This is a genomic window from Shewanella algidipiscicola, assembly GCF_003605125.1.
Classification (GTDB): Bacteria; Pseudomonadota; Gammaproteobacteria; order Enterobacterales; family Shewanellaceae; genus Shewanella; species Shewanella algidipiscicola.
Window position 1 is genome coordinate 115343 of the sequence record NZ_QPQT01000007.1, and the last position, 57671, is coordinate 173013.

Consider the following 57671-nt stretch of genomic DNA (forward strand, 5'->3'; position numbering starts at 1 on the left):
ATACTAAAGAGTTAGATTCTAACGTGTTTAGCGATTGTTGTTAACCGTAAAACAGACTAGCACTTAGGTAAAATTTACCCTTTAACAGGCTTAGCCTTTAGTCGGCTGCGCACCAAATAGATGATCTGCGGCATCAAAGAGGCGGCAATCATCCCCAGCATCAATAGATATTGGTATGGGCTAAAGCGCTCGCCCAGCAAGAACATGCCCGCCACTATCCCCGCAATCGGATTGGCAATGCCACCAAAGGTAAAATCGACCACGCTCATGCGTTGCAGCAGCCATACATACATGCTGTAACCCAGTACAGTATTGAGTAACACTATCCAAAGGAGTCCCAGCACATTATTGCTGGTCAGCTGGCTCAGCGCTAAGGCATAGCTGTGAGGCGCCATAAAGGCATGGACTGCTGTTATCAAAGAGAGAATTACGCCGCCCAATAGCAGTTGCCAAGTTAAAATAGTCCACCAATGAATGCGCCCACCCAGAGCCTTAGTGATAGTGCTTCCCACAATAATACAACCAATGGCCGCGAGCATAGCCACAAGGCCGATAGGGTTTAAGCTAATGGCATTAGGGTCAAACAGCAACCAAGCCAAGCCTATTAAGATAGAGCCAAACAAGGCCTGTATTTTACTGGGGCGTTGTTTATTGACTACCCAGTGAAACAACATGGCAAATACCGGAACGCTGACCATGCCGACCCCTGAAATGGCCGAGGGCAATGTCAGTGCCATCACAAAAATTAAGCTGAAAAACAGCGCAATATTGATCACGCCCAGCTTGAGCAAAATAGACCAATCTTGCCTTTGCGGTAGGCTAGGTTTTATCGCCAGTAAGATAAGCCCCGCTGGCAATGCACGTATCGCACCCAATAATAGTGGCGGCCAATCGGGCAGGCTAAATTGGGTCACCGCATAAGTCGTGCCCCAGAAAAACGCTGGGATCATCGCAAGCAGCACATTCATTTTTATCTCCAGTTTAAGTATCTTAATGTAAAGATATATCAGTGTGCGGCTTAATGTCGCGATTGTAAAGTATCTCTATGTAAAATATCTTTGCGTTAAAATATTTTTGCCGTTATCTTGGCATAATCGATATAGTCGCAGCTGTGGTAGTCTTAACTGCCGCCGTGCGATCCCTGATATACAGCAATACCTTGGGAGCCATAGATGAATCATTCTGTTACCGACGGCGTCGACAAAGTCGTAGCGCAATGGGCCAGTGAAAAGCCACAGTTAGAGACCATGCCAATGGCTATTATAGGGCGGATGATGCGCTTATATAAACACCTAGAGGCAGAGATAACCGCCTGTCACAAAGGCTTTGGCTTAACCCAGGGCGAGTTTGATGTGCTGGCTACCTTGCGCCGCAGTGGCGCGCCTTTTAGCTTAACGCCATCGGCATTACTCGATTCAATGATGCTCACTTCTGGCGCCATGACTAATCGACTCGATAAGCTTGAGCAAAAAGGGCTGATCAGCCGAGTTCACAGCCAGCAAGATCGTCGCAGTGTGACTGTGGCACTCACCGATGTGGGTTTGAGTCTTATCGATATCGCCATAGAGGCTCATGTGGCAGTACAGCAGCAATCGATGCAAGGCCTATCTTCCCAAGAGCGCGCTGCACTCAATGATATATTTAAACAATGGCTGACTCAGTTTGAACCTTAATGGCTAATGCGAGATCATCCAAAACCTATTGGTCGTTTGGGTCAAGGCTTTTGCCTTGACTGGCTGTCCTTAAAAGCTGTACGGCGTGAGTTACGCTAAGCCCTTTTATTTTAAATAGACTTCGTACATTATTCTGCCACTTGCCAGCTATACTTTAGATCATATAAATAGGGGCGATAACATAGTGTGTAACTGTTTAAATCTGCCCTAAAGACTCGCGATTTAAGGGATTATTATGCAGATGACATTAGAGTTTTTTGGTGCAACCCAAGAGGTGACAGGCTCTTGTCACCTACTGACGATTGATGGACGCCAAGTGTTACTCGATTGCGGCATGATCCAAGGGGGTAAGCAAGACGCATTGCGTAACCACGACCCCTTTGCTTTCGATGCCAGCCAAGTCCATGCCGTGGTACTAAGCCATGCCCATATAGACCATTCAGGTCGACTACCTTTATTAGTTAAGTCCGGCTTTAAAGGTCCTATCTTTACTCACAAGGCCACGGTTGAGCTGTGTGACATCATGCTCAGAGATGCGGCCATGTTGCAATTTCGCGATGCCGAGCGCATTAATAAACGCCGTGCTAAAAACCAGCTCGATCCCATTGAGCCCTTATTTACTGAGGAAGATGTGGCGCTGGTGATGCAGCAATTTGTGGCACTCGATTATGGCGAGTCGTGTGAGGTGGCGCCCCATGTTCGCCTCTGTTTGTCTGATGCGGGCCATATTTTAGGCTCGGCCATTGTCGAGTTGTGGTTAGGGCAAACCGCGGCGCAAAAAAAGCTAGTGTTCAGTGGTGATTTAGGGCGTGCCGGCATGCCGATTTTGCATGATCCCACTTTTATCGACAGCGCCGATTTAGTCTTAATGGAAAGCACCTATGGCGATCGCCTGCACCGCAGTTGGCCTGATACCCTAGCCGAACTTAAGGCGATATTTGCGAGTACGATAAAACGCAGTCGCGGCAATATTTTACTGCCAGCCTTCTCGGTGGGGCGTGCGCAAGAGTTGTTATACCTGTTTCATCTGTATGCCAAAGAGTGGGATCTATCACGGTGGCGCATCTGCTTAGACAGCCCGATGGCGATAAGAGCCACTCGAGTTTATGTCGAAAACTACAACTTAATGGATGAAGACTTTAAACGTTTCACCCGCCTCTCACCGGGACAGCATCCACTGCTGTCAAATGTCGACTTTATCGATAGCACAGAAGAGTCGATGGAGCTTAATCAGATCCATGAAGGCTTAATTATTATTGCCGGCAGTGGCATGTGTAATGGTGGGCGCATTCGCTGTCATTTGGCTCATAATTTAGCTAATAGCCTGTGTGATGTGATTATCTGCGGTTATCAAGCCATGGGCACGCCCGGACGTTTGTTGGTCGATGGTGCCGACAGCCTGACCATACATGGTAATCCGGTGCCCGTTAAAGCCAAACTGCATACCATAGGCGGCTTATCGGCCCATGCGGATCAAGCCGAACTGCTTAACTGGTATCGCCACTTTACGGGCACACCATCAGTGGTGCTGGTGCACGGTGAGTCAGAGGCACAAAAGGTGTTGCTCAGTACCTTGCAACAACTGGGTGAGTCGGCGCCTATCGAATCGGCCATTGCCGAGTATGCTAATTGTCTCGATCTGAACGCCTTACCCAAGTTAGTCTGGGTGAATTCACGCTAGTCCGCTGGCGTGAATAGAGATGCGCTGACATACTTTGCTAAATTGTTGGTTATTTGTTTGTTTTTGGGTTTGCTGGTAGCATATTGACTTTGCGTGTTTTTTTGTTGACTAAAATGGAGTGTGTGATGCGATTACCACTGGCTAAAGGATTTGTCATTGCGGCGTCGTTATTGTCTTGTTGTGCGTTAGCCCAGCGTCCTGAATTTTCAACCACAGCGGCAAAATCTGATTATGACTTTGCCAAAAATCCACCGGCTAAGGTTAGCTTTTCCCTTAAGCGCACCAGTCGTCATGATTTTTCGAAAACCACTGCGGCACACGCCGACTATGACTTTGCCGATAACAAGCGTTGTATCGATTGTGAAGGGGCGAGCATGTCGACTCCCCATGATTTGTCTAAGACTGAAGCGGCAAAATAAGTCTAATTTACCCTGTGGTTGGGTGATTACCTCATCTAAAGAGGGGCACCCAACGAGTGTTGGTGATTGAATGCTATTACTTGCTCGTTAGCGACTTATTTAGCTTGGGGCAGGTTTTTTCCGATACGATATGCGTCAATAACACCTATAAACCAGCTTATGACAAAGGCGAGGGTCGCTAAGGTAATAGCCATATCGTCACCATGGGCACCGGCTTGATTTATCTCTTGAAAAATCACCCCAAAATCCAGCGGTAGTTCTCCCGATAAAATGCGATCACTAATGGCTTGTGCCCGCTCAACGGCACGGTAAAGCAGATACACCAGTCCAGATAAGCTCACAACGGACAGCAGTGTGCCTGTGTTATAACGCTTTAAATAAAAATGACCACTGCCAGGGCAGATAAAGGCTGACATTAGGGCGGCAATAACAGCGTTATTCATGTTGTTCTCTTTTTTGGGGGATTAACTAACCCGAGCTCAGGTTAACTATTCTAAGTCGATACGTCTAAGGCTGATTTTTAAGTATTTGGCTTTGTTCACTAGCATAGGATCTGCATTGTTACCCTGCGCCGCTAGTTGGCTTTCTACACCCGCTAGCTCTTGTACTATCCAGCCGCGGATCATCACATAATAGCGCGAATCTGTACCATAGCGAACAAGGGGTTCAACCGATGTCAAAGAGGGCGAGTCTATTGCGTTAGCAATTGATTGCACCATGATCCCAAGCTGTTGTTGTGTCTGTTGTTGGTGCTGTAAGCTACCTTCACACCCCCATGCCACATTAATGCTTAAGGTTAATATCAGTAATAATACAGACTTCATCATGATTCCTTATTGGCGCGGATAGGCCGAATCTACCCTAAAACAAGAGCTGAAAATAGTGCAGTATTGTTGAGTGAAGATAGGCCACTTGATACTAATAGGTATTAGGTGTTATCAGTGGCCTAGATTTGACTGTTAGTTGTTATTGGCTCCTTGATCTATCCAATTTTTAATAACCTCAATTTGCTCCGTTGTTAACGCTCTACCTTCTCCTTGGGCCAACTTGTTGTCATGGTGGGGTGGCATCTGGATTTTAGTATCGACAAGGTGGTTAACGACTAAATAGAGCGAACTGGATACGGCACTTCCAGGCACAACAACAGGGCCAAACTTTGTGCCTTGCATGACTGATTCATAGTTGTCTAGTGCCAGCTTAGTTTGGGTTACGCCTTCACCAGAGCCTGAGTGGCAGCTAATACAAGCGTTGTTCAAAATAGGTTGAACCTGAGATGAAAAACTGACAGGACGTTCACAGCCTAATACGAACACAGATACGACAGCGGTGAGTGCTAGGCGAAATTTGAGGGAGCGACCACTACACATAACATCCTCCAGTAGCCTTGGTAACTATACGTTTTAAGTATAGCTCTTTGAAGCTGGAGTGGGGTTAATGAATGACACTTGTGAGTTGTGTATCGTCATCGTAAATTTTGCTTGCCGTTATAGGAAGCCCTGCTCATATTGAGCTGGGCGCGCCGGGAAACGTTGCGGGGTTAATGTTGTGGTAGTGACCTCCCGTTATTGTCTGGGTAGGCGATGCCAAATAACAAGGTGTAGGTCACTGGTAATACGATTAGCGTTAACACAGACGCAAACCCAAGACCAAAGATGATGGTGATCGCCATTGAGCCGAAGAAGGCATCCGATATCAGTGGCATCATCCTGAGCATAGTGGTGATAGCCGCCATCAATACGGGTCTGACACGACCAAGCACAATTCAATCCTGTTTCGTTACCCCAATGGCAGAATTTTCAACGGGGTGCCATTCGGCAAGGAGAAGACGCTCTCTGTGACAGGGAACTTATGCATCAACAACTTAGACGCTTGCTTGTAGGCGACACTGATGGGGCGAGGGATCGCTATGATGCCGCTTCCCCTCGCGCAAGAGAGCGTGGATAACGGTAATTTAGTCATGCTATTTGAAGATGTTGAGCCCTATGAAGGCAAGTGCTTCTTAGTCTATCCCTCGCGGCGTTTTATTAGCCTAGCCAGTCTACGTTTTATTGACTACATTATGACCGCGCTAGCAGCGTGTAATCACAATGGTGCCTGCGATCGCGAAGCAAAAACCAAAGGTGCACTAAAGCCTTTAAGCTAAACTGAGGTATCAATCAGCGCTAATTATGAGGCCAAATGGTGCAAGTAATTGTGCTTGTTGCCACTGGTTGATGATCACCCCTTCGAGCGGTACCACTCTAGGGTCGAGTCCTTCGAGCTCGACTCGGGTAAGGTTAGCGCCGCGCAGGTCAAAACTGCCCCATTGGTCGGCGGAAAACTCGCCGCCACTCAAATCGGCGCCACGCATGGATGCCCCGTTTAAATTCGCGCCGCGCCAGCGGTTATCAAATAGCTCACACTCCTCGAGTAGTATGCCATCAAAATTGCTATAGGCCAGATTGCAGCCCGTGATATAGCCACTGCAAAAATAGCTTTTTTGGGTGATGTAATTGGTAAAGCTGGCGCGATGAAAATCGGCGCCCTGCAGGTTGCTATCACGAAACTCAGCGCCAAAACAGCGGCTGCCTCTAAACAGACTCATGCTTAAGTTGCATTGTTTAAAGCTGGCATTAGTTAGGGTGGCGTAACTAAAATCACAGCCAAGTAGGTCGCCACTTTCCACAAACTGACAGCGCTCAAATTGACAATCGCTTAGATCGGCATGGTTAAATCTGCAGCGGTAGAAGTGGCAATCTCGATAGTGCTGTTGTTGTAAATCTTCGCCGCTAAAATCATGTTCGATAAACCATTGCTCGCAGATCGTTGTCATGTTAACTCCTAGGCATAAGGGGAGGCTGGCAGAGTGTTAATTTGGGGTGGGAATATTATTCACCTGACTCTTGCTCGGCTCGGTGATTTGTTTGGCCAAAATATAACAGGCGATGCCCATGATGGCATTGGTTATGGGCAATGCAAGCAATAATCCTTTTACACCGCCTAAATAAGAGCCTACCGCCGCAAAGGGCAAGAGTAATAAAAACAGGCGGCAGAGGTTAAGCAACAGCGAACTCATTGGCCTGTGGTAGGCATTGAGCGTAGTAGCAGTTAAAATTACCATCCCCAATGGGCCATAGGCGGCGGGCAAGGCGATAATATAAAATGTTAACCATTCAACAACTTGTGGATCGCTGCTAAACAGCTGTGCAATGGAGCTGGCCCAAAATAGGAGCGGTAAATAGAGTAAGGTCTGAAACACCAACACAAACTTCAGCGATAGCATCAACGCCTCACGTGCTCGTCCTCCTTGACCCGCGCCTAAGTTTTGCGCCACAAAGGGCACTAGGCTCGATGACAATGCCATGACGGCGATTAACAGTACCGATTCTAGACGTGTGCCTGCACCAAAGGCGGCCACGGCGCTATGGTCGATACGCGCTAGCATCGCCATAATCAGAGCATTGGCGAGCGGATTAAGCAGGTTCATCAGCGCCGCTGGCTGAGCAATATGCGCCAGTTGTTTCCAGTTACCACGCATGCGGGCGAGATTAAACTCGGCAAACTCAACCAAGTTGCGTTTGATGATAAGTAGATAGCCAGACAGCGACAGCGCCACTGCCCACGACACTAAGGTCGCAATCGCCGCCCCTTGTATTTCTAAGCGCGGAAATGGCCCCAGACCAAAAATAAGCAGCGGATCGAGGATCAGGTTGATTAATGCCGCCAGCGCCATTATTTTAGCCGGTGACTTGGTATCACCTGTGGCACGCAGCCCTTGGTTGCCCACCATTAACAGCACTAACAGTGGCGCGCCCAGATACCACAGCAACATATACTCTTTAATCAGAGGGAGGCTGGAATCATTGGCGCCCAGCAGGCTAAACAAAGGCACAATACACAGGCTGCCAACTAAGGCGAGCAAGGCGATTAATCCAAAGGTCAGCAGTAAGGCATCGTGCAAAAACACCTTGGCTTTATGGCTGTTACCACTGCCGATCAGGCGGCCCAAATTGGTCGCTACCCCAGCGCCAATGCCTATGGCGATACTGGAAATGACTAAGGTAACCGGAAAGGTAAAACTGATCGCCGCTAGGGCTTCGGTGCCTAACTGGCTGATAAAAAAGGTGTCCACTAGACTAAACCCAAGAATGGTTAAGATACCAATCAGGTTCGGGAGGCTCATATTTAGCAGTACACGACCGATAGGCTGGCTGAGCAGCCCGTGTCTGTCTCTCATTACGATGGATTGCCTAGATTACAGAAGGAGGGCAATTCTAGCAGGATTGACCGATTTTTAATAAAACCCAGTTAAAAAAATCAGATTTTTTTTTGTAAAGCCCTTGGATCTCGTCACACCTACCCCCATATATCCAATCATCACTCGGCATAACTACTTTGTGTCGTCTTTATTTGTAAACCGCCAACGTTTGTTGGGCAAGAAAATCATTAGGAGAGTCCATAGATGAATATTCGTCCATTACATGACCGTGTCATCGTTAAGCGTTCAGAAGTTGAAGCAAAATCCGCCGGTGGCATCGTACTCACAGGTAGTGCAGCCGAGCAATCAACTCGCGGTGTAGTCCTTGCAGTAGGCAATGGCCGAATTCTTGAAAACGGTACTGTTCAGCCACTTGACGTAAAAGTCGGCGACACAGTTATTTTCAACGAAGGTTATGGCGTGAAAAAAGAGAAGATCGACGGTGAAGAAGTCTTGATCCTATCTGAAGCAGATTTAATGGCTGTAGTGGAATAATCCACTAAGTTACTCACTATCCCAGTTAAACAAAAATTTTATTAAAGGATATTAACATGGCAGCTAAAGAAGTACTTTTTGGTAATGACGCACGCGTAAAAATGCTAGCCGGCGTAAACGTACTAGCCAACGCAGTTAAAGTTACCCTAGGCCCTAAAGGTCGTAACGTTGTTTTAGACAAAAGCTTCGGTTCACCACTTATCACTAAAGACGGTGTGTCAGTAGCAAAAGAGATCGAACTTGAAGACAAGTTCGAAAACATGGGCGCACAAATGGTGAAAGAAGTTGCTTCTAAAGCCAACGATGCAGCCGGTGACGGTACCACCACAGCAACTGTATTAGCGCAAGCGATTGTCACTGAAGGCCTAAAAGCCGTTGCAGCAGGCATGAACCCAATGGATCTTAAGCGTGGTATCGACAAAGCGGTTATCGCAGCCGTTGCCGAGCTTAAAAACCTATCTCAAGAGTGCAGCGACACTAAAGCGATTGCACAAGTAGGTACCATCTCTGCTAACTCTGACGAGTCAATCGGTGAAATCATCGCAACAGCGATGGAGCGCGTAGGTAAAGAAGGCGTTATCACTGTTGAAGAAGGTCAAGCACTCGAAAACGAACTTGACGTGGTTGAGGGTATGCAGTTTGACCGTGGCTACCTATCTCCATACTTCATCAACAAGCCAGAAACCGGCAGCGTAGAGCTAGAAAGCCCATACATCTTGTTGGTTGATAAGAAGATCTCTAACATCCGTGAATTGCTACCTATCCTTGAAGGTCTAGCGAAAACGGGTAAGCCTCTGCTTATCGTTGCAGAAGATGTTGAAGGCGAAGCACTAGCCACATTGGTTGTAAACAACATGCGCGGTATCGTTAAAGTGGCTGCTGTTAAAGCACCGGGTTTTGGTGACCGTCGTAAAGCAATGCTACAAGATATCGCTATCCTCACCGGCGGTACTGTCATTGCTGAAGAGATTGGCCTAGAGCTTGAAAAAGCCACCCTAGAAGACCTAGGTACAGCTAAGCGCGTTGTTATCACTAAAGATGACACCACCATTATCGACGGTAACGGTGAGCAAGAGCAGATCCAAGCTCGCGTAGCACAAATTAAAGTTCAAGCTGAAGAATCAACTTCTGACTACGACAAAGAGAAACTACAAGAGCGCATGGCTAAATTGGCCGGCGGTGTTGCAGTGATCAAAGTGGGCGCAGCCACCGAAGTTGAAATGAAAGAGAAAAAAGCTCGCGTAGAAGACGCACTACACGCGACCCGCGCCGCTGTTGAAGAAGGCGTAGTAGCAGGTGGTGGTGTTGCACTAGTACGTGTTGCTAGCAAGATTGGCGACGTAGAAGTGGCTAACGAAGATCAAAAGCACGGCGTGGTTATCGCCCTACGTGCTATGGAAGCGCCACTACGTCAAATCGCGACTAACGCAGGTGAAGAAGCGTCAGTTGTGGCTAACAACGTGAAAAACGGTACTGGTAACTACGGTTACAACGCAGGTAACGACACTTATGGTGACATGCTAGAGATGGGTATTCTTGACCCAACTAAAGTAACTCGTAGTGCGCTACAGTTTGCGTCATCTATCGCAGGCCTGATGATCACCACCGAAGCTATGGTTGGCGAATTGCCACAAGAAGCTGCTGCTGACATGGGCGGCATGGGTGGAATGGGTGGTATGGGCGGAATGGGCGGCATGATGTGATCCTAGCTGGTTAAAATCGTCTATAGCGGCGTTACCTTGCCACTCGTTTAAGAGAACTAAACGTCGTGGTAAGAAGCCTTGCTCTAAAACGATTTTTCCTGCGCTAGAACATCTGTTCCATAGGCCTGAGTTCTTAGGTCGCTAAGAATTACACCTAAAAATAAACCCCGATACTGTTAATAGTATCGGGGTTTTGTTTTATGTGCTTATTGCAAACTTTGTTTGACGAAAAGTCGTGGTGCTTCGTCCTATATTGGTATAAAGGCGGGTTGACGCCCAATGAACTAGAGCCTTTGTTCTGGTTAAGCTCTATGGTGGGCAATTTCAGTTGAGCACTCAGTGTTTCGTTAAACCGATCTGATGTTAGCTAATCTTTTGTATATCATCGAAGTCAGGTTATCATTGTAACTATCTAAATAGATGAATAATTATATACTTGGCGGTGTAATCCCCCATGTAACCTAAAGAGACATTCACATGAGAAAGATCATATTCGGTTTGGTTTTAATCGCTGTTACAGGTTGTTCAAGCAATGGTCTAACAACGCTGAAGCCAATGGATCCAAATTTTGAAAAAGAAATCGTGATGACAAACGATCCAGATCAAACCGCAAAAGTTAGAAGTATTGTTACTAACTGGATGGTCGATAATGGTTACAATGTGTCTAAAAAAACGGCAAGTCCAAATGCGCAGCTAGGCGATGATCAAGTCATGTTTGAATTCAACGCTAACTGGTGGTGGGACATGGCAACCTATATGCGTTACGTAAACTTAGATGTTACTGATAATAAAGGAAATAAGGTGGCTGAACTTGATTTCGATTCAGTAAGGTATGGTGGTATGGATAAGTTTGGCGATGCAGAAGAAAGATTAAATCTAATTATGGAAGTATTTTTCCAAAAGATTTCAGTACAAGATGCTGAACGTCAATTAGAGCATGGTAAAGATAGAAGTACTAAATCAGCACCGACCTGTGCTTACGACTGCTAGCAAATAATGGTTAGGAAAATAGTTTTGCTATCATAGAGGCCGTATAGTTTTCTGTGTAAAAAGGACGGGGTCAGCGATCAGTGTTACTTCACCACTCCGAATGCTTGAGAGCAGGAAACTAAACGTCGCGGTAAATCGCCTTGCTCTAACAAGATTTATCCCACGTAAAATACTCTGCTAGTCTAAAGCTTCACAGCCTGAAACCAAGTGAGTTAAATAGCGGAAAACAGTGCCACCCATCATTAACGGCATAAATTTTAACCTCCTACTAATGCTTGTTTTGAGCATTTAACAAGGCTGTAACCCGCGCTGAACATGGGGTTGGGCTGTTGCCTTACTGCCCATCTTGGTTTTATTTCATGCAAAAATATGTTAAGATGCCGCCCTTTTTTTACAGCCTCAGCCTTTACAACGTCATTAACGTGTCTTTGCAATAGACGAGGAAAACTTACCGGTTCAGTTCAAAAATGTGGTGCCAAACGGCTCCGCTTTGTAGCTGACGATGACAAAAGCGAATCCTTAATGTCGAATTTGACGCAATCTGTTGCTCGTAAATCAACAGATGAAAACTACCTTGCTACCCATCCCCCCGAACAAAGTGCTACATCAACCACGGTAAACGCCTTCTCCAGCCCTGTACTCTGGTTAAGTGGCGGCTTTCTCGTCCTATTTGTACTGCTTGCTGTTTTCGATACTCCGCTCCTGTCCAACATCGTTCAAGTTGGATTTTCAAGAGTCACCCAATGGTTTGGCCCATTCTGGCAAGTGCTGTTACTGGCTAACTTTATTATCGGTCTCTACTTAGCGTTTGCGCGTACTGGCGACGTTAAGCTAGGTAATCGCGAGACGCCTGAAATTGATACCTTTAAATGGTTGGCGATTGTGCTATGCACCCTGTTAGCCGGTGGTGGCGTTTTTTGGGCGGCCGCCGAGCCAATTGCCCATTTTGTCTCATCCCCCCCTTTTTACGGTGAAGCGCAAGGTCGAAGACTGGCGGTCAATGCCTTGTCGCAATCGTTCCTCCATTGGGGCTTCCTAGCATGGGCGATCCTCGGTAGCTTAGCGGCTATCGTATTGATGCACCTGCATTACGATAAAGGCTTGCCGCTACAGCCGCGTACTTTGCTGTATCCCATTTTTGGTGATAAAGCCCTTAATGGTTGGATTGGCACCTTAACTGACACCTTTTGTATTATTGCGGTTGCTGCGGGCACCATTGGCCCTATTGGTTTTCTTGGCTTGCAAATTAGCTATGCGCTCAATGCGCTATTTGGTGTGCAAGACACGCTTATCACCCAAAGCTTAGTGGTATTGTTTGCCATTGCTATGTATACCTTGTCGGCGTTGAGTGGCCTTAGCCGAGGTATTCAGTTGGTGAGTCGTTACAATATTATGTTGGCCGCAGCGCTCATCATCTTCATTCTATTATTTGGTCCTACTAGCTTTATTATTGATGGCTACATGCAAGGCATGGCGCGAATGGTGAATAACTTTGTGCCAATGTCTCTTTTTCGCGGTGATAGCGATTGGTTAGGTTGGTGGACGGTATTTTTCTGGGGCTGGTTTATTGGCTATGGTCCTATGATGGCGATCTTCATTGCGCGTATCTCTCGTGGGCGTACCATTCGCCAAATGATCTTATCCATCTCTATTATTGCGCCCTTGATCACTTGCTTTTGGTTTAGCATTGTCGGTGGTTCGGGGCTGGCGTTTGAACTGGCTGAGCCCGGCATTATTTCTACAGCATTTGAGGGCGGCAATTTGCCTGGGGCTTTACTGGCGATCAGTTCACAGCTGCCGATGCCATTGTTGACGGCGATACTGTTTTTAATCCTCACCACCACCTTTATCGTCACCACCGGTGATTCAATGACTTATACCATTAGTGTGGTGGTGACCGGTTCTACCGAGCCGAGTGGAGCCATGCGTGCGTTTTGGGGATTGTTGATGGGATTTGTTGCCATTGCATTGATCTCTATGGGATCTGGTGGGATCTCTGCGCTGCAATCCTTTATTGTGATCACCGCAGCGCCAGTGTCGTTTGTTCTGCTTCCTTCACTGTGGCAAGCGCCCAAAATGGCTAAAGCGATGGCGGAGCAACAATTTGGTAAGGCATCATTTGTCCCTGTAAAGGCAAACTAATCTTGATAGAAAGCTGAGTTAGCCTTGTATGTTAAAGCCCCGCGACTTAAAGGTCGCGGGGCTTTATTGTCTCTAAGGGCGCAGCGTAGCAATTTTAATCTCCACCTCAGGTTGCTTGATTACACTTGGTGGTTCAATTACCTACCATAGACAGTTAACAGCGGGGATTTATCATCATGGGGACACAAAATTCACAATCTAAGGGCCGTAAGCCCTGGGTGGCTATTGGGGTTGTTGTATCCATAGGGCTACTGCTTTGGTTGTTGTTAACCATCATGCCTAAGGGGTTTAAGACGACCCACGAGCAAATAGGTACAGGTAAGCCGGCGTTGGTGTTTGTCTATGATCCTAATCTCGCATCGAGTAACAGCCAGACTGAACAGATGAATGAGGCGCGTGCTCACCTTGGCGATAACGTCTTCTTTCTGCTGGCGAGAGCGGGTACGCCTGAGGGCGATCAGCTGATTGCTAGATACGGTGCCAGTCGAGCCGAACTCCTGTATTTCGATGCATCGGGCAAGTTGGTTAAAAGACAATTTGGAGTAGTGAGCGCCAATGAGCTAATGCAGTGGATGCGATAGCGGCAGTAATACGACAGCGCTTAATAAAGTGCTTGCATCTAGATCGCGTTAGTTAATCTCGTATTGTAAATCAAACCGTGGGCGCTTATATGGCGTCCACGTTGTCACTTATCTCATGTTGTTGCTACCTATAGCTTTAGGCTGGGCCAGCTAGGCTTGGCTATGCTCTTTTTACCCAGACGTTTTACTGAGTTTGTCACTGTCGATGAGCCAGTTTTTCACAATGTGCTAACATATTGTCATTATTACTGCGTGAGCGATTAGCGATTCCTTATTTTTATGGGTAATTTATTGCGGGATTATCATTAGCTTTGAAGAAAAATCTATTTTCTTTAGGAAACTCGCAAGTTTAGTAAGGTGTTGTATTCATTGGTCATGAATTCCTGATATAAATATCACTCACATTAATAACTGTGGGTTTGCGTTGGCATTCCAAGCAGTAGCAATCTTAATTCTTTGTATACCCTGGAGTACCACAATGAGCGCTGACATGACTCTCGAATGTTTTCTTTCCACCGTTGCCGCGCGTAACCCTAATCAACCTGAATTCTTGCAGGCTGTAACCGAAGTCTTAACCTCAATTTGGCCTTTTGTAGCAGCGCATCCTGAATATTTAGATAGCGGAATTTTAGAGCGTCTTGTGGAGCCTGAGCGATTAATTCAGTTTCGTGTTTCATGGGTCGATGACCAAGGCAAGGTGCAGGTGAACCGCGCATACCGAGTGCAGCATAGCTCGGCTATTGGGCCCTTTAAGGGGGGGATGCGTTTTCATCCGTCAGTTAATCCATCGGTACTTAAGTTTTTGGCTTTCGAACAAACCTTAAAAAATGCCCTCACCACACTGCCTATGGGCGGTGGTAAAGGGGGCAGTGATTTTGACCCTAAAGGAAAGAGCGAAGCCGAAGTCATGCGTTTCTGTCAGGCGCTCATGTTCGAGTTGCATCGTCATGTGGGCGCAGACACAGATGTGCCTGCCGGAGATATGGGAGTCGGTGCTCGTGAAGTGGGTTATATGAGCGGCATGATGAAAAAGTTAACCAATAGCGCCGAGTGTGTGTTTACGGGCAAGGGACTGTCGTTTGGGGGCAGCCTTATTCGTCCTGAGGCGACGGGTTACGGTCTGTTGTATTTTGTCGAGGCCATGCTCAGGGTCAACGGAGGCACACTCGAGGGCAAAACCGTGACGGTGTCTGGCTCGGGTAACGTGGCGCAGTACGCCATAGAGAAGGCGATGGAGATGGGCGCAAAAGTCATTACGGCGTCCGATTCTGGTGGAGTGGTATTCGATCCCGATGGGTTTACCCCTGAAAAACTCGCTAAGCTGATGGAGATTAAAAATCAGCGCCGCGGCCGCGTTGCAGATTACGCCTACGAAATGGGGCTGGAGTATGTTACCGATGCCACGCCATGGCAGTTTGCCACCGAAATAGCACTGCCTTGTGCGACACAAAATGAGTTAAATGCAGAGCACGCGGCCCTGTTGATCGACAATGGAGTGCAACTGGTTGCCGAAGGTGCCAACATGCCAAGTACGGCAGAAGCTATCGCCTTGCTGCATAAAGCCAAGGTGCTCTTTGCCCCAGGGAAGGCTGCTAATGCCGGTGGTGTTGCGGCCTCGGGCCTTGAGATGAGCCAAAATGCACTGCGCTTAAGTTGGACTCGTGAAAAGGTGGATATGCGTCTCTGTGACATTATGTATTCGATTCACGATACCTGTCAGCAATATGGCCGTGAAGGTGAGCATATTAATTATGAGTTAGGGGCTAACGTTGCAGGCTTTGTCAAAGTGGCCGATGCGATGAAGGCGCAAGGCGTGTGTTAAGGCATGGTCAACCGTGTCGCCACTGAGCGATTGGAGTTAAAACAACCGTTAGATGGCTCGCGTTACTTGCTGGCAGGTGAGCGTGGCCCGATAAGCAATTTGGTTGCCTAGCTGCTTAATAACAGGCCCTAGCAACTCTGTTAGGGGGCGCACCAGTCCCCTCATTTTCTCACTCCCTATTCTATCCGTTTAAGCTTGGTTTAAGTGTTAACCCCGATGATGCGAGGTGATAATAATGATGCTGAAAACCTATGAACTTTGATATCTTGTTAGTGTTCGCTAGCAATAAAATTAAAATAAATTGAAGGAGATAATGCGTGAAAAAAATCACCATGTTGCTGCTGTGCGTCTTGATGCCGGTGGCGAGTGCGTTTGCTGAGCCAAGTAAACCGCTGTCGGTCGATGTGTTGTGGCAACTGAGCCGCATAGGTAACCCGACGATTTCGCCAGATGGTCAATACATTATTGCGCCCGTCACCCAGTACGATGTGCCTGAGGATAAAGGCTCAACTCAGTTGTGGTTATTTAATCAAGACGGTAAAAGTCAGCGCGCCATTACGGCTAAAGGACTGCGTGTGAGTGAGCCGGTATTTTCGCCAGACAGCCGTACACTGGCCTTTATTAGCCAGCGTGACAAGGATGAAGTGGGCCAAGTGTATCTGTTACCACTCGATGGCCCGGGTGAAGCCCAGCGTTTAACCGATGTGCCCAGTGGGGTAAAAGGCCTGAAATGGGTCGGCAAACACCTCTACTTTATCAGTTCTATTTTTCCCGCTAAAAATTGGCAAGAGATAGCAGAGCAGCTCACCGTAGATAAAGATAATAAAGTCTCTGCACGGCAATGGAATGCGCTGCCCTATTCCAGCTTCGACCATTGGATTGATGAAGACCGTGAGGCACATGTATTTCGGATTGCGGCTAAGGGGGGCAGCGTCGAGGCTGTGACTCTGCCGTTAAATAAACAGCTTCCGCGTTCATCACAAAGTGCGGCAAGTTACGATATTGACCCTAGCGAAACTTGGATAGCCTTTAACGCCAATGGCTGGGACAACCAAGTTGATCCTAAAACCGATATTTTCCTTGCGAAAATTGGCAGTGGTAAGGTTGAAAATATCACCTCGGCCAATCAAGCGCCCGATACCAACCCTAGCTTCAGCCCTGACGGCAAAACGCTCGCGTTTACTCGTCAGTCTATTAATGGTTTTTATGCCGATACTGCCAAACTTACCTTGTTGGATCTCAAGCGGCGCAGTGAGAAGGTGTTAGCCGATAACTGGGATCGCTCGGTGACGCGCTTTGTCTGGACGCCAAACAGCAAAGGATTTTATGCCGCCATCGATGATGCGGCGACGCGGCGTATTTTTTACATTAATGCGAGCAATGGCAAAGTTAACGCCATTACCGATGCCACCAACTTTAGCCAACCGGCAATTGCCAATGATGGCACCTTAGTTGCGGCCAACGACAGCTTCCTGTATCCGGCGCAGTTGGTCAGCATTAACCCTAAAAACGGTAACCGCACCCGACTGGACCATTTCAATGATGACATCTTAGCCGATGTGGATATGGGCACCTATGAGTCAGTGACTTATAAAGGCTATGATAACCAAGACATTCAAATGTGGGTGCATTATCCCGCTGGGTTTGACCGTAGCAAGAAGTATCCGCTGATGATGTTAATTCATGGTGGTCCACACAATGCAATTTCTGATGGTTTCCATTACCGCTGGAATGCGCAAACCTTTGCCTCTTGGGGCTATGTTACTGCGTGGCCTAATTTCCACGGCTCTAACAGCTTTGGGCAAGACTTTGCCGACAGTATTAATCCCGATTGGAAAAATAAATCACTCGAAGATGTGCTCAAGGCGACCGAATGGTTTAAACAGCAGCCGTGGATAGATAGTGAGCGGTTAGTGGCGGGTGGCGCCAGTTATGGTGGTTATTTAACCTCGATTATTTTGGGACAAGAGCATCCGTTTAAGGCCTTGTTAATCCACGCCGCGGTGTACAACATGTATTCGCAATTGGCGGCAGATTTTGCGGTGCATAGTCCTCGTTTCGGTAATTACTGGGATAACCCAGAGATATACAAGGCGATTTCACCTCATTATGGCGCAGCTAACTTTAATACCCCCACCTTGGTTATCCACGGTCAGCTCGATTACCGCGTACCTGTGGGGCAAGGTTTTGAGTTGTTTAGAACGCTGCAGACCCGCGGCGTGGAGTCGCGGATGATCTATTTCCCTGACGAGAATCACTGGATCATGAAACCCAATAACTCCATCTATTGGTATAACCAAGTACAAGATTGGATGACTCGTTTTGCCGAGCCTGGTGCAAAGTAATATGGCTTAAGTGATATCACAGAGCTAAGCGCTAGTGTCTGTGAGGTTTCACTGACACAGCTTAAAAAGGCTGCCTAAATTGGCAGCCTTTTTTGTGTCATCATCGCTGGCGCTTAAGCTGAGTGTTAAGCGCAACCGATAATGGCTTATTGTTGTAGCTGAGCTTTGGCCGCTTCGACTTTAGCGAAGTCGAGCCCTAGCTCGTCTACGGCTTCTTTGATCAAGGCCGGATTTTGCATCACCATCGCCATCAGCTGTTGGAGCTTTTCGGGAGCGATGCCTAGCTGACCAATGGTGCCCATCGCCATGAGTGGGTTTTCGGTTAAGGTCTGAAACAGCTCATTGATCTTTTCGTCACTAACATTGTGTTCTTTTAAAATGGCAATAATTGGGTTCATCTTGATGCCTTTGTGTAAGTGTAAAAATAAATAGGCGCTAATTTTATCACACATCGGCAGGCTGAGTAGAATAGGGCGAATGAACCCAAGGCTTAGGTTGCAATGCTGCGGCGTCGATTCTAAGCTGGCAGTGGGCGATGTTTTCAATCTGAAGCATGAGTAAGGTGCAACCATGTCTGAGCAATTTATCTGTTGGCGATGCAAGCAGCCGTTAACGGCGGTGATTTTACCTATGTCGCGGCGTGAAGAGTGTTTGGCGTGTCATGCCGATCAGCACGTGTGTAAGATGTGTGTGTCCTTTGGCGATGCGGGCCGGGGCGACTGCAATGAAGTGCGCGCCGAGTGGATATCGGATCGCGAGCGGGCCAATTTTTGCGATTACTTTAAGCCGATAACGGCCAGCGACGCAGAGCAAAGTACAGCCCAGAGTGATAGTGATAACGCCAAAGCGCGGGCGCAGGCACAACTGGCCGCCTTGTTTAATGATGAGCCTGTAGCCACTCAGCCAGACGCTATCTCAGAATATAGCCCAGCGCATACATCTGAACGTAAACCTCAAGATAAACCATTAAGCGCCGTCGAACTTGCCGAACAGCAACTACGGGAGCTGCTGGGTGATTAGCCCTCTGCGCCACTGTGTACAGGGGCGTTAACTTGTCTGGCGCTATGATCACTGGAGTTAACCCAATAAGGCGCTCCACAGCAGGCGCACACCGACCAATACCATCAGGGCTAAAATGATCTGTTTAAATAGGCTTTCACTGACCTTGTCTTGCAGGCGTAATCCCAATCTTACCCCCAACCAGGCAACAGGGGCTAGTAGCATTGACCCCCATAAATTGGCGACGTTGATCTGCCCAAGCAGGCTATAAGGGATTAATTTGACCCCATTGACCACGGCGAAAAACATCACCGCAGTGGCGAGGTATTGGCTTTTTACTAAACGCTGCGGCAGCAGATAGGCATTTAACGGTGGCCCGCCAGCGTGGGCGACAAAACTGGTAAAGCCGGCGATGGTGCCACAGACTCGGCCAATAAAGGCGGACGGTTTATGCTCAAAACGGCCGCTCAGCAGCAAGCCATACACCCCAAATCCCAGCGATATTGCCCCTAAAATGCCGCGCAGGTATTGCTCGTTTAGATGATCAAACAGCAGATACCCTATTGCAATGCCGACAATGGCCGCAGGCAGTAAAATGGACAGTTGGCGGGCATTGTGTTTACCCCACCATGAACGAACGCTCAAAATATCCATATAAATTAATAGTGGAAGCATCACCGCCGTGGCGGCTAGGGGGCTGACAACCAAAGCCATTAAGGGCACCGTCAGTCCGCCCACGCCGCCGGCAAACCCCGACTTTGAGATGCCGGTCATTAATACGGCGGGTATCGCAACGAGCCAAAATAACGGATCTGTTAACACGTTTGCTCCTTGATGAGGTGACATACTGCTGGCGAGTATTGTGAAGGCGTAAGTCACCACATTGACAGTGATGGTTTCGCGCTTTTTGATATGCCATGAACATCTATAGTGCCATTGAATTAAGCTTTCACAACGGATTTTTTACTCTAGCGTCAATTGATTTACTTGTTTGCCAAGGCGTGTTTTATGACAGGGTTAAAGCCATGCCTAGATTGACGCCATCATCTCTGGCGCCATGCTCATCTATGGGGATATGCATAGCAGCGGTGGGCGATATTTAATGCGCTGGCGTAGTCTTGATATAGCTACTGATGATCTGCTGGTACAGCTCCTCTTGCTTGAGTTGACGCAGCTGCTCAGTAAATTGTAATCGAATTGCCTGCGGTACTCTGTCCTTAGCGAAGGCAAGGTAGGTTGGCACCACTTCTACCGGCACTGGCAGGATTTTAATCTGTTGCTGCAATCCCAATATATTAAGCTCGTGCAATATCGACAGCCGCGGCCCGATAATAATATCGATACGATTGTGGGCGAGTTTTAAGATATTTTGCCGCTGATCCGACACCATTTCTACCTTCTCAATCGCGCCACTGCGCAGTGCTTGTTGCCAGCGGTTGCCGTAGTGTGCGGCGCGCAGTGCGCCAAAACGGTAATGAGTGAGGCTGCTGAGATCGCCATTAAACTCAATGTCGGCATCATGCCTTACAAATAAACTCGTCACATCGTCGATAAGGCTTTCATCACTAAAGCTCAGTTGGATTTGTCGTTTCGGGGTACTGACGATAGAAAAAATGGCGTCGACTTTTTGCTGCTCCACCATCTTTATTGCGCGTGCAAACGGATAGAGCTGGGTGTCGGTGGAGATGCCCATGCGGGCAAAGACTGTGTTAACTATGTCGGTAGAGATCCCTTTAACCACACCGTTTTCTTGGTATTCAAGCGGTGGCATATTCAAGGTGGCTAATGATAGTGGCGTATCGGCAGATACTGATGCTGCCCACAAGGTGAGGGTTGCGGCAATGGCCTTAATAACACTAATGGGCATGATACACAGACTCCACTCACTGCAGCTAAATGAGAGTGAGTCGCCAAGTGTACTATCACTGTCATAGTAGGCGCGGATTGTAGTAAAGGAACTTAATTATCGCCTAACTTTTTTCACTGAATGTGATTGAGCTAACACTTATGTAGGGTCTTATCATCCAGAGGTTGATACAAGTTGTGATGTTTTATGGGTCATGTAAACGAGCCTGCGATGAGTGGAAACCAGCAAGATTTAACTGCGGGCATTAAGGTTAACCGGTACCTCAAAAGGCGCTGAATGCACCTTTTGGGGTGTAGATACCCTGTGAGTCGGCCAAGCTAATCGCCTAACAATCGAGCCTATTCGGCTTCTTCCAGTGAATAGGGGAGGGCTTGCAAGGTCAGTTGTGAGGCTTCATCGCCTGCGATACGTAATGTGGCATCGAGTTGGGTATCGTTAGCCAAGACCGCCGTCATTAGCACCTCTTGGCCGCGTTGCACCCACTCGATAATGGTTCCGGCGCGGCGATAAAGCGCATCCTCAAGGGCGATTTCAAGTTGGCTGTCGGCCGTTAATGGGCTAGATACCGTGCCACTGACAATATATAAGGCGCGCTTATTACCGCCACGGTACTTCATACGGGCAATGGTTTCTTGCCCCATGTAGCAGCCTTTATTAAAGCTGATGCCGTCGATGGCCTGCAGATTACACATTTGCGGCACAAATTGCCCTTGATGTGCGGCGCCAAGGTTGGGGTAACCTGCGGCGATTTCGAGCGCTTGCCATGCACTGGCATCATACACGGCTTGTGGCAACTGGCTTATTAATGTGTCGGCTGCGCTCTGCTTTAGCACGATAATATGACGGCCAGCATCATGTAAAATCACGCCATTATCGATAGGGGTCAGTTCGCTATTTAACGCGCCAAATTGCTGGTTTAACCAGTCAGTGGCTTGCTCGCCGCTCACGCCAAGCAGTAACCAGTCTGCACTAGCATCACTCAGCTCCGCCTTGCTAAATACCGCATATTTTTGCAGTTGTGGCAGATCCATCGCCAAGGTATCGCGAGGCATCATCATGATCAAAGCGTCACCCATGCTGAAGGTTCTGAAGCTGGCCAGCATCTTACCTTTTGGGTCGCAGTGAGCTCCCCAGCGCCATTGTTCAGCGCCCAGCGAGCTAATATCTGTGGTGACTTGGCCGTGGATAAAGCTGCGGCCTTGCTCACCCGTAACGGCAATTAAGCCTAGGTGGGTAAGATGCGAAAAGAACAGCTCTGGGGATTGTCCGTTTAAAGGCCAGGTTGGCTGAGAAGTTGACACTGTCATGAGATAGTCCAAGAAATAAACGAATAAGAGCCACGATTGTACCGTTAATCATCGTTGGCGCAAAGGTGGTTAAGCGAAACTTACAGCAAACAATAAAGCCCCATGATGTTGATCATAGGGCTTTATTCATTTAAGTGCATAACTCAAGGCTATCAGTACAGTAAGCGTGTTCTGATGGTGCCTTCAATCGCTTTCATCTCTTCGAGTGCTTCGTCGGCTTGATCTGAATTCACTTCCATTACCACATAACCAATTTCAGCCGTGGTTTGCAGGTACTGGGCGGCGATGTTGATGCCTTTTTCTGCAAACGCTTGGTTAATCTTGATCAAGATACCGGGACGGTTATGGTGAATGTGCAACAGACGCGATGCATCTTTGTGCTGGGCCAGCGACACTTCAGGGAAGTTAACTGCGGTCATGGTTGAACCGTTATCAGAGTACTTGGCCAGTTTGCCAGCCACTTCGATACCGATATTCTCTTGCGCTTCTTGGGTGCTACCGCCAACGTGTGGGGTTAGCAACACATTGTCTAAACCGCGCAGTGGGCTGATAAACTCATCATCATTCGATTTAGGTTCAACCGGGAACACGTCGATAGCCGCCCCAGCAAGGCGCTCGCTACGAATTGCTTGAGCTAGGGCATCAATATCGACAACCGTACCGCGCGAAGCGTTGATCAATATGCTGCCTTGGCGCATACAAGCAAGCTCTGCTTCGGCGATCATATCTTTGGTTTGTGGGGTTTCTGGTACATGCAAGCTCACCACATCGGCTAGGGCCAATAGCTGCTCAAGCGAGTGGATTTGCTGCGCATTACCCAGTGGCAATTTATCTTCGATGTCGAAGAACACGACGCGCATACCTAAGGTCTCGGCCAAGATACCCAGCTGAGTACCAATGTGGCCGTAGCCGATAACGCCTAAGGTTTTACCGCGGGCTTCATAGCTGCCAGCAGCGCTTTTGAGCCAACCGCCACGGTGGGCGATAGCATTACGCTGTGGGATACCACGCAATAGCATGATGATCTCACCCAATACCAACTCTGCGACGCTGCGCGTGTTAGAGAAAGGCGCGTTAAAAACCGGGATCCCCAGTTTTTCGGCCGTGGCGAGATCAACCTGATTGGTCCCAATACAGAAGCAACCAATGCTGACTAATTTATCAGCGTGCTTAAGTACGGTTTCAGTCAGTTGGGTACGGGAGCGAATACCAACGAAATGAGCATCTTTAATCGAGGCCAATAGCTCCTCTTCTCCTAGTGATGCCTTATGGTATTCAATATTGCTGTAGCCGGCGCGTTTGAACACATCTACCGCAGATTGATGGACGCCTTCCAACAGCAGGATCTTAATTTTATCCTTGTCTAGCGAGTGTTTCGCCATGATTTGGGTACCCTCTTTATCGGTTGTTGCTATATATTGGTCATTATTTGGTTGTTGACAGCTAAAGCCCTCTCAAAATAACACTATTCTGAGTCAGTGTGGAGGGCTAGATGGCTAAAGTCATTATTTTGATATTAAAACAATATCATCTAAGGAGTTCCAATTTTGAATAAAAGTATTATCTGGCTCATCATTTTTTTCGCTGTCTTCATCTGGTCGGCGATTGAGCCAAAAGATACCTTTACATGGTTTTTGGAAGTGCTGCCAGCACTAATCGCGCTGCCCGTATTGTATTTTACGCGTAAGCGCTTCCCATTAACATCATTAGCTTACGGTTTGATTCTGATCCATGCGGTTATTTTAATGGTGGGCGGCCATTACACTTATGCCCAAGTTCCGTTGTTTGATTGGGTCGCCGAGGTGATGGGCAGTGATCGCAATAATTATGACAAAGTCGGCCATTTAGCCCAAGGCTTTATTCCAGCATTGTTGGCCAGAGAAGTGCTGCTGCGTAATGAAGTATTAAAGCCCGGGGCTTGGTGTGGCTTTTTAGTCTGCTGTTTTGCCTTAGCCTTATCGGCATTTTATGAGCTTATCGAATGGTGGGTGGCGGTCTTGACTGGTGAAAATGCCGAGGCGTTTTTGGGCACCCAAGGGTATGTGTGGGATACCCAGTCGGATATGGCGATGGCGTTGCTGGGGGCAATTGTCAGTGTGCTGCTGTTATCACCTTGGCATAATCGTCTGCTGCAACAGTTTACCCCGACTCGCTAAGCTGTTTGATATTTCAGGTGAACGATTAACTAAACCACCACGACTGAGCTCGGGTGTTGGCCTCAGCCGTGGTGGTTTAGCCTATCTCATTTAAGCGCATCTTATTTTGTCGGCTACTAAGGTTTTTTATGCCTTTGGTGCGGCGAAGCTACTGATTTGTATTGATTGCCTTTGCTTTGATTTTAGTTTGTTGGTATTTTATTTTTTTGCTTAATTTTCTTGAACCTATGAATACGTTACCCGTGTGACTGCCTAGGGTGATGGAGATGTTGTAATCGATAGGCCTATGCGGATGAGACGATAAACGGCAACTACTGAGTCTTAGTTATCGACTTAGTGATCTTAGTCAGCCATCTTGGTTGCAAAAATTCAAGTCGGTAATACTCAGTACAGCATAAGCCGACACGAATCTGGAACTGCATTGATATTCTTACTGGCAGTATCAGCTCAAGAGGTTTGCTCGATATCAATCGAGTTGGCGAAATCTAAATCAAGGAGGATTTGATGGATAAAATTGACGAGCTAGTATTTTTACATCAAGTATCGAGTCCATGTGAGCTAGGAATATGGGCGCAGTCACTCGGATTAAGGGTGCGGATTGTACATCAGATCGATGAGCTTGAGCCCGATCCACAACGCAATAGTTTCTATTTTATTGCTCAACAAGGCGCCGCTGTCGATAAGGATGGTATGCCGCTGATTGTGCCTCACTTACTGCCTTATGTGCCGCTGGCATTATATCTGGTCGATCGCCATGCTATCGACGCCGAAGTGGCATTATTGCAAGGTGTACAAGGATTATTGTTTAGCGATGATCGACAAGATCTGCAACTCATAGGTCTACATGAAATGCTTCGCGATGAACTTTGGTACGACAGAACTTTATTATCGAAAGTGCTGCGTCGCTTTATCAACCCCCAACAAAGTTCGCAATCTTTAGATCAAGAAACGGTTAGCGCACTGCAAAAGCTAACGGATCGTGAACGCACGATCATCAAATTGGTCTCCAGTGGTGCTCGCAATAAAGAGATCGCCGCCCACCTGTTTATCAGTGAACACACGGTGAAAGCACATATCTCGTCGATTTTTCGTAAGACCCAGTCGCGCAACCGTGTCGAACTACTGCGTTGGTCACAGGCGAACGCCGCCTATTTTGAGTGTTGTTGACTAACGGCAAGGAGCTTTCTTTATATGCATGGTGAGTGGTTGTTGCTCACTCTTTATGCCGCTATGCACAACTCTATTACCGCGAGTATGGTCTGAAAACGCTAAAATGACGTAATTAATTTACCAAAGTGGGGTATATTGATCGTTATTTTGTCTTTTATAGACGGTTTTTACTTGTCGCTAGAAAGCGATATTAATGGTGTGATTGTTTGTTTTTTGGTTTCATTTGTTTTATTAAGGTTTGCTTTTGGTTATTTTGGTTTTCACCTTGTTTTAAGTTTGGTGTTTAAAAGTCGCTTTTTACCTGACTTTTGGTTACCTGTCTCGCCTATCTCCAATAATGTTTTTTTCTATGATGTCGGATGCTTGTCAGGCTGATATAGCTCGATACACTGCTACCACATAATAAAATTAGTGGTTAAAAATGTATGGAAGTTTTCATCAGTTTATTAGGTATGCTTGCCTTAATGGGCTTAGCGGTATTATTTTCGGAGCGTCGCAGTGCCATTAACCCGCGCACCGTCTTAGGCGCGCTGGCGTTCCAAGTCGCATTTGGCGCGTTTGTGATGTATGCCCCTATAGGTCAAAGCATGCTCGATAGCGCCTCAAACGGCGTAATGCATGTGATCAACTATGGTAATGAAGGCTTAACCTTTGTGTTTGGTGATTTGGCCAAATTCAGCGTGGGCTTTATCTTCTTTATCAATGTGTTGTGTATTGTGGTGTTTATCAGTTCGCTGATTGCCGTGCTGTACTACTTAGGTGTGATGCAGTTGGTGATTGGCCTAATTGGTGGTGCCCTGTCTAAGTTATTGGGTAGCAGCCGCGCCGAATCACTATCGGCCACCGCGAATATTTTTGTTGGTCCCATTGAAGCGCCTTCGATGGTGCGTCCATTTGTGAAGCACATGACTCGCTCTGAGTTGTTTGCTGTGATGACAGGTGGCCTAGCTTCGGTTGCTGGCGGCACCATGATTGGTTATATCCAGATGGGGGTCGATGTTAAATATGTACTGACCGCTGCCTTTATGACCGCACCCGCTGGCCTATTGTTTGCCAAGTTGATGTGGCCAGAAACAGAAACGCCGATCAACGACATCAAAAAAGTGATGGACGAGCAGGAAGATAAGCCTGCAAACGTACTCGATGCTGCAGCCAGTGGCGCAGCAATGGGGATGCAACAGGTACTCAACGTGGCTGCCTTATTAATGGCCTTCGTCGGGTTAATTGCGCTACTTAATGGCTTGATTGGTGGCATGGGGAGCTGGTTTGGTTATGGCGACCTCACCATGCAAGCCATCTTGGGTTATTTGTTATCGCCTTTAGCTTGGATCATGGGGGTGCCTTGGAGCGAGGCGACCCAAGCGGCATCATTTATTGGCCAAAAAATGGTGATCAATGAGTTTGTTGCCTATATCGACTTCCTTAAAGTGGCCGACGACTTATCGGTTAAAACCCAAATTATTATCAGCTTCGCCCTATGTGGCTTTGCTAACATTGGCTCGCTAGCTATGGTGATTGGTGGCTTGGCAGCCTTATGCCCTGAGCGTCGTCACGACATTAGCGCCATGGGCATGAAGGCGCTTATCGCCGCGGCATTAGCTAACTTGATGAGTGGTACCATTGCCGGTCTACTATACAGCCTAGCGGGCTAATGATTCAGTGTGCTTGTCGCTGCGCGACAGGCCATTTATTGATTGGAGAGACAAATGACCCCACATATTAACGCGCCAACAGGTGCATTTGCGAAAACCGTGTTAATGCCAGGTGACCCGCTACGTGCTAAATACATTGCCGAGAACTTTCTCGAAAACCCTAAGCTTGTGACTGACGTGCGCAACATGTTGGGTTATACCGGTGAGTATCAAGGTAAACCAATTTCAGTGATGGGATCTGGCATGGGCATTCCTTCTATGTCTATCTATGCCAAAGAGTTGATCACCGAATATGGCGTTGAAAACATCATTCGCATCGGCTCTTGTGGCGCGATCAGTGACAAGATTAAGCTGATGGATGTGGTTATCGCGATGGGCGCTAGCACAGACTCAGCAGTCAATCGTAGCCGTTTTGCCAATACAGATTTTGCCATGATTGCCGATTTCAACTTATTGAGCCTTGCCGTCGATGCCGCGAAAAAACAAGAGGCTAACTATCATGTCGGCAACTTGTATTCGTCGGATCTGTTTTATAGCAGCGACGAGTCGCGTTACGACTTGATGGAAAAATATGGCATCTTAGGTGTCGAGATGGAAGCGGCTGGCCTATACGGCGTCGCAACCGAATATGGCGCTAAAGCACTGGCGATGATGACAGTGACCGACCATATTCGCCAAGGGTTGCACCTGACTGCTGAAGAGCGTCAAGAAACCCTTAATGAGATGATTAAGCTGACACTAGAAGCGGTTAGTCAGTTAGATTAAGCTGCGACTGTCATCAGCTAAGCACTTGAGCTTATCAAACATAAAAAGGCCTTATGACAAGGCCTTTTTTTGTGCCCAGAGATTACTGACTTGCCGTGGGTGTTCATTATTTAATAGGCCAAAGTATTTGAGATATCCGCAGTTTTTACATGATATGCCGCTCGGTTAGCGGTTTAAACTTTAGCAATGACGCAGTAGACTAGGCGTTTATTATCATTGAAATGGAATATCAGATGAGCATTTGGTTTAGACCCATTACCCTAGAAGATTGCGCCAAATTAGATGCCGGCATGCATGGCAAAGGCACCTTAATGCAGACCATGGGCATTAGCATTACAGAGATAGGCGATGACTACATGACAGCCACGATGGCTGCGACCCCTGCTATTCATAACCCGCTGGGGATAGTGCATGGCGGGGCTAATGTTGCCTTAGCCGAAACCGTCGCCAGTTATGCGGCGAACTTTGCGGTCGATTTTGAACAGTATTACTGCGTCGGGCAAGAGATCAACGCCAACCACCTTAAGGCGTCTCGTAACGGCGTACTTACCGCCACCGCTAAGCCTGTGCACTTGGGTAAACGCAGTTCGGTGTGGGAAATCCTGATTCATAACAGCGCCGGTGAACTCTGTTGTATTTCACGCATGACGGCGGCGATCGTTAAGCGTTAACTTTAGGGCTTAATTTGTGCTCGGTAGTCTAGAACAGGCGACCTTGCTCGGTAACGTTAGGCGTGTTCCGGGATATCAAACCCGCTCGCCTAATTGCAGGTATCACTGTGCTGGTATCACGGGCAGCACCAAAGAAAGCTAAGCCTAAGTCAGCATTGGGATACACCACAATTCAGTCTGCCACCTTGCTGTCGCTTTACGCTTATGCTGTCCATAATAAGGATATTCACTGTTACCTCGATGGAGCGTGTATGGATAATGCAACGATATGGGAATGGGTCGGTTACTTAGCCTCTGTGGTGGTCGCCATTTCATTGATGATGGCGAATATTAAAAAGCTGCGCTGGTGGAATTTAATTGGCGCCGCCTTGTTTGTCGCCTACGGTGTGGCGATTGAAGCTTATCCTGTCGCCTTAGTGAACTTCTTTATTGTGCTGATTGACGCTTATTATTTGGTTAAGCTCTACCGTAAGCCACCAAGCGTTACCCCAAATACTCAGTGATTGAACTCATTATCTTAACCGCCCGTATGGATGTGCAGTACTTTGTTTAAGCCTGCGCTAGGCGGATAGAGCCTACTCAGTTAAAAGCCAGTGGCATATGTCACTGGCTGTTTTTATTACTTTGCTGACTCACCACTTAAAATAGCAGTGTGGCCAATCCTAGTAGGGCAAAGAGTGCGGCGCAACCACGATGGATCCAGACCATAGGCAGCTTGTCGGCGCTAAAGTGGCCGGCAATCACCACTGGCACATTGGCTAGCATCATCCCGAGTGTGGTGCCGACAACCACCAAGGCGAGGGCGTCATATTTAGCCGACAGTACTATGGTGGCTATCTGAGTTTTATCGCCCATTTCGGCTAAGAAAAACAGCACAAAGGTGGCAATAAAGGGCCCCATCTTATAGAAGCGGCTCTCTTCGGCGTCGACCTTATCTGGCACTAATACCCACAGCGCGATGGCAAAAAAGGAGCCTGCGACAATATAGCGCGCAAGATCTGGGCTGATCCAGTTGATGGCCCAGTGGCCCAGCCACGCAGCAGCAAAGTGATTGGCAAGGGTCGCGAGTAAGATGCCTAAAATGATGGCGGTTTTATTTCTAAAGCGGGCGGCTAGGATTAATGCTAGCAGTTGAGTTTTATCACCAATTTCGGCAATTGCCACGGTGAAGGTTGACGCAAGTAGAGCTTCCATGAGGGTTCCTTAGGGGGCAAAAAATCCAAGCACAGTCCGCCGCCCCCTAAATTTGAGCGGTAACCGTGCTTAGGTCTTGCCGGGTAATACGCAAGCCGATGTTGGCTATGCCTATTACTGTGAGCACCATGGCATAAGGCCAAGTATGTTGATACTCACCCATGACTCATTATATAAGCCACGTTAGCTACTCCCCTAAAGCAGTGGCGGCAGATTATACGGATCTAGGTTTATTAGGCAAGTCAGGCGGGCCGTTTTTTTTGCAAAAAGCTGTATGGTTGTAATGGTGCTGTATTACGCTTGTTTAGTGGATATTGCCGGGGTGTATAAACTTGCTTTTGTTGCTGAAGTTGGCTTGTGCGCTGCGTTCGGCTCTGATAAGGTCGCTAGCAGTCATATTAAAATTGTAAAGGTAGTGATGAAAAAAGCCTATCGATATTTTTACCGATTTATACCGCCTCAGCGGCTTAGTTAAATAGATATTGGTAAAAATGATCATGTTAGCTAAGTTGTTGGGGCCCAACCATATCGTAGTAAGGTGCAGATGCACTAGACGATGGGGAGGCTTACAGTGGGTGCTACATGTTGCTAAAAATCCTCTTTCAATTGTCGTTCAAATCTGACCTTCCAACTCTTATAAAAATTAAAAACAGGAAAATCTTGTGAATTCAAAAATGCTTGGCTCTATAGCCATTGTTGCAGGGACGGCAATCGGTGGGGGAATGTTGGCTTTACCTCTGGCGACGGCGGCATTAGGTAGTGTTGCTGCTATTATCTTGTTAGTGGTGATTTGGGGCGTATCGGCTTATACATCGCTGTTGATGTTAGAAATTAATCTTCGTTCTGGGGTGGGTGACAATGTGCATGCCATCACAGGTAAAACCTTAGGCAAATTTGGTCAGCTTATTCAAGGTGGCTCATTTTTAAGCCTGCTTTACGCATTAACCATGGTCTATTTGCTCGGTGGCTCCTCTTTATTGGTCTCTAAGCTCGATGGTTTGTTCGGCGTACAGCTCGACTCACATTCAGCGATTATGTTGTTTACCCTGTTTTTTGGCGGGCTAATTGCGGTGGGGATCGCCTGGATCGATAAGATCTCACGGGTACTTTTTTCTGCCATGGTGCTGTTATTAGTGCTGGTGGTGTTGTTTTTGTTGCCCGATGTCTCGTTGTCGAGCATGGCGGCGACAGCCGTTATTGAAGGCGTCGAACAGGGCAGTTTTTCTGGTTACTTGATGGCGGCGGTGCCAGTGGTATTTACCTCGTTTGGTTTCCACGTCTGTATTGCCAGCCTAGTGGGTTACCTTGACGGCGATAGTGTTAAATTGCGTAAGGTACTGTTGATTGGCTCAACCATTCCATTGGCCTGTTATATATTTTGGCTGACGGTTACCTTAGGTACCGTAGGTGGCGACAGAATTAGTGGGTTTGATGGCTCGTTACCTCAGCTGATCAATGCGCTGCAAGCCTTGGCGCAATCATCGATTGTCAGCCAAAGTATCGCCTTCTTTGCCGACTTGGCGCTGATCACCTCGTTTCTTGGAGTCACCATGAGCCTGTTTGATTTTATTGCCGAGCTAACTCGGGCCAAAAGCAATGCGAGTGGCCGCCTACAGACTTGGCTATTAACTTTTATTCCACCTTTGTTGTGTGCGATCTTCTATCCCGACGGCTTTGTCAAAGTATTAGGCTTTGCGGCGATACCACTGGTGATGATGATCATTATTTTACCCATCTTGATGGCCATGCGTCAGCGTAAGTTGGCACTGGGAGGTTACCAAGTGATGGGCGGTACGCCAGCCCTGTATGTGGCGGGCGCGCTAGGGGTGATGATCATTGCCTCGCAATTATGGGTGACCATGTAGCATCATCTTAAGGCGGCATGACTTATTCAGGGTAAATGAGACTAAGATGCCGCCTAAGTGGATTATTTTTTAAGGGTGTTATACGACATATTTAGCGACACACCTCGTTACTTTTTTAGTCATTTTCTAAGCTATTTGTATACTAACCATTTGTGATAAAGTCGGGTAATTGCCCGACTTTTTTATTGTCTGGGTATTGCTCAACAATTGAATCGCTCGATATCTATAACGATAAAATGGACTTAAAAAATGAAAAAACTATTAATGACAGTGGCGTTTGCCGCTGCCTTTGGCGCACAAGCCGATGAGGGCATGTGGCAGCCGCATCAACTGCCCGCGATGGCGGACGAGCTCAAAGCCAAAGGGCTTGAAATTGATGCCAAATCAATCTCTAAATTGACCGAATTCCCTATGAATGCCGTGATAAGCCTTGGTGGTTGTACGGCGTCATTTGTGTCTCCTAAAGGGCTGGTGGTGACGAACCATCACTGTGCCTATGGCTCGATTCAGTACAACTCTACTCCTGAGAACAACCTTCTCGAAGATGGCTTTTTAGCCAAAACCTTTGCCGATGAGTTACCAGCGACACCCGGCTCACGCATCTATGTTACCGAAGCAGTGACCGATGTGACTGACAAGGTTAAAGCGGGCTTGGCGGATAAAGAGGGTAACGCCTTCTATCAAGGCATTGAAGCCAAAGAAAAAGCCTTAGTGGCCGAGTGTGAGGCCGAAGGGGGCTATCGCTGTCAGGTATACAGTTTTCATGGCGGGTTGGAATATTATCTGGTTAAGCAACTGGAGATCCGTGATGTACGCTTAGTCTATAACCCAGCGGCAAGCGTGGGTAAGTATGGCGGCGATATCGACAACTGGATGTGGCCACGTCACACGGGTGATTTCTCTTTCTACCGTGGTTATGTGGCTAAAGATGGCAAGCCTGCCGACTTTAGCCAAGATAACGTGCCTTACGAGCCAAAGAGCTTCTTGAAAGTGTCGGCCAAAGGCGTCAGTGACGGTGATTTTGTGATGGTGGCCGGTTATCCGGGGCGCACCAATCGCTACCGCACCGCCAACGAAGTCCAAAATCAGTTTGAATGGGCATACCCTGAAGGCAAAATGCTGCGCGAGCGCTTTATTGAGATCATCAAAGAGACGGCGCCAGAAGGCAGCGATGAGCGCATCAAGTATGAAAGCCTGATCGCTGGATTGGCCAACTACGCGAAAAACTTCACCTCAATGATCGAGTTCTACGGTAAGTCGACCATGCTGGCCGATCGTCAAGCTGGTGAGGCCGAACTCGGGAAGTGGATTGCACAAGATAGCGAGCGTCAGGCCAAATACGGTAAGACCCTTGCCGAGCTAGACAGCCTGATCGCCCAAAGCCAAGAGCACCAAGCGCGTAACATCATCTTGGGTTACTTAGGTTACACCACTATGTTGCCCACCGCGCGCCAACTCTATCGCCTAGCCAATGAGAAGCAACTTGACGATATGGCTCGTGAGCCAGGTTACCAAGAGCGTGATATGACCCGCTTTAAGTCAGGCATGGAGCGTATCGACAGACGTTACGCTGCCAGTGTCGATAAAGCCGTGGTCTTTGACCTGCTTAAACGTTACGCCGCGTTGCCAGAGAGTGAGCATATTGCCGCACTCGATAAAGTTTTTGGTATCGATAAAAACTTTGATGCCGCCAAGCTCAGCAAGACGTTAGACAAGATGTACGCCAACACGCAACTGGACGACCAAGCCACGCGTCTGGCCTGGATGGACAAATCGGTAAGCGACTTTAAGGCCTCCAAGGATCCCTTTATTCAGTTTGCGGTGGCTATGTATGACACCGACATGGCTGAAGAGCAAAAATCGAAGCAACTGGCTGGTAAGCTTATGAAGGTGCGCCCGCAATATATGGACGCCATCATCGCTTATAACAAGCAGTTAGGTAAGCCAGTTTACGCCGATGCCAATTCAAGCTTGCGTGTTACCGTGGGCCATGTGAAGGGCTATTCACCACAAGATGGTTTACAGGCGGTGCCTTTTACTCGCCTCGAAGGGATCTTAGCTAAGGACACTGGCGTGTCGCCATTTGACGCCCCTAAGAAGCAGTTAGAGCTGATTAAGCAAAAGCAGTATGGTGATTTCTATATGAAGTCTATCGACTCGGTGCCGGTTAACTTCCTGTCGACCTTAGACACCACTGGCGGTAACTCTGGCTCGCCAACCTTAAATGGCCGCGCCGAGCTTGTGGGCCTGCTGTTTGACGGTGTGTATGAGAGCATCATTGGTGACTGGGGCTATGATCCTGACACCAACCGTTCTATCCAAGTCGATAGCCGTTATATGCTGTGGGTCATGAAGTACTTAGATAATGCCGATAACCTGCTGGAAGAGATGGAAATTGTGCATTAATCATCGGCGATTAACCCTGCGCGGTTAATACGCTATGCCACCGAAAAAGGGGCTTAAGTCATCACTTAAGCCCCTTTTTTTGCCGAGTTGATGTCGATAAGGGGTAATGGGGCCGTTGTAAAACTGCCTTTTAGCAACGTATGTAACAGGCAACAGGGTTGATAAAGTAAAGGCAGGCAAGCCTAACGGGGAGCAAAAATATTTTTGACAAACACTATTTTTGCTTTGAAATCGTTACTTTTTGATTGCGCTTGTAAAACAAAAGTATCATTTTGCGTTGCTCGTTGTTACATCTCGTTGTGCTGCTATTTTGTCTAGATTACTATCTTGCACTTGGGATTAATTACTCTTGATAAAGGATTGTTTTAATGAAATATGCTTCACTTGCTGCGTTAACACTTGCCGCTGTTCTTACTGGTTGTGCCTCAGATCCTGGGCCACGTATGGCACTGGAAAAAACCGTTGAAGTCGATGGTAAAGTACTGAAGTTTAACGGTAGCTATCACGACAAGAAAAACATTTTGATCCTAACAGTGAACGGCGATCCCATCATGCAAGGCCGTTTCCCTCCCTACACACCGACTCAAAATTTAAAAGCCAATTATCAAGACTTCGCGGTACGCAGTCATTGCTACTTTGGCTCGGTGTTAGGTAATCAAGGCGGCGCCTTTGGTGCTATCGCAAGTGTGGTGCAGTCTTCAAAGAGCAGCACAGCCGATAAATGTGAGTTATACGTCAATGAAAAGTTAGTCGATAACTTATATTTCTAATATTTTTAAATTTAGGTTTGGCAATTAATCAGGGGGGCTTCCTCCCTGAATTGATAACTCGTGCCCCATTTTTATAGCCCATCCTTTATGGCATAGGTCTGATGAATCAGCTTGGTGAATAATCTTAATTGATTGGTCTCAGTCAAGGTTAGATTGATTGGTATAAACAAGGAAGCTAATGGCAATCAAGCGATTATTAACTTTCACGTGCTCCCGCTGTTTCACCGATAAACAATTAAGCTTGGCAATGTCTATTGTGTTTGTCACTGCAGTGATGACATACAGCAGCGGGCCACTTGCCATGTCGACTCGCGATGCCATATTGAATTTCAAACAAGATACCAGGGCTATCGTTGAGCAATCTCATCGCCTCAGTAAACAGCACGCTCGGCAAATGGAGCTGTTATCACAAAAGCTAGACGAGACTCAAAGCGCCAAAATCGTGCTACAAAGCGAATTCATTGGCGACATGACACAGACTGCCGAGCAAATGTTAGCGCTCGCTAACCAGTATTTACCCCATTATCAGCATTTTCTCGCAAATATCGACAAAGACAGTCATTGCTACCAACCCGAGCAATTGGCACAATTTCAACACACTACAGCCGAGCTACAAGATTATGTCGCTAGCATCGACGCCCTGCTAACAACTCGAGATGAAGCGGAGGCGTTTTCGGCATTGATGGCGTTCAATCTTGGTCAAACACAAGTCAATATGCTTATCGACATGTTTGAGATCTCTACATTCTGTTATCTGTCAGAGGCTCTACCGTCTCTGGTTGAAGACGTTCAAAGTGTCGAGACTGAACTGGTTGAGAAACTGATACACCATGGGGCGACAGATGAATATGATGACACGACGTCGCAGACAGCGATAAGGAGCGCGCTCAAGCCGCAGGAACTGCCCCGGCAATCCCAGGAAAAGGCGGTTGAAACAGTGACACTAAGTTATGAATTTACGGCTAATGCTCTCCCTTATTTTAACGATCTTAGCACTCTTGAAGTCAGCGATATCAATGAACTCAAGCAACTTACGTTGACCAATCAACTCAGTATTAATGACCAACTTCAGTTACAACTGCCAGATGCGGCATTAGCAGATAACAGCCTGCCATACCAAGCCCGTATTACCGGTGTTGTCGAGACCGACAATGAGCGAGTCATCCTAGATATATTACTGATCCGCTCGCCGTCATATTCCATCGATGCAATGTCATTTAACGACCCACAAATAGCAAGCTGTGTAAAAACTAGCGCCAAGCAGCTTCAATTGAGTCGTAGCAATGAACTTACCCAGCTTAATTGCCGTCTGTCATCGACAGTAAATCTTGACGACCTGCAAAAATTCAAACAACTGCAAACCGTCAGTTTAATGGGCGGCAAGCTCACTGATTTATCGCCCTTATCGAGCTTAGCGCAATTAGATATGCTGCATTTAGAGCAGAGTCAGATAACCAAATTTGGCGATATCAGCCGACTATCAGCCAACCTGATGTTATCAAATATCGACACTCACGATTGGCAGGGACTGGCACAGAGTCAAGCTGGCTCAATCTCGATCATGAACATTACAGATTGTTCGCGGCTAGCCCCTTTAGCACATCAGCCTCATGTGGCCTTAATGTATAAAGGACTTAACCCTAATGAGATGGTGGCGTTAATGCAGCAGGTGGACAAGGGCGGCAAATCGCTGACAGTGTTAACCGATTGCGCTGCACCTAAAAGTTAAGTACAAAACCACTCAGTACAAAACCGCTAAGCATCAAAAGTTAAACCTTAAAATAATTTGGTCTGGGGAACTCAGCGGCATAGGCAATCAATTGCCTTTAGCCCATATACTGTAAAAGGAAATACAATGATAAAAAAACTGTTATTAGCGTTATGTTGTACCTTAGCCGTTAGCGCTCAAGCAGAGCCAGAGCTACTGCCCTTCGCACCGCTTGCCGAGAGTAAGGTTTATAAAAAGCAGACCCGTCATTATATTCCGTTCGCCTTTATTTCAGGCATTGATAAAGGGGCATACCAAACTCAAACTTATGCAGGGCAGCTAAAACGCATCTATTATGAACTGCCCACCAGCTATGATCCTAGCCATGCGGTTAATAACTATAAAGCGCAAATTATAAAGCTAGGAGGCAACATACTGTTTGAGTGTCAGCGAGATGCTTGTGGTAACAAGAACAAACTATCGAAACAAGTGAGCCCGCTTCACGATATTCCTAAAAACGCTCCGGCGCTACTCACGGCTAAGCTCTCCCTTAAAAACAAACTAGTTTACCTCTCTGTTTATGCGGCTAATTGGCAAAATGGTGCTGGGCTACAACTGGATATTATCGAGGAGATCGATGAGCCACTGGATCTGTTAACAATCAATCATGTCTATCTCGGGGCACCGGTAGAGCAAGAGTCATTTAAAGACAGAAAGAGTAAGGATACGCAAGGCGCTAGCGATCACCCCATGATAGCCAGACTACCCGGTGCCTATATTCATGATTACCTACAACAAGGATTTGGCCAAACCTTGGTGTTCGATGGCGTCGATAAAGGTCAACACAAAATCAAAACCCTTGAAGGTAAGATCACCGATATAAACTACAAACTTCCTCGGGGTTATTCTGAATTTGAAGTCAATGCCAATTACAAGGCGGCGTTAGAAAAACTCGGTTTTGTGCGCGGATTTCATTGCCAAGGGAATGAATGTGGTCAATCACGACATATTCATTCACGCATTAAAACATTTGCACATATCGGGCGAGATGAAAATCAGTTTTATTCTCTCTATACCTTAGCTCGCCCCGAGGGTAATGTGCATGCCATGGTCTACATTATAGGTTACGAGAATGGCCTATGGAGCGAGCTTAAGCTCGTTGAAGAAACCAGCCTAGTAGATGATAGATTAGTTATTGATCTAGAAGGCCTAACCGACAAGATTGCACAAACGGGTCACGTCGCACTCGACGGCCTATTATTTCAATTTGATAGCGATGAGATGTTACCGGAGGCCGCCGAAGTGATAACGATTGTGGCAAGTTATCTTAAGGCTCACCCGAAGCAAGACTTCTATGTTATCGGTCATACCGATGACCAAGGCAAGCAGAGTTACAACCAAGTGTTATCGGAAAAGCGGGCTAAAGCAGTAGTGCAAGCACTGACACGTCAGCACGGCATAAACAACCAACAACTCACCGCCAAGGGGATTGGCGAATATGCCCCCGTTGCAAACAATAGCAAGGATGCAGGCAAGCAGCTTAATCGCCGTGTCGAGTTGGTACTTCGCTCCGATAATAAGTAACCTTAATAGGTGCGCTAAACGTCCGTAAGGCGCACCTATTGGTTCATTGTTATTAGGTAATGGAGGCTACCACAGGCCTTTTGATTTCACCCGGCTGGCACGTTCAAGCTGAGTTGTTAGGCTTGGTGTGTCATCGGGAGTCGTGGCTGTGGCTGGCGCTTGTGCAAATTGACTGCGCAGCGCCTTTATCTGTGCCATTAACTGATCTTGCCCTTGCTTAAGCTGACTCAACTGAGTGGCGAAGTCAGCTTGTGGCTGCGCGGTTTCTGCTGCGGGCAATTGACTCAGCTGGTCACTTAACTGTGCCTGCCCCTGTTGTAACTGCTCAAGTTGCTGCTCAATAGCGCTAAAATCCACGTTGCTTGTTTGTTGTGGCACGCTTGCGCCCTCAAGCATCGCAGTTAATTTTTGCCACTGCGGCTCAGATAGCCCCTTATTCTCGTCGGCGGCTAAAGTGAGGCCGACAGAGCGAAGTTGGCCGTCTAAGGTTTGACAGTTTATCTTGTCTTGTAGCAAGGTTTGGCTCAGCATTGATGGCAGCTGTGGCGCCAATTCATGCAGGAATAACCCAGATAGGTACAGGTCTCGATGAAACTGGATACGGCGCTGCTGCAGGACATCTGGTTCATCATTACGCGCTTTTTCCTGCTGTTGCCATAGCCTTAAGACTTTTATGGCATAGCCGTGGGAGTCGTGGACCTCTGGTTCTAGCCCGACACTGAATCGAATCCGCATAATGATCCTTTACACCGATTCAGCTGGGGTAGCGGCGTGATAGCAACAGATCTCTCTCGATAATGCTTCTTGAGGATCTTTTACCATCACAATTTTATCGCCCAGTGAAGGATAGGCATTGCGGATCGCGCTTTCAATCAGCATAGCGCCGCCACCGACTAAATAGATCCGGTTTGGGTTACGAGTAAAGGTTTTCGCCTCATAGGCTACCGCGGCACCAAGTTCGGCTATCTTGTCTTCGATGCGCTCTAGTACCCAATCGACCTTGCTGATGTCGTTAATCACTTCTTCAACAAACTCACGATTATGGCGACGCTTAATTAACTCATTAGCGACCAAGTAGCTGGCATCGCTGTCTGCTGCCGACAGCGCCTTTCTTGCCGCGTTGGTCACCATAGAGACACCAATCTCGGCGTTGCCATACACGGCCGACACATCGTCGAACTCGCCAACAATGACGCCCATATCTAAGGTGGTGCCGCCACAGTCGATAACCAAAGATTTAGTAAATTCATTGACACCTGAATCCATCAGCGTGGTTAGCACGGCAGGGAGGCTTTCTGGCAGCACTTCAACATCGACAATGGTGAATAACTCGCCTTTATTGAGGCTGATGTCTCGCATCAAGTTAGCTTTCTTACGGGCGATATTCTCTTCGTTTTTCTGGCAGTCATCGGCCTTGTAGTACTCAGTGATAGGCAGTGTGACCAGAATGCTCACAGGACCCGGTTTCACGCCAGTTTGTAGCAATGCATGGTGAACCGACAGCAGGTTTAAGTCGTCATATTGGAAGGCAACGTGAGTGGTCGACAATGCCTTATCTGATGTCGCGTCATAGGTGTATTTGGTCGAGGCGATTTGATAGTTAAACACCTTACGGTCATTAAGCAAAGCGGCACTTTTCCAGTCTTTACGAAAAGAGTTGGGAGAAGTCACGCTGCGCACTAAGCCGTCTTCAATCCAGCTGATTTTTACATTAGTAGAGCCATCATCGATAGCAAATTTTGTCATGCTTGAATGCATTACCGTTCCTTAAAATAAACCCATTTTTGCATGTTAATACGACCCGATTGGCGCATAACTGAAATCTTTTGTTGATTTAATTTCAGGTGGTGCTGTCGGCTACTCAGTCATATTGGCCTTAGAATGAAGGTGTCGGTATTGTTTCTTCGGCTTAATGGGGAGGAGTAGCGTGTTTGAAGTCGACATTTCGTTGTTGTTAATGGCCTGCGGGGTGATCTATCTAGATAGACGAATGTCGTGATCACATGGATGCCGACGTGGAGCGTTTAGGGAGGTATCCGCAGTGAGCCAAAAAAGCGCTTGCACCTGAGTCTGCGGCAGGCAATTACCAAGCATGAAGGTATGCTTTCAAACAAGCCTAGCCAATAACAAGGTCGTTTATCACGACATTGGCGCTTTCATGCACTGCACCTGCGGCAGGCAATTAACTCCCATTGAAGGATTCGACCTCAGATAGTTCGCCAAGTAACAACTCGGCTAGACGTTACAGAAAACAACCCTCAGCATTCATCGGCAGAATACCGTCGGGGGTAGGTGACCCCTCACGATGAGGGTGAACCTTTTCAATACACTTTGCCATATTGCAAATGCAATAAAAACCCATCTATTGCTAGAGCCTGTTGCCCTTTGCTGGTTGAATGTAGTTCGAGACAAAAACGTTTTAATCAAGGTGAGTGGATTGCAGCCTAGTCATCTAAGCAAAATTCACTTAACAAAGAGTAAAACATTTTTAGCCGAACCTTTCGGGCAGCGTTTGTTGGGTATTTCTACTGCGTTCTCAGCTATTTATGTAGAATAACTACACCACAAAGCTTCTGCCTTGTATAACTACCCCATCATTCGCTGCAAAAACAACCTTGAAAGTTCAACAGGCCCTAGGTGGTCTTTAAGTTTTCAGTGTTTAATCTCGTCACTCGAACCTTATTGGTTCGAAAAATCATTTTCTACTAACTTCTGCTTATTTTCAGCTTGTGGCACGTGACACTGAGTACAATTGAAGTATTTGTTATTAAGCTTATCGTCAGCAAGAATGTGTGACGAATGGATCTCCGTAGCTTTCATGCGCTGGGCTTTTGCAGAACTGTGGCAAGTCATGCAGCCATTTTTCTTAATGGTGATGCTGTAGTCGGCTTTATGCGGGATCAGCGGCGGCTGGTGGATAAAGCTACGCTCGATTGATGCCCCCTTTTTAGGGTAAATGGGCATTGCATCGGCTGGACGGACATCGGTGATGTTCGATCTTCCGAGTGAACTAATATTGACAGGCTCAGCTGTGTTGTGGGTTTGCTGACCAGTGCAGGCACCTAGCGCCATGAGCGCGACTAAAGTGAGTACTTTTTTCATTGGTTGTTCTCCGCCTTTAGGGCAATTCGATTACGCTTTTATCACTTTTACTGGACACTTCTTGTAATCGGTCTCTTTCGATAAGGGATCGGTCGCATCGAGCATGAGCTTATTCACCAGCTGACGTGCATCGAAAAACGGCATAAACACTACGCCTCTTGGCGGCTTGTTACGGCCCTTGGTTTCGACGCGGGTTTTGACTTCACCGCGAGGTGAGGCAACGACGACCTCATCGCCGCGCTGCAGGCCTCGGGCTTTGGCGTCTTCGGGGTGCATAAAAATTTGTGCATCGGGATAGGCGCGATACAGCTCAGGCACGCGAGCAGTCATGGAGCCGGTATGCCAGTGCTCTAGCACGCGACCGGTTGACATCCATAGGTCATATTCGCTGTTAGGCACCTCGGCTGCGGGCTCATAAGGCAGGGCAAAAATCACCGCTTTACCATCGGGATGGCCGTAGAAATTAAAGCCTTCTCCCGCCTTAACGTAAGGATCGCTACCTTCGACAAAGCGGCGTAGGGTTTCTTTGCCGTTAACGACAGGCCAGCGCAAACCGCGAGAGGCATGGTAGGCATCAAAGTCTGCCAAGTCGTGGCCATGGCCGCGCCCAAACTGGGCATACTCTTCGAACAGGCCTTTTTGCAGATAGTAACCCACGGCCGCCGACTCATCATTCAGCTCGCCTTTGCAGTCAGACTGCGGGAACTTGTTGACAACACCGTTGGCAAATAACACCTCATACAGGGTCTTATCGGCGTACTCAGGCTTTTTGGTTATCAGCTCTGCTGGCCATACTTCTGACACTGTAAAGCGCTTCGAAAACTCAATTAATTGCCATAAGTCTGACTTAGCCCCTTCAGGCGCTTTGACTTGCTGATGCCACATATGGGTGCGGCGCTCGGCATTACCATAAGCCCCCTCTTTTTCTACCCACATGGCCGTTGGCAGAATCAAGTCTGCTGCCATGGCGGTGACGGTTGGATATGGGTCAGATACCACAATGAAATTGTCTGGGTTGCGGAAGCCGGGGTAGATCTCCTCGTTAATATTGGGGCCCGCCTGCATGTTGTTGGTGCACATGGTCCAATAGCAGTTGAGCTTGCCATCTTTAAGCATACGGCTTTGCAATACGGCGTGATAACCGGGCTTGGGCGGAATGGTGCCTTCGGGCAACTGCCAATGTTTCTCTGCGATGGCCCTATGCTCGGGATTGGTCACCACCATGTCGGCGGGCAGACGGTGGGCAAAGGTGCCCACTTCACGGGCGGTACCGCAAGCCGAAGGTTGGCCTGTGAGTGAGAAAGGGTTATTACCGGGCGTGGCGATCTTGCCCGTCAACAGGTGGATGTTGTAGAGCATGTTGTTGGCCCATACACCACGGACGTGCTGGTTGATCCCCATGGTCCATAGGCTCATGATTTTCACATTGGGATCGGCATAGGCTTGGGCCATGATCTCGAGTTTTTCAGGCTCAACACCACTCATCTTTGCGGCGTATTCTAGGGTGTAAGTACTGACAAATTTAGCGTACTCATCGAAGCTAATGGCGGTCGATTTACCATTGCCTGGGTTTTTGGCTTGTTGCTCTAACGGATGCTCAGGGCGTAAGCCGTAACCTATATCTGTGATGCCTAAGGCAAATTTAGTGTGTTTGTTAACAAAGTCCTTGTTAACCGCATTATTTTGGATGATGTAGTTGGCTATGTAGTTCAGAATGACCAGATCGGATTGCGGCTTAAACACCATGGGATTATCGGCGAGGTCGAAGCTGCGGTTTTCGAAGGTAGATAAGACATGTACCCGACAATCGGCATTGCTGAGGCGGCGATCTGACAAACGTGCCCACAAAATGGGATGCATCTCGGCCATGTTGGCGCCCCACAATACAAAGTGGTCGGCCGCTTCTAGGTCGTCATAACAGCCCATGGGCTCATCGATACCAAAGGTGCGCATAAAGCCCACCACGGCAGACGCCATACAGTGACGCGCGTTAGGGTCGATGTTGTTGCTGAGAAAACCGGCCTTGTGCAGTTTAGAGGCGGCGTAACCTTCCCAAATGGTCCATTGGCCCGAGCCAAACATGCCCACCGCCGTCGGCCCTTTGGTTTTGAGGGTGTGTTTCCACTTTTCGGCCATGGTATCTAAAGCGACATCCCAACTGACGGGCGTAAATTCGCCCTCTTTATGATATTGGCCGTCTCTCATGCGCAGCAATGGCGTAGTGAGTCTGTCTTTGCCATACATGATTTTTGATAGAAAGTAGCCTTTAATGCAGTTAAGGCCTTTGTTAACCGGACTTTCTGGGTCGCCCTTAGTGGCAACCACTTTACCGTTATTGGTGCCCACTAATACACTACATCCCACGCCACAAAAACGGCAGGGGGCTTTATCCCACTTGATGGTGTCTGTTTGCTCTGCAGCTTCAACGATCTTTACTGGCAGAGTGACTCCCACTGCGGTGGCAGCGGCAACTGCGGCGTTGGCTTTGAGAAACTCGCGGCGGCTAATGCTCATGGTGTTTCCTCACTCTTTTCTTCTACAGGTTCAACTTGATGATAGATAAGGCTGCTCGATAGCACCCCGTTGAGGGCGTTAATGGCTTCGATGTTTTTGAGTATCGATGCTTGTGACTCACCCTCTAGGGTGACCACAAACTTTGCTTGGTCGCTGATAGCGTGGATATCTGCGCCGGCTAAAGCCTCGATATCTGCGGTAATTTGTGCCACTGCGCTTGGCGCAGCGTGTACCACTAAACTGGTGATATGGTATTCCTGACGCATGGGGTTACCTTGTTATTCGCAGTAACGATAGCCAACGCTGTCGGTTAGTTACAGTGACCGCTTTAGGGTTAAATTGAGTCTAAGCCTTGTTATTTTTGTGGGTATACCTCTTGAGAGGTAACTGATTGGTTTGTCGATCAAGATCAAGTTTTTAAGCGTGACCTAACACTCAGTTCGTTATTTATGGGGACCGCGCTATTGGTGTAATCAATCAGCTTAGTAAGCCGATGGGCGATTCGCCAGTGTGGTGGTGAACAAGATAAGGGCGCTTAAGTGGGCGGTTTGTCGCATTTTTTGAGCGGGCAGATGAGGGAGGCGCCTAGGAACCGATGCAATCAATCGAGGTTGTCATCTATTTGGCGGGGTGACTGTTTTATCTGGCGGCGGGCCCAAAAATGGCGGGAGCCATTGCTGGCCAATGGGTTCACGGGGCGTGATAACGCATATTGGGCTAGTCATTGTACTTTTCATTATGCTATTCGCTATCGGCTAATAGCCTGTTAGCTCCATATAGCCAGTGCCTTGATGACTGCCCGATATGCTAATGGGGCCTTCCCAATAGCTCACGCTCAGTGGCATATGGCTGTCACGATTTAACGGCTTAATCGTCAGTTGCAGTTGTTCACTTGCAATGGCGATGCGCCAACCCACAGGGTATCGCCCCGACGGCGTTTGCTGCCAGTCGGTGGGCGTCATTTTAATGTCTGTGGGGGCGCTGGTGGAGTCGATATTACGCCCGCTGCCATCGGCATACATGCGTCTGGCGCTGTAGAAATGACTCGCCTGATTATCGTCGCTGCGCAATTGAAACAGCATCAGCGCCGAGCCATCGTCTAAACGCAGCGCAAACCAATCCCAGCCTTGTTGATGTTTATTGAGGAACTGTGAACTCCACTCTCTGTCGAGCCAAGCGTCGCCTGAGACATTAACCGACTTACCCTCTAGGGTGACTTCGCCAGTGACTTGGATGAAAGGCTGGCTGTAGTAATAAGAGGCTACGCTGCCATCACCGCTTTTAATGCTGTAGCCCTTATCGCCCTGTAATTGATAAGGGGCGCTAGTGTTAAGTGCCAATCGATAACTGAGCTGCTCATCGCTGACGGTTAAGGTTGCCGGAAACAGGTCTTGGCTTTGACTCTGCCACAGCCAGTTGTCGAGTTTAATCGCCAATGGCGCCGCATCGCTGCCGGCTAATTGAGGTTGAGCCCGTGCCCAGCGCTCTTTAGCCACATGTTGCTGGGCGGTGGTCACCGCGCTGTGGGCCATATACAGCTGGTTGGTGGCCCAGACTGATGAGGATTCACTCGTTTTGGGCGATAGGGCTATCCTAAATTGTGTCCATTGCAGCCCCAGAGGTTGGCCCGATGCCGTGGTGAGGTTGGCGGTCAAATACCACCACTCTTGGCGAAAATCGTTATGGGCTTGGTGATCTTCAGGAAAGCGCAGGGTTTGCCCAGGGGTGACCTGAGTATAGCCCTGTAGATTATCGCCCATCAGTGAGCCCATTGCGCTTTGAGGCTTGGTGTCTGGTGCATCGCAGCCAAGCAGTAAGAGTAATAGGGTGAACAGGCCCGCGCGGGGCGAGGATAATAGCGTCATAACACATCACTCTGTAGGCTACTGATGAGAGGGCGGCGAGTTTGCTGATACAAGGGCAGTGCTACGGCAAAGCCACTAGCGACTAGGGCGAGCAGAGTCACTTCGAAGTAGGCTTGCCAATCCCATATCATGGCGATGCTCCAACCAAAGGCTTGTAGGGTCACTTTATTGATCAGCAAGTAGCCTAGTAGCGCGCCAGTCGGCAGGGCAACAATACAGGTGAGTATGACCATTAACAGCATTTGGCTGGTGACCATAAGGGAGAGCTGGCGGCGATTAACCCCTAAGGTGTACAGGCGTGCAATCGGCGCCATACGGGCTTGGGTCAACATATAACAGGCGCTAAACAACCCAATGGCGGCCACCAATAAGGTTAAGCTATTAAGCACCTTAGTAATGGAAAAAGTGCGTTTAAACATCTCTACCGCTTGCGCCTTAATACGGGCTTGGCTGTATATCAGTGCATCTGATAGCGAAAACTTTTGCATCAAGCCTTGGCTCAATTGGGTTAAGTCGCCTTGATAGGTCACCGCTAAGCTAATGGGTAAGGTGGACAGCTTGGCTTGGTGCCAGGTGACAGTAGAGACGATGACCTCGCCATAGGGGTTACCATAGTCGTAGTAAATCGCCCCCACGGTAAGGGGACTATCGCCAAGCACATCGACCTTAATCGTGTCGTTTAACCCCAGCTGGTGTTTGATGGCAAAAGGTTCACTGACCATCACCACATCACCGGTTAAAAAGCGCTGCCACAAGTTATCGACAGCGGTTTTAAGCACTGTGGTGTGTTCAACAGAGTAGTCATCACGGGCGACTAAGTAGATAGGCTGCTGCTTAGCGCGGCTCTTAATCGACCACTGCTGATAAATGCCTGTGACCTGTTTATCGGCGGCTAAATAGGCTTCAATTTGCTGCATCTGGCTGCTTGGTGGGCGGATATAAAGGTCGGCATGCAAACGCGCGTTGAGCCACTGTTTGAGCGTGAGTTCGAAACTGCCCACTAGGCTATTCATCGAAATATTAGCCGTTAGTGCCAGCAGCATGGCCATCATGGCGAGGGAGAGCGGTGGGATAAGCTCCTTGGTCTCGGCTATTTGATAACCGACTAACCCTTTGGGTGCCACGCGCTCAATAACTTGAATTAATTGCTGTAATAACCAAGGCAAGGCCAGCGGGATACTGAGCACCACTAAGCCTAATAACGCCATGGTGATCCGGTAATGATCGGTTAATGCCATGCCAATTAAGGCCACTGCTGCCAAGCACAACGACACCCATAGCTGCCGCTTATGGGCACGATGGGCACTGGCTTGTTGATTAAATTGCCCGGCGCTCTGGGCCAGCGGTTGGCGCAGCAGCTCGATAAACAGCGAGCTACAGGCCAGTAAGGCGGCGATAAAGGTTAACAAGGTCGCCTGAGCGAGCCATTGCCATTGCCATATTCCCGGTAAAATGGTGGCCCCATAGAGCTGCTCTAGGGTCACTGAGACCATAGGCTGTAACCAATAACTAAGCTGCAAACCGCCAATAAATCCGATCAGCGAACCTACCACAACCAACAGCAGCAGCTCGCTCGCGAGTGCCGACATGATTGACAGTTTCATGATGCCTTGCTGCTGCAACTGAGTGATCAGCCGTTTACGTTTAAGCAGGCTGTAACGCACGCCGTTATAAGCGATAAACAGGCCGACAATAAAGGCCAGTAGGCTCATGGCGGTGAGGTTAAGGTGAAAGCTGTTCGTGAGCGCCTTCATGCTATCGCCATTGTCACTTGGGCTGAGATGAGCCTTATTCTCAAGCCACTGCTCTATTTGGACTTTTTGTGCGCTAACATCGTTAAAAATGGCGATATAACTCAGTTGCTGCGGTTTATTGAGCAGTTGCTGTGCCAGCGAGATATCCATCAGTAGGCGGTTGCCTAAATTAAGCTGGTCATCCACAGCGATAACATTGAGCGTTTGCCCCTCGACAGTCAACGTAGGTTGATTGAGCTGCTTGGCGTTTGATTGACTCATTAATACGATAGGCTCGCCAGCGATAAGTTTTGCCAGTGGCAGCGCGTCACCGTTAAAGCGATGCCGACTTGAGGCGTTCTCGTCATTTGAACTATGACTACTTGCTGCGCTCATGGCGGCGATGATGTCGCTACCTTGTACTTGCCAGCGCCGTGCCTGTTCGTCCACCAACATGCCTTGCACTACCGCCAGACTGTGGGTGATCCCCTGTTGGCGCAAGGTAAAATAGAGCTGTTCATTTAAGGGGGTATTAGGCAGTGGGGTGATAAACCACTTAGCTTGCTGGCTTAACAGTTCGGTGGCGTTACTATAGCTGTTGATCGCATTTTCATTGGTGGCGCGCACGCCAGTAAGCAGGGTGACCGCGAGGATAATACCGATAATAATCGCGCCCGCTTGCAGCGGTGATTGTCGATAATGCGCCAAGAACACCCGCAGGGTGAGCTGCCAACCTTTTAGGGGGTGAGGATTACCTATGTGACGGCCACTGGGTGGGTTATTCATGAACCTTGCCCAGATCCAGGTGCCAGCGGCGCTGCATAAACTCGGCGCACTCTTGGCTATGGGTGACCATTAAAATACTGGTGTGGTGTTCAGCCGCGAGAGCGCAAATCAGGCGCATTACCTCAAGGCTGGCCTGTTGATCTAAATTGCCCGTGGGTTCATCGGCGAGTAACAGCGCAGGTTTATGTGCCAGCGCCCTTGCAATGGCCACGCGCTGCTGTTGTCCGCCAGACAGGGTTTCGACATGGCGTTTACGCAAGGCGCAAAGCCCTAAGGTGTCGACTAGGTGATCGCACCAAGGGGTCCAGCGCTCGTTATTGAGGTGCAAGGGGAAAGCGATATTGTCCTCAACATTAAGCGGGGTGAGCAGATTAAATTGCTGAAAAACAACCCCTAGTTGCTGGTGGCGAAACTCACTCCAACGCGCATCATTCCACTGGGTAGTTGGCGCTCCCAAAAGGGATAAGGTGCCCGAGGTCGGCCGCTCAAAGCCGGCAATAATATTGAGTAAGGTGCTTTTACCGCAGCCACTGGGGCCAGTTAAGGCAACGGTGTCGCCTCGCTGCAGGTGTAAATCGACATGATCGAGTACCTGATGAAACTTATCGCCGTCGGTAAATCCTTTGCAGATCTTATCCAGCGTAATAACGCTTGTACTCATCACAACTCCTGTAGTACATCACCATAGCGGCAAGCTCTGGTTAAATAATGCGCGAGTAAGATATTGGTAACACAATGCAATTTAACATTCATCTTCTAATTGCATTGATTGTCGATTGCATCAAATAAGTGGCTGATTAAGACCGTGGGGTTATACGAAGGATAATCGATAAAAGATCGACTTTGGTTGAACTGCATAAAATGATAATAAATGCCAGTGTCCATAATGGTTTTAATTTATTGCTTTTATTAAGGTACTAATGCAAATAGCGATGGTTGAGCAAATTTGGCATATTAATCACCTCTGAACACCTCTGAACACCTCTGAACACCTGTGGAATGACGCATTCTCTATGAATTGAGCTTGTGGATGATCCTACTTTCTTGTTACCTTTAGCGAAAATTTAAGCGTAAGTAAGTGGCCCCATGAACAATCTTGTGATCAAACCTAATTATGTCAGTCTATTTAACTGTGTCGGCCCTGAGTGTGAGGACAGTTGCTGTAATGACTGGACCATTACGTTTGATAAGAAAAGCTATAAAAAAACCGTTAGCCATCCTCAGTTTGCCTCGCTTGCCAAGATAGCCTTTACCGAGGTGAAAAAGAATGCGGCGAATTGGGCCGCCATTAAGCTTGATGAGCAGGGAGGCTGTCCGTTTCTCGATGAAAAAAAACTGTGTAATATTCATAAGCATGCTGGTGAAGCGGCCTTGAGCGACACCTGTAAGACTTATCCTAAACTTGACCGTCTTGTTGGTGGTAATAAGTACCGCTCGCTGAGTATGTCTTGCCCTGAAGTCGCGCGTATCGTGTTGTTTCATCCCGATGCATTTCAATTTGATGTGCAAAAGAGTGGAAATAAGGCGGTAGTTAAGCCCTCTCCGGTATGGCTCGAAAAAAGCCATGAGTACAGCCTAGAATTATTAGCTGGCTTAGGGCTCGATTGGGAGCCGGCGCTGCTGGCCATTGGTTTATTACTGAAAACCAGTGAAGAGGTGCGAGCGGGCCTGTTACCCGATAGCGCCCTCGATGAGCGTTTTTTACAACTGAAGCAATTTGCCGAGGCGGGATTATTGGTCGAGCAATACGCTAAATTGCCTTATGCCCCTATCCCGCAGTCGCACGCCTTTTTGGGTATTCATTCTACTTTTTGTAAAATTCACTCTCGGGCCACAAGGGCGCGTTTTACTCGCTTAAACGAGGCGGTATCGGCCATCTGCAATGAAGACAACGAGTTTAGTGTCGCGGCCATGAATCAGGCGTGGAATGCTATTGCGCTCCCCGCCTTAGGTGAGCATGGCGATCTGTTTGAGCGTTATATTCTCTACGCCATTTTTCATCATCACTTTCCTCTGCTTGGCGAAGAGGCGCCGCTGAAGGCCTTTAGGTTGTTGGTGCTCGATTGCTTTATCATGCGCAGTTATCTCTCGGCGATGGCGCACCAGCATAAGCAGCTTACTGAGAGTGACATCATCTTGTGTTTTCAGATCTATCAGGTGGTCAGGCAGCATCGTCCAGTTATGGCACAAACTATTGAAGAGGTGATGCGAGAGTGTGAGATTGAGTCGGTGCCTGCGGTGATAAATCTATTAAAAACTCAGCCGTAGTCTGAGGTAGTAAGATCAAAAATGGGGCAATTATGCCCCATTTTTATTGGGGGTAACCGAGATAATGCATTGAACTAATGAACCTACGCAGTAATTTGCTCAACGATAAGCTGTTTGCGTTTAGCAAAGTAGTGGCGAGTTTCTGCCAGAATCACATCTCTTAAGCCGATGATCGCAATGAGGTTAGGGATCGCCATTAGGCCATTGACGGTATCGGCCAGCATCCAAATTAAGTCCAGTTGGATAAAGGCGCCGGCGGCGATTAAGCCTAAAAATAACCATTGATAGATTTTAATGCCATGCTGGCCGAGGCGGTTACCCGTGAGGTAGTGCCAGCAGCGTTCGCCATAATAGTGCCAGCCCAAGATAGTAGTAAAGGCAAAACAGACCAGCGCGATAGTCACCACATATTGACCGACGATGACCGAGCCACCAGAGGCAAATGCGGCGCTAGTCATGGCGGCGCCAGCAGTGTCGCCATTCCAGACGCCGGTGATGATCAACACTAAGCCTGTCATGGTACAAATTAAGATGGTGTCGAAAAACGTGCCCGTCATGCTCACCAGCCCTTGCTCAACCGGCTCGTTGGTTTTTGCCGCCGCGGCGGCAATGGGCGCACTCCCTAGACCAGACTCATTGGAAAATACCCCGCGAGCAATACCAATTTGCAGTGCTTGGGCCACAGTAGCGCCAAGGAAACCTCCGGCGGCCGAGATCGGAGTGAAAGCTGAGTGCAATACCAATTCAAAGGCTGGGATTATTTGCTCTGAGAAGCTAAATAAAATCCAGATGCAAGCCAATACATAGCCTATCGCCATAGTGGGTACTAACTTTTGTGCGACATTGGCGATGCGTTTAACCCCGCCCAAGGTGACAGCGGCGACTAACAAGGTTAAGACCAAGGCGGTCCCCCAAGTGGGGACGTCGAAGGCAATGGTTAAGGCATCGCTAATCGCATTGACTTGGGCGAAGGTGCCGATCCCAAAGAAAGCCACGCCAATACCAAATAGGGCAAAGAGTTTTGCCAGCCAAGGTAGCCCCAAGCCGCGTTCAATATAGTACATGGGGCCACCGGCAATATTGCCACGTTCATCGACCGTGCGGTATTTCACCGCCAGCATGCATTCGGCGTACTTGGTCGCCATGCCAAAAAAAGCGGCTAGCCACATCCAAAAGAGAGCGCCAGGTCCACCAATTTTTATGGCGGTAGCGACGCCAACAATATTACCTGTACCTATGGTGGCCGATAGGGCGGTGCACAGCGCTGCAAAAGATGACAGATCCCCTTTACCGCTGGCGGGCTTAAATAGCAGGCTTAACGCCAAGGGTAATTTAAACACCTGTAATAGCCGCAGTCGCAGAGTGAGGTATAGACCGGTACCAACCAATAAACATAGGGTAATGGGGCCCCATACAATGGCATTGATATCTGTGAGTAAAGCGTGAAAGTTCATGTTGTTCCTCGAGTATTAAACTGCTTGACGATTCGTCTTAATAATCGGAGGAGGAAAAGAAATGGCTGAATTTCGGTATCGTAAAGTGCAGATGTGCTGTTTCGGCCAAGCGATGGCAAAAAGTGGGCAGCGGCAAATGACGACGCATACAGTCATCCTCTCCTCTGTCCTTTTGCCTGAGCGTTTCGCGGTAATGGATTGATACCATCGCCACTTTCGCCTTCGGCGCTGTGTCATATTTAGGCAAACGCTCACCTATCTGTGCACAGTCTCTCCAGAGGCTCGTCCAGTAACAGTCCTCACCACATAAGTGGTACCTGAAAGAGTGCTCTGTACGTTAAGCGCTGAGCTTATGCATGCAGAGTTGCCTCGTCGGTGTGGGGTTAATCCCCGCTCTCCTGCTACCTTCATCCGAACGGATCCCTTTTACAGATGAAGTGATACCACTTGAGTCTGTAAAGGGGGTGATATCATGCGCTAATTGCGGTTGTGGCTCAAGGGTGTAATTTCACATTTGTGTATTATCTCGGCCGCTCGCTGATTTTTTGAGCGGGTGTCAATAGCAGTTAATGACCTTGGTTAATCTTGGCGTTAATCTAGGCTTAAAGCCTCAGATATAAATTATTTATGCCTAGCCCCTTACATCTATGCTTGCTGTAGGTTTACAATAAAAACCATAATCACACCGTGGTTATAAAACTCTTATGTTGCTAAGCGTTGTTGCTTTTTCGCACACAGAGACTCTAAGGTGTATCGTCACCTCATTGACTTGCCCAAACTTGCCCTCGCGCAAACAAGCCGTGATCTCGACTCATTACACTCGATAGCCCGTTAGTGTGTTGCAAGCGTTAGCGCTAGATTATCGGGATTAAGATGTTATCAGCACTGAAAAAATCATTGAGTAAATCGCTGTCTGGCGCCGAGTTGCAAGCCAATGTGTTGGCGGGCTTAACCGTTGGTGTCATCGCGCTGCCCTTATCTATGGCACTGGCTATTGCTAGCGGTGTGCCGCCGCAGCATGGCCTGTATACCGCTATGGTCGCTGGGGCAATTATCGCCATTACCGGGGGCTCTAAAGTCAATATTTCGGGGCCAACAGCGGCCTTTGTGGTGATTTTGCTGCCGATAGTACAGCAGTTTGGCTTAGGCGGTTTGCTGCTGAGCGGTTTTATGGCGGGCATGATTTTAGTGCTGATGGGCATGGCGCGACTGGGTAGGCTGATTGAAATAGTGCCCTATCCTGTCACGATAGGCTTTACCGCTGGTATCGGGGTGGTGATCGCCACATTACAAATTAAAGACTTTTTTGGTCTGAGTGTGGCGCCTGTAGAAGGGCACTATTTACAACAGGTGTCGGCCATAGGCTCGGCATTTTCGAGTATCACTTGGCAGGAAACCTTAATTGGTACAATCACCTTAATGGTGTTATTGCTGTGGCCAAAGTTGCGTTCAAAAATACCGGCACACTTAGTGGCACTGACCGTTGGCGCCCTCGTGGCGTGGTTGTTAACCCAAGGGCTAACCGATTTTAGTGTGGCGACCATAGGTAGCCGTTTTCATTATGAAATTGCTGGGGTGGCAGGGCAAGGGATCCCGCCATTATTGCCCAGCTTTACCTGGCCATGGGCGCTGCCCGATGCCAGTGGCGCTCCCATAGGATTGAGTTTTGAGCTGATTAGGCAGCTGCTACCTTCAGCTATCACCATCGCCATATTAGGCGCATTAGAGTCTTTGTTATGTGCGGTGGTAGCCGATGGCATGTCGGGCAAACGGCATCACTCTAATGATGAACTGATTGGTCAGGGGATAGGTAACATGGTAGCGCCCCTGTTTGGGGGGATCCCAGCTACGGCGGCCATCGCCCGCACGGCGGCGAATGTGAAGGCGGGGGGGAGCTTGCCGCTGTCGGCCGTGGTGCATAGCGGGTTTATCTTATTAAGCATCTTAATGTTGTCACCGTTATTGGCCTATATTCCGATGGCGTCGATGGCGGCGTTACTGTTAGTGGTTGCCTGGAATATGAGTGAGGCGCGCCATTTTATGCGCACGCTCAAGATCGCGCCTAGAGACGATGTGGTGATTTTACTCGCCTGTTTTTTACTGACAGTGTTATTTGATATGACCATTGCCGTTGCAGTCGGTATGGGGATGGCGGCGATATTGTTTATCCGCCGCAGCATTAGTTTGAGTGGTCCTAAAGCGATGAAGCTCGACCACGAACATTATGCGATTCCTGAGCAAGTGGTTATTTACGATATCGATGGGCCGCTGTTTTTTGGCTCGGCGCAAAAGGCGCTGCAAACCATCACGGCGGTACGCCCCGACGTACGAGTGGTGATTTTAGATATGTCCCATGTCACCTTGCTCGATATGAGTGCCATTGTCGCGATGGAATCGATAGCTCAGCAACTAGAGAGCAAAAATGTGGCGCTTATCATTAACAATCTGCAGCCAAGAATGATCCTTAAATTACGTCGCGCAGGCATAAGAAAGCGTCAGGGGAAGGTGGCCTACGCGCGCCACCTTGAGGACAGTTTAACGCTCGCCAAACCCCTGTGCTAATGGATTATATATCGCTTATGTTGCTGTTATGTAAGCTGTTTAATTCTACTTGTTCGCCGTTGTTGCAATGAAAGTCGGTTATTAATAATTAACTATTTAATGTTGCTAGTCGTTATCACTAATGTTATTTCTTGCGTCGCTGTAGTAGGATTCAGCATCTGCAACGCAAGTTGTTTGCAGGTTTATTGCAATAATAGCGGCATAAATTGGGTGTCACTCGGTTACCGGGCTGGTGAGCAATACGACCTTTAGCCAGTAGGCGGCTCAATATAAGTCACTGAAAATATATAATAATTATAACTTACTCATAAATATGGATGGTGATAACAATGCTCATATTCTTTATTTGTATTGCGTTACTCATACTGGCCTATAAATTTTACAGTCCCTTTGTAGAACGTCAGGCGGGTATCGATCCCAATGCAGAAACCCCGCAATCTCGTTTTAATGATGGTGTCGATTATGTCGAAGTTCATCCTGCTAAAGCTTTTTTAATTCAATTTCTGAACGTTGCTGGTGTGGGGCCGATTTTTGGTCCTATCTTAGGCGCGTTATATGGTCCTGTGGCGCTAGTCTGGATTGTACTGGGTAACATTATTGGTGGTGCGGTGCATGACTATTTCTCTGGTGTGTTAAGCATCAAAGAGGATGGCAAGAGTCTGCCTGAGATAGCTGGTCACTATTTTAATATTTACTTTAAAGGTGTAATGCTGCTCTTTACCGCCATGCTGCTGTTTTTTGTTGGCGTAGTGTTTATCATGAGTCCAGCGGGATTGTTAAGTAATCTGGATTTTTTCAAAGACACTATTTTTGCCAATAATACCTTCTGGGTATTATTGATCTTGGGGTATTACTTCCTCGCGACCTTACTGCCTATCGATAAAATCATCACTAAACTTTACCCATTCTTCGGGCTATTAATGATTGTAATGACAGTATCGATTGCGGTGGCATTGCTGTTTAATGCCCCACAACTACCAGAGATGGGCGATATATTTGCTTACTTCGATCACAGCCATTACAACAACGATCTATTGGCCCCCAACCCTGATGGTTTACCTGTTTGGCCACTGTTGTTTGTGACCATTACTTGTGGCGCGATCAGTGGTTTCCACTCGACTCAGGCACCTATCATGGCGCGCTGTCTAACCAATGAAAAATATGTGCGTCCAGTGTACTACGGCGCAATGATGTCAGAAGGTATTGTGGCGTGCGTATGGGCAATGGCGGGTATTGCCGCATTCCCTGGTGGCTATGTTGAGCTAAAAAGCATTCTCGATGCTGGCGGCCCAGGCTTAGTGGTTAATCAGGTGGCGTCCACTTACTTAGGGGTTGCTGGTGGTATTATGGCGATTATTGCCGTGGCGGTGTTTCCTATCACCTCGGGTGATACAGCATTTCGCTCACTGCGATTAACCATTATCGATGCGTTTAAGATCCCACAAAGTATTCGTAATCGTCTCTTGGTGGCCTTGCCTATTCTGGTTATTGCTTACTTTATGACGAAAATAGACTTTTCTCTGATCTGGCGTTATTTTGCTTTCTCTAACATGCTGTTATCGACCAGTGTATTGTGGCTAGCGACTAAATATCTGTTTGATCGTGGCACCATCCACTGGATCGTGAGTTTACCCGCTATCGTGGGGACCAGTGTAACCGTCTCTTATATCGCTACAGCTGGTATCGGGTTAGGGCTTGAGCAGTCATTAAGTCAGCCCATAGGTATTGCGGCAGGGGTGATCTCCTTGGTTGGTATTATCATCGCAGACAGAAGACGTAAGGTCGCCATTGCATAAGCAGTCTGAGTGACTCTCGTTAACAACCGCTCCATGTTGCATGGGGCGGTTTTTTTATGTCTAGTATGATTAAAATACAGTGGGGCGGGTTAAGTCGAACCGCAGCGCTTCTGAAATGCCGTAATAGGCCGATGGGCCACCGGCCCGCAGTATTGGCTCGGCCAGCGCGGTTTGATACACTCCCTGAGCGTCAAGCAGATGCGGCGCAATATGCACAGCAACCACCTCGCCAAGGACTAACCAAGTATTAATTTTGTCCCCATTAGCCGCCTGCAGTTGAATGCATTGCGCTAGTTTACACTCAAAATTCACTGGGCTTTGTGCCACCCTATCTGCCGCCACGAGAACGCCCGGGACGGGAGTTAACCCAGCAAACTCAAACTCATCGCGCCCATGGGGTAACGCCGCCGAAGTTTGGTTCATCTGCTCGGCCAAGGGGCGCGTGGCCAAGTTCCAGACAAATTCACCCGTATCGACAATATTGGCCACGCTGTCTTTATAGCCGACGCTGGCAAAGCCGATGATGGGCGGATGATAGTTAAAGCAGTTAAAAAAACTATAAGGTGCCAGATTGCGGCGACCTTGGGCATTGCGTGAGGCGATCCACCCAATAGGGCGTGGGCCTATAATGGCGTTTAAGGGGTCATGGGCTAGACCGTGGCCGTTGCGAGGTTCGTAATAGTAGCGCTCACCTGTACTCATATTGCACCTGAAGTTATTGCCAGTAAGGATCATTTAAGCGCCAATTACGACCAAATACAAACCTTCTCGGACTATTTAGTCCAGTGGGTTACCGGTTTTTTGGGGAGTCGTTCTCGCTATCAGGGGGCTGGGTTATACTCGCTGATACCTAATGTCAAAGGAGACGTTTTAATGATTATTTTGACCACCAATTTGGGCGATATTGAGATTGAACTCGATATGCAGCGCGCGCCGATCAGCAGTAAAAACTTTCTCAAATATTGCCAAGAGGGATTTTTTGAGGGAACCATTTTTCATCGAGTGATCAAAGGTTTTATGATCCAGGGTGGCGGTTTTAGCGTCGATATGCAGGAGAAATCAACGCGGGCGGCTATCGTTAATGAAGCCAATCGTGGTCTTAGTAATGTTAAAGGCACCATTGCCATGGCGCGTACCGATGCGCCGCATTCAGCCACTGCCGAGTTTTTTATTAATCTTGCCGATAATACCTTTTTGGATCATGTCGCTACGACCAATGTCGGTTGGGGATATGCGGTGTTTGGTCGCGTAAACGCGGGCATGAATGTGGTCAATCAAATTGCCCAGCAAAAGACCCAGTCGCAAGGCGAGTATGATGATGTTCCAGTCAAGCCCATAGTGATTGAAAGGGTCACCATTATGAATCCATAAGGCGGTGTCTGAGCTAGA

General features: G+C 48.1%; 49 protein-coding genes, 1 pseudogene and 1 riboswitch. Of the genes and pseudogenes, 27 read left to right on the forward strand and 23 right to left on the reverse strand.

Going from position 1 to position 57671, the window contains the following annotated elements; all coding sequences use genetic code 11:
* Positions 1-74: 74 nt before the first annotated feature.
* Positions 75-968, reverse strand: coding sequence for a DMT family transporter (locus DVO77_RS09200; RefSeq protein WP_119978116.1), 894 nt, complete (start codon positions 966-968; stop codon positions 75-77).
* Positions 969-1172: 204 nt separating this feature from the next.
* Between DVO77_RS09200 and DVO77_RS09205 the strand changes: the two genes are divergently transcribed.
* The 3 genes from DVO77_RS09205 (at position 1173) to DVO77_RS09215 (ending at position 3773) form a co-directional block, all read left to right on the forward strand.
* Entirely contained in the window at positions 1173-1673 is a 501-nt protein-coding gene (locus DVO77_RS09205; protein ID WP_119978117.1) for a MarR family winged helix-turn-helix transcriptional regulator, read from the forward strand.
* 235 nt (positions 1674-1908) lie between these two features.
* Complete coding sequence (locus DVO77_RS09210) at positions 1909-3354, forward strand: MBL fold metallo-hydrolase RNA specificity domain-containing protein (RefSeq protein WP_119978118.1); 1446 nt, start codon at positions 1909-1911, stop codon at positions 3352-3354.
* A 125-nt stretch (positions 3355-3479) separates the two neighbouring features.
* On the forward strand, positions 3480-3773 hold the full coding sequence (locus tag DVO77_RS09215; protein ID WP_119978119.1) for a hypothetical protein: 294 nt from the start codon (positions 3480-3482) through the stop codon (positions 3771-3773).
* 95 nt (positions 3774-3868) lie between these two features.
* Here DVO77_RS09215 and DVO77_RS09220 read toward each other — a convergent pair whose 3' ends face one another.
* The 4 genes and pseudogenes from DVO77_RS09220 to DVO77_RS09235 form a co-directional block, all read right to left on the reverse strand.
* Positions 3869-4216: a hypothetical protein gene (locus DVO77_RS09220; RefSeq protein WP_119978120.1), complete on the reverse strand. Its 348-nt coding sequence runs from the start codon at positions 4214-4216 to the stop codon at positions 3869-3871.
* A gap of 45 nt (positions 4217-4261) precedes the next feature.
* The gene (locus tag DVO77_RS09225; RefSeq protein ID WP_119978121.1) at positions 4262-4600 is read right to left on the reverse strand and encodes a hypothetical protein; all 339 of its coding nucleotides are present in this window, start codon (positions 4598-4600) and stop codon (positions 4262-4264) included.
* 132 nt (positions 4601-4732) lie between these two features.
* On the reverse strand, positions 4733-5140 hold the full coding sequence (locus tag DVO77_RS09230) for a c-type cytochrome domain-containing protein (protein ID WP_119978122.1): 408 nt from the start codon (positions 5138-5140) through the stop codon (positions 4733-4735).
* 170 nt (positions 5141-5310) lie between these two features.
* Positions 5311-5529, reverse strand: a pseudogene (locus DVO77_RS09235) (hypothetical protein); the annotation flags it as partial.
* A gap of 132 nt (positions 5530-5661) precedes the next feature.
* On the opposite strand from DVO77_RS09235, the gene DVO77_RS19255 reads away from it, so the two are divergent.
* The gene (locus DVO77_RS19255) at positions 5662-5916 is read left to right on the forward strand and encodes a LysR substrate-binding domain-containing protein (protein WP_259650885.1); all 255 of its coding nucleotides are present in this window, start codon (positions 5662-5664) and stop codon (positions 5914-5916) included.
* Between the two features lie 9 nt (positions 5917-5925).
* Here the strand turns inward: DVO77_RS19255 and DVO77_RS09245 are convergent, their stop codons facing one another.
* Both DVO77_RS09245 and DVO77_RS09250 read right to left on the reverse strand, forming a co-directional pair.
* A complete protein-coding gene (locus DVO77_RS09245) occupies positions 5926-6585 on the reverse strand; it encodes a Qnr family pentapeptide repeat protein (protein WP_119978123.1) in 660 nt (219 codons plus the stop codon).
* Positions 6586-6621: 36 nt separating this feature from the next.
* Positions 6622-7989 carry an MATE family efflux transporter gene (locus tag DVO77_RS09250; RefSeq protein WP_119978124.1) on the reverse strand — a complete coding sequence of 456 codons (1368 nt, stop codon included), beginning with the start codon at positions 7987-7989 and terminating at the stop codon, positions 6622-6624.
* A gap of 225 nt (positions 7990-8214) precedes the next feature.
* Here DVO77_RS09250 and DVO77_RS09255 point away from each other — a divergent pair, with 225 nt between their 5' ends.
* The 7 genes from DVO77_RS09255 to DVO77_RS09285 all read left to right on the forward strand — a co-directional run bounded on the left by DVO77_RS09255 (position 8215) and on the right by DVO77_RS09285 (position 18088).
* Positions 8215-8505 (forward strand): co-chaperone GroES, encoded by a 291-nt coding sequence (locus tag DVO77_RS09255; protein WP_110457094.1) that lies wholly within the window; start codon positions 8215-8217, stop codon positions 8503-8505.
* A gap of 56 nt (positions 8506-8561) precedes the next feature.
* Positions 8562-10208 (forward strand): chaperonin GroEL, encoded by a 1647-nt coding sequence (gene groL / locus DVO77_RS09260; RefSeq protein WP_110457095.1) that lies wholly within the window; start codon positions 8562-8564, stop codon positions 10206-10208.
* Between the two features lie 477 nt (positions 10209-10685).
* On the forward strand, positions 10686-11198 hold the full coding sequence (locus tag DVO77_RS09265; RefSeq protein ID WP_119978125.1) for an Sbal_3080 family lipoprotein: 513 nt from the start codon (positions 10686-10688) through the stop codon (positions 11196-11198).
* A gap of 522 nt (positions 11199-11720) precedes the next feature.
* On the forward strand, positions 11721-13340 hold the full coding sequence (locus DVO77_RS09270; RefSeq protein ID WP_119978126.1) for a BCCT family transporter: 1620 nt from the start codon (positions 11721-11723) through the stop codon (positions 13338-13340).
* A 176-nt stretch (positions 13341-13516) separates the two neighbouring features.
* Positions 13517-13921, forward strand: coding sequence for a hypothetical protein (locus tag DVO77_RS09275; RefSeq protein ID WP_110457098.1), 405 nt, complete (start codon positions 13517-13519; stop codon positions 13919-13921).
* 478 nt (positions 13922-14399) lie between these two features.
* Entirely contained in the window at positions 14400-15743 is a 1344-nt protein-coding gene (gene gdhA / locus DVO77_RS09280; RefSeq protein ID WP_119978127.1) for an NADP-specific glutamate dehydrogenase, read from the forward strand.
* 317 nt (positions 15744-16060) lie between these two features.
* Positions 16061-18088 (forward strand): S9 family peptidase, encoded by a 2028-nt coding sequence (locus DVO77_RS09285; protein WP_119978128.1) that lies wholly within the window; start codon positions 16061-16063, stop codon positions 18086-18088.
* 146 nt (positions 18089-18234) lie between these two features.
* Here DVO77_RS09285 and DVO77_RS09290 read toward each other — a convergent pair whose 3' ends face one another.
* Complete coding sequence (locus tag DVO77_RS09290; protein ID WP_119978239.1) at positions 18235-18486, reverse strand: DUF2999 family protein; 252 nt, start codon at positions 18484-18486, stop codon at positions 18235-18237.
* Between the two features lie 172 nt (positions 18487-18658).
* On the opposite strand from DVO77_RS09290, the gene DVO77_RS09295 reads away from it, so the two are divergent.
* A complete protein-coding gene (locus tag DVO77_RS09295) occupies positions 18659-19108 on the forward strand; it encodes a hypothetical protein (RefSeq protein ID WP_239473266.1) in 450 nt (149 codons plus the stop codon).
* A 57-nt stretch (positions 19109-19165) separates the two neighbouring features.
* Here DVO77_RS09295 and DVO77_RS09300 read toward each other — a convergent pair whose 3' ends face one another.
* The 4 genes from DVO77_RS09300 to serA form a co-directional block, all read right to left on the reverse strand.
* A complete protein-coding gene (locus DVO77_RS09300; protein WP_119978129.1) occupies positions 19166-19909 on the reverse strand; it encodes a sulfite exporter TauE/SafE family protein in 744 nt (247 codons plus the stop codon).
* Positions 19910-20186: 277 nt separating this feature from the next.
* Positions 20187-20954, reverse strand: coding sequence for a substrate-binding periplasmic protein (locus DVO77_RS09305; protein WP_119978130.1), 768 nt, complete (start codon positions 20952-20954; stop codon positions 20187-20189).
* Positions 20955-21292: 338 nt separating this feature from the next.
* On the reverse strand, positions 21293-22261 hold the full coding sequence (gene ygfZ / locus DVO77_RS09310; RefSeq protein WP_119978131.1) for a tRNA-modifying protein YgfZ: 969 nt from the start codon (positions 22259-22261) through the stop codon (positions 21293-21295).
* Between the two features lie 152 nt (positions 22262-22413).
* The gene (gene serA, locus DVO77_RS09315) at positions 22414-23643 is read right to left on the reverse strand and encodes a phosphoglycerate dehydrogenase (RefSeq protein ID WP_110457110.1); all 1230 of its coding nucleotides are present in this window, start codon (positions 23641-23643) and stop codon (positions 22414-22416) included.
* 165 nt (positions 23644-23808) lie between these two features.
* Between serA and DVO77_RS09320 the strand changes: the two genes are divergently transcribed.
* From DVO77_RS09320 to DVO77_RS09350, 6 genes are all read left to right on the forward strand, one after another.
* Positions 23809-24417, forward strand: coding sequence for a DUF2238 domain-containing protein (locus DVO77_RS09320; RefSeq protein ID WP_110457111.1), 609 nt, complete (start codon positions 23809-23811; stop codon positions 24415-24417).
* Positions 24418-24921: 504 nt separating this feature from the next.
* Positions 24922-25584, forward strand: coding sequence for a helix-turn-helix transcriptional regulator (locus DVO77_RS09325; protein WP_119978132.1), 663 nt, complete (start codon positions 24922-24924; stop codon positions 25582-25584).
* A 428-nt stretch (positions 25585-26012) separates the two neighbouring features.
* Positions 26013-27239, forward strand: a complete 1227-nt coding sequence (locus DVO77_RS09335; protein ID WP_119978134.1) for a NupC/NupG family nucleoside CNT transporter — start codon at positions 26013-26015, stop codon at positions 27237-27239.
* Between the two features lie 54 nt (positions 27240-27293).
* Positions 27294-28004, forward strand: coding sequence for a purine-nucleoside phosphorylase (gene deoD, locus DVO77_RS09340; protein ID WP_119978135.1), 711 nt, complete (start codon positions 27294-27296; stop codon positions 28002-28004).
* 233 nt (positions 28005-28237) lie between these two features.
* Complete coding sequence (locus tag DVO77_RS09345) at positions 28238-28675, forward strand: PaaI family thioesterase (protein ID WP_119978136.1); 438 nt, start codon at positions 28238-28240, stop codon at positions 28673-28675.
* Between the two features lie 251 nt (positions 28676-28926).
* A complete protein-coding gene (locus DVO77_RS09350) occupies positions 28927-29178 on the forward strand; it encodes a YgjV family protein (protein ID WP_110457116.1) in 252 nt (83 codons plus the stop codon).
* 136 nt (positions 29179-29314) lie between these two features.
* Here the strand turns inward: DVO77_RS09350 and DVO77_RS09355 are convergent, their stop codons facing one another.
* Entirely contained in the window at positions 29315-29869 is a 555-nt protein-coding gene (locus DVO77_RS09355; protein WP_119978137.1) for a TMEM165/GDT1 family protein, read from the reverse strand.
* 674 nt (positions 29870-30543) lie between these two features.
* On the opposite strand from DVO77_RS09355, the gene DVO77_RS09365 reads away from it, so the two are divergent.
* The 5 genes from DVO77_RS09365 (at position 30544) to DVO77_RS09385 (ending at position 38202) form a co-directional block, all read left to right on the forward strand.
* A complete protein-coding gene (locus DVO77_RS09365; RefSeq protein ID WP_162924175.1) occupies positions 30544-31734 on the forward strand; it encodes an aromatic amino acid transport family protein in 1191 nt (396 codons plus the stop codon).
* A 249-nt stretch (positions 31735-31983) separates the two neighbouring features.
* Positions 31984-34140, forward strand: a complete 2157-nt coding sequence (locus DVO77_RS09370; protein WP_119978140.1) for a S46 family peptidase — start codon at positions 31984-31986, stop codon at positions 34138-34140.
* Between the two features lie 368 nt (positions 34141-34508).
* Positions 34509-34910: a hypothetical protein gene (locus tag DVO77_RS09375; RefSeq protein ID WP_110457121.1), complete on the forward strand. Its 402-nt coding sequence runs from the start codon at positions 34509-34511 to the stop codon at positions 34908-34910.
* Between the two features lie 247 nt (positions 34911-35157).
* Complete coding sequence (locus DVO77_RS09380) at positions 35158-36639, forward strand: hypothetical protein (RefSeq protein ID WP_162924173.1); 1482 nt, start codon at positions 35158-35160, stop codon at positions 36637-36639.
* A 126-nt stretch (positions 36640-36765) separates the two neighbouring features.
* The gene (locus tag DVO77_RS09385; protein WP_119978142.1) at positions 36766-38202 is read left to right on the forward strand and encodes an OmpA family protein; all 1437 of its coding nucleotides are present in this window, start codon (positions 36766-36768) and stop codon (positions 38200-38202) included.
* Between the two features lie 66 nt (positions 38203-38268).
* Here the strand turns inward: DVO77_RS09385 and DVO77_RS09390 are convergent, their stop codons facing one another.
* The 8 genes from DVO77_RS09390 to DVO77_RS09430 all read right to left on the reverse strand — a co-directional run bounded on the left by DVO77_RS09390 (position 38269) and on the right by DVO77_RS09430 (position 48863).
* Positions 38269-38937 (reverse strand): hypothetical protein, encoded by a 669-nt coding sequence (locus DVO77_RS09390; RefSeq protein WP_119978143.1) that lies wholly within the window; start codon positions 38935-38937, stop codon positions 38269-38271.
* 9 nt (positions 38938-38946) lie between these two features.
* The gene (parM, locus tag DVO77_RS09395) at positions 38947-39960 is read right to left on the reverse strand and encodes a plasmid segregation protein ParM domain-containing protein (protein ID WP_119978144.1); all 1014 of its coding nucleotides are present in this window, start codon (positions 39958-39960) and stop codon (positions 38947-38949) included.
* Positions 39961-40881: 921 nt separating this feature from the next.
* On the reverse strand, positions 40882-41304 hold the full coding sequence (locus DVO77_RS09405) for a nitrate reductase cytochrome c-type subunit (protein ID WP_119978146.1): 423 nt from the start codon (positions 41302-41304) through the stop codon (positions 40882-40884).
* Between the two features lie 30 nt (positions 41305-41334).
* On the reverse strand, positions 41335-43818 hold the full coding sequence (napA, locus tag DVO77_RS09410) for a nitrate reductase catalytic subunit NapA (protein WP_119978147.1): 2484 nt from the start codon (positions 43816-43818) through the stop codon (positions 41335-41337).
* Positions 43815-44084 carry a chaperone NapD gene (locus DVO77_RS09415; protein ID WP_119978148.1) on the reverse strand — a complete coding sequence of 90 codons (270 nt, stop codon included), beginning with the start codon at positions 44082-44084 and terminating at the stop codon, positions 43815-43817. The genes napA and DVO77_RS09415 overlap by 4 nt, the downstream gene beginning before the upstream one ends.
* A gap of 489 nt (positions 44085-44573) precedes the next feature.
* On the reverse strand, positions 44574-45683 hold the full coding sequence (locus DVO77_RS09420) for a lipocalin-like domain-containing protein (RefSeq protein ID WP_119978149.1): 1110 nt from the start codon (positions 45681-45683) through the stop codon (positions 44574-44576).
* A complete protein-coding gene (locus DVO77_RS09425) occupies positions 45680-48202 on the reverse strand; it encodes an ABC transporter permease (RefSeq protein ID WP_119978150.1) in 2523 nt (840 codons plus the stop codon). The genes DVO77_RS09420 and DVO77_RS09425 overlap by 4 nt, the downstream gene beginning before the upstream one ends.
* A complete protein-coding gene (locus DVO77_RS09430) occupies positions 48195-48863 on the reverse strand; it encodes an ABC transporter ATP-binding protein (RefSeq protein ID WP_110457134.1) in 669 nt (222 codons plus the stop codon). The genes DVO77_RS09425 and DVO77_RS09430 overlap by 8 nt, the downstream gene beginning before the upstream one ends.
* Before the next feature lie 425 nt (positions 48864-49288).
* On the opposite strand from DVO77_RS09430, the gene fliB reads away from it, so the two are divergent.
* Complete coding sequence (gene fliB, locus DVO77_RS09435) at positions 49289-50470, forward strand: flagellin lysine-N-methylase (protein WP_119978151.1); 1182 nt, start codon at positions 49289-49291, stop codon at positions 50468-50470.
* Positions 50471-50553: 83 nt separating this feature from the next.
* On the opposite strand, the gene DVO77_RS09440 is transcribed toward fliB, so the two are convergent.
* On the reverse strand, positions 50554-51924 hold the full coding sequence (locus DVO77_RS09440) for an alanine/glycine:cation symporter family protein (protein ID WP_119978152.1): 1371 nt from the start codon (positions 51922-51924) through the stop codon (positions 50554-50556).
* A 154-nt stretch (positions 51925-52078) separates the two neighbouring features.
* A riboswitch (glycine riboswitch) is annotated at positions 52079-52212 on the reverse strand.
* Between the two features lie 585 nt (positions 52213-52797).
* On the opposite strand from DVO77_RS09440, the gene dauA reads away from it, so the two are divergent.
* On the forward strand, positions 52798-54486 hold the full coding sequence (dauA, locus tag DVO77_RS09445; RefSeq protein WP_110457137.1) for a C4-dicarboxylic acid transporter DauA: 1689 nt from the start codon (positions 52798-52800) through the stop codon (positions 54484-54486).
* 329 nt (positions 54487-54815) lie between these two features.
* Positions 54816-56282 (forward strand): carbon starvation CstA family protein, encoded by a 1467-nt coding sequence (locus tag DVO77_RS09450; RefSeq protein WP_119978153.1) that lies wholly within the window; start codon positions 54816-54818, stop codon positions 56280-56282.
* A 69-nt stretch (positions 56283-56351) separates the two neighbouring features.
* On the opposite strand, the gene DVO77_RS09455 is transcribed toward DVO77_RS09450, so the two are convergent.
* Positions 56352-56984, reverse strand: a complete 633-nt coding sequence (locus DVO77_RS09455) for a flavin reductase family protein (protein WP_119978154.1) — start codon at positions 56982-56984, stop codon at positions 56352-56354.
* 171 nt (positions 56985-57155) lie between these two features.
* Here DVO77_RS09455 and DVO77_RS09460 point away from each other — a divergent pair, with 171 nt between their 5' ends.
* Positions 57156-57653: a peptidylprolyl isomerase gene (locus DVO77_RS09460; protein WP_119978155.1), complete on the forward strand. Its 498-nt coding sequence runs from the start codon at positions 57156-57158 to the stop codon at positions 57651-57653.
* Positions 57654-57671: the final 18 nt, after the last annotated feature.

What these genes read in the sequence shown, in the direction of transcription:
- DVO77_RS09345 (WP_119978136.1), top strand. Translation starts at nt 28,238, where the DNA reads ATGAGCATTTGGTTTAGACCCATTACCCTAGAAGATTGCGCCAAATTA.
- DVO77_RS09350 (WP_110457116.1), top strand. Translation starts at nt 28,927, where the DNA reads ATGGATAATGCAACGATATGGGAATGGGTCGGTTACTTAGCCTCTGTG.
- DVO77_RS09210 (WP_119978118.1), top strand. Translation starts at nt 1,909, where the DNA reads ATGCAGATGACATTAGAGTTTTTTGGTGCAACCCAAGAGGTGACAGGC.
- DVO77_RS09270 (WP_119978126.1), top strand. Translation starts at nt 11,721, where the DNA reads ATGTCGAATTTGACGCAATCTGTTGCTCGTAAATCAACAGATGAAAAC.
- DVO77_RS09225 (WP_119978121.1), bottom strand. Translation starts at nt 4,600, where the DNA reads ATGATGAAGTCTGTATTATTACTGATATTAACCTTAAGCATTAATGTG.
- DVO77_RS09380 (WP_162924173.1), top strand. Translation starts at nt 35,158, where the DNA reads ATGTCTATTGTGTTTGTCACTGCAGTGATGACATACAGCAGCGGGCCA.
- DVO77_RS09455 (WP_119978154.1), bottom strand. Translation starts at nt 56,984, where the DNA reads ATGAGTACAGGTGAGCGCTACTATTACGAACCTCGCAACGGCCACGGT.
- DVO77_RS09220 (WP_119978120.1), bottom strand. Translation starts at nt 4,216, where the DNA reads ATGAATAACGCTGTTATTGCCGCCCTAATGTCAGCCTTTATCTGCCCT.
- parM (WP_119978144.1), bottom strand. Translation starts at nt 39,960, where the DNA reads ATGCATTCAAGCATGACAAAATTTGCTATCGATGATGGCTCTACTAAT.
- DVO77_RS09405 (WP_119978146.1), bottom strand. Translation starts at nt 41,304, where the DNA reads ATGAAAAAAGTACTCACTTTAGTCGCGCTCATGGCGCTAGGTGCCTGC.
- DVO77_RS09290 (WP_119978239.1), bottom strand. Translation starts at nt 18,486, where the DNA reads ATGAACCCAATTATTGCCATTTTAAAAGAACACAATGTTAGTGACGAA.
- fliB (WP_119978151.1), top strand. Translation starts at nt 49,289, where the DNA reads ATGAACAATCTTGTGATCAAACCTAATTATGTCAGTCTATTTAACTGT.
- DVO77_RS09265 (WP_119978125.1), top strand. Translation starts at nt 10,686, where the DNA reads ATGAGAAAGATCATATTCGGTTTGGTTTTAATCGCTGTTACAGGTTGT.
- napA (WP_119978147.1), bottom strand. Translation starts at nt 43,818, where the DNA reads ATGAGCATTAGCCGCCGCGAGTTTCTCAAAGCCAACGCCGCAGTTGCC.
- DVO77_RS09205 (WP_119978117.1), top strand. Translation starts at nt 1,173, where the DNA reads ATGAATCATTCTGTTACCGACGGCGTCGACAAAGTCGTAGCGCAATGG.
- DVO77_RS09255 (WP_110457094.1), top strand. Translation starts at nt 8,215, where the DNA reads ATGAATATTCGTCCATTACATGACCGTGTCATCGTTAAGCGTTCAGAA.
- deoD (WP_119978135.1), top strand. Translation starts at nt 27,294, where the DNA reads ATGACCCCACATATTAACGCGCCAACAGGTGCATTTGCGAAAACCGTG.
- DVO77_RS09415 (WP_119978148.1), bottom strand. Translation starts at nt 44,084, where the DNA reads ATGCGTCAGGAATACCATATCACCAGTTTAGTGGTACACGCTGCGCCA.
- DVO77_RS09295 (WP_239473266.1), top strand. Translation starts at nt 18,659, where the DNA reads ATGTCTGAGCAATTTATCTGTTGGCGATGCAAGCAGCCGTTAACGGCG.
- DVO77_RS09215 (WP_119978119.1), top strand. Translation starts at nt 3,480, where the DNA reads ATGCGATTACCACTGGCTAAAGGATTTGTCATTGCGGCGTCGTTATTG.
- DVO77_RS09355 (WP_119978137.1), bottom strand. Translation starts at nt 29,869, where the DNA reads ATGGAAGCTCTACTTGCGTCAACCTTCACCGTGGCAATTGCCGAAATT.
- serA (WP_110457110.1), bottom strand. Translation starts at nt 23,643, where the DNA reads ATGGCGAAACACTCGCTAGACAAGGATAAAATTAAGATCCTGCTGTTG.
- ygfZ (WP_119978131.1), bottom strand. Translation starts at nt 22,261, where the DNA reads ATGACAGTGTCAACTTCTCAGCCAACCTGGCCTTTAAACGGACAATCC.
- DVO77_RS09370 (WP_119978140.1), top strand. Translation starts at nt 31,984, where the DNA reads ATGAAAAAACTATTAATGACAGTGGCGTTTGCCGCTGCCTTTGGCGCA.
- DVO77_RS19255 (WP_259650885.1), top strand. Translation starts at nt 5,662, where the DNA reads ATGGGGCGAGGGATCGCTATGATGCCGCTTCCCCTCGCGCAAGAGAGC.
- DVO77_RS09200 (WP_119978116.1), bottom strand. Translation starts at nt 968, where the DNA reads ATGAATGTGCTGCTTGCGATGATCCCAGCGTTTTTCTGGGGCACGACT.
- DVO77_RS09245 (WP_119978123.1), bottom strand. Translation starts at nt 6,585, where the DNA reads ATGACAACGATCTGCGAGCAATGGTTTATCGAACATGATTTTAGCGGC.
- DVO77_RS09420 (WP_119978149.1), bottom strand. Translation starts at nt 45,683, where the DNA reads ATGACGCTATTATCCTCGCCCCGCGCGGGCCTGTTCACCCTATTACTC.
- DVO77_RS09385 (WP_119978142.1), top strand. Translation starts at nt 36,766, where the DNA reads ATGATAAAAAAACTGTTATTAGCGTTATGTTGTACCTTAGCCGTTAGC.
- DVO77_RS09275 (WP_110457098.1), top strand. Translation starts at nt 13,517, where the DNA reads ATGGGGACACAAAATTCACAATCTAAGGGCCGTAAGCCCTGGGTGGCT.
- DVO77_RS09425 (WP_119978150.1), bottom strand. Translation starts at nt 48,202, where the DNA reads ATGAATAACCCACCCAGTGGCCGTCACATAGGTAATCCTCACCCCCTA.
- DVO77_RS09250 (WP_119978124.1), bottom strand. Translation starts at nt 7,989, where the DNA reads ATGAGAGACAGACACGGGCTGCTCAGCCAGCCTATCGGTCGTGTACTG.
- gdhA (WP_119978127.1), top strand. Translation starts at nt 14,400, where the DNA reads ATGAGCGCTGACATGACTCTCGAATGTTTTCTTTCCACCGTTGCCGCG.
- DVO77_RS09230 (WP_119978122.1), bottom strand. Translation starts at nt 5,140, where the DNA reads ATGTGTAGTGGTCGCTCCCTCAAATTTCGCCTAGCACTCACCGCTGTC.
- DVO77_RS09335 (WP_119978134.1), top strand. Translation starts at nt 26,013, where the DNA reads ATGGAAGTTTTCATCAGTTTATTAGGTATGCTTGCCTTAATGGGCTTA.
- DVO77_RS09390 (WP_119978143.1), bottom strand. Translation starts at nt 38,937, where the DNA reads ATGCGGATTCGATTCAGTGTCGGGCTAGAACCAGAGGTCCACGACTCC.
- DVO77_RS09440 (WP_119978152.1), bottom strand. Translation starts at nt 51,924, where the DNA reads ATGAACTTTCACGCTTTACTCACAGATATCAATGCCATTGTATGGGGC.
- dauA (WP_110457137.1), top strand. Translation starts at nt 52,798, where the DNA reads ATGTTATCAGCACTGAAAAAATCATTGAGTAAATCGCTGTCTGGCGCC.
- groL (WP_110457095.1), top strand. Translation starts at nt 8,562, where the DNA reads ATGGCAGCTAAAGAAGTACTTTTTGGTAATGACGCACGCGTAAAAATG.
- DVO77_RS09365 (WP_162924175.1), top strand. Translation starts at nt 30,544, where the DNA reads ATGCTTGGCTCTATAGCCATTGTTGCAGGGACGGCAATCGGTGGGGGA.
- DVO77_RS09375 (WP_110457121.1), top strand. Translation starts at nt 34,509, where the DNA reads ATGAAATATGCTTCACTTGCTGCGTTAACACTTGCCGCTGTTCTTACT.
- DVO77_RS09325 (WP_119978132.1), top strand. Translation starts at nt 24,922, where the DNA reads ATGGATAAAATTGACGAGCTAGTATTTTTACATCAAGTATCGAGTCCA.
- DVO77_RS09430 (WP_110457134.1), bottom strand. Translation starts at nt 48,863, where the DNA reads ATGAGTACAAGCGTTATTACGCTGGATAAGATCTGCAAAGGATTTACC.
- DVO77_RS09305 (WP_119978130.1), bottom strand. Translation starts at nt 20,954, where the DNA reads ATGCCCATTAGTGTTATTAAGGCCATTGCCGCAACCCTCACCTTGTGG.
- DVO77_RS09460 (WP_119978155.1), top strand. Translation starts at nt 57,156, where the DNA reads ATGATTATTTTGACCACCAATTTGGGCGATATTGAGATTGAACTCGAT.
- DVO77_RS09450 (WP_119978153.1), top strand. Translation starts at nt 54,816, where the DNA reads ATGCTCATATTCTTTATTTGTATTGCGTTACTCATACTGGCCTATAAA.